The 56719-nt window shown below is 62.3% G+C and carries 56 protein-coding genes and 1 pseudogene (1 of these 57 cut by a window edge); 24 read left to right on the top strand and 33 right to left on the bottom strand.

The annotated features are described in order from the left end of the window. From NKH71_RS26240 to NKH71_RS26220, 5 genes and pseudogenes are all read right to left on the bottom strand, one after another. A protein-coding gene (locus tag NKH71_RS26240; RefSeq protein WP_023717778.1) for a transglutaminase family protein crosses the window boundary here: on the bottom strand, positions 1–366 show its start. The gene continues 429 nt to the left of window position 1, outside the view; 366 of the gene's 795 nt are visible here — the first part of the coding sequence; the start codon lies at positions 364–366; its stop codon lies off the left edge, out of view. Positions 367–427: 61 nt separating this feature from the next. After that, a complete protein-coding gene (locus tag NKH71_RS26235) occupies positions 428–1369 on the bottom strand; it encodes an alpha-E domain-containing protein (RefSeq protein ID WP_023717779.1) in 942 nt (313 codons plus the stop codon). Positions 1370–1432: 63 nt separating this feature from the next. After that, positions 1433–1746 (bottom strand): annotated as a pseudogene (locus NKH71_RS26230) (four helix bundle protein). Positions 1747–1871: 125 nt separating this feature from the next. Beyond that, positions 1872–3284: a circularly permuted type 2 ATP-grasp protein gene (locus NKH71_RS26225; RefSeq protein ID WP_023717781.1), complete on the bottom strand. Its 1413-nt coding sequence runs from the start codon at positions 3282–3284 to the stop codon at positions 1872–1874. Positions 3285–3456: 172 nt separating this feature from the next. Beyond that, on the bottom strand, positions 3457–3693 hold the full coding sequence (locus tag NKH71_RS26220; RefSeq protein WP_023674883.1) for an Lrp/AsnC ligand binding domain-containing protein: 237 nt from the start codon (positions 3691–3693) through the stop codon (positions 3457–3459). 242 nt (positions 3694–3935) lie between these two features. On the opposite strand from NKH71_RS26220, the gene NKH71_RS26215 reads away from it, so the two are divergent. Then, positions 3936–4355, top strand: a complete 420-nt coding sequence (locus NKH71_RS26215) for a DUF4864 domain-containing protein (RefSeq protein ID WP_023717782.1) — start codon at positions 3936–3938, stop codon at positions 4353–4355. A 26-nt stretch (positions 4356–4381) separates the two neighbouring features. Here NKH71_RS26215 and NKH71_RS26210 read toward each other — a convergent pair whose 3' ends face one another. The 8 genes from NKH71_RS26210 to coaD all read right to left on the bottom strand — a co-directional run bounded on the left by NKH71_RS26210 (position 4382) and on the right by coaD (position 10596). Then, positions 4382–5761 carry a hypothetical protein gene (locus NKH71_RS26210; RefSeq protein WP_352789246.1) on the bottom strand — a complete coding sequence of 460 codons (1380 nt, stop codon included), beginning with the start codon at positions 5759–5761 and terminating at the stop codon, positions 4382–4384. A gap of 221 nt (positions 5762–5982) precedes the next feature. After that, positions 5983–7113, bottom strand: a complete 1131-nt coding sequence (gene tgt, locus NKH71_RS26205; RefSeq protein ID WP_352895413.1) for a tRNA guanosine(34) transglycosylase Tgt — start codon at positions 7111–7113, stop codon at positions 5983–5985. Positions 7114–7137: 24 nt separating this feature from the next. Next, positions 7138–7407 carry a hypothetical protein gene (locus tag NKH71_RS26200; RefSeq protein ID WP_352789242.1) on the bottom strand — a complete coding sequence of 90 codons (270 nt, stop codon included), beginning with the start codon at positions 7405–7407 and terminating at the stop codon, positions 7138–7140. Continuing rightward, positions 7397–8482, bottom strand: a complete 1086-nt coding sequence (gene queA / locus NKH71_RS26195; protein WP_352789240.1) for a tRNA preQ1(34) S-adenosylmethionine ribosyltransferase-isomerase QueA — start codon at positions 8480–8482, stop codon at positions 7397–7399. Before queA ends, NKH71_RS26200 begins: the two co-directional genes overlap by 11 nt. A 12-nt stretch (positions 8483–8494) precedes the next feature. Then, the gene (locus tag NKH71_RS26190; protein ID WP_023717787.1) at positions 8495–8893 is read right to left on the bottom strand and encodes a hypothetical protein; all 399 of its coding nucleotides are present in this window, start codon (positions 8891–8893) and stop codon (positions 8495–8497) included. After that, positions 8890–9402, bottom strand: coding sequence for a peptidylprolyl isomerase (locus NKH71_RS26185; RefSeq protein WP_023717788.1), 513 nt, complete (start codon positions 9400–9402; stop codon positions 8890–8892). Before NKH71_RS26185 ends, NKH71_RS26190 begins: the two co-directional genes overlap by 4 nt. Positions 9403–9429: 27 nt before the next feature. After that, positions 9430–10020, bottom strand: a complete 591-nt coding sequence (locus NKH71_RS26180) for a peptidylprolyl isomerase (protein WP_023717789.1) — start codon at positions 10018–10020, stop codon at positions 9430–9432. 75 nt (positions 10021–10095) lie between these two features. Beyond that, positions 10096–10596: a pantetheine-phosphate adenylyltransferase gene (gene coaD / locus NKH71_RS26175; protein ID WP_023717790.1), complete on the bottom strand. Its 501-nt coding sequence runs from the start codon at positions 10594–10596 to the stop codon at positions 10096–10098. Positions 10597–10792: 196 nt separating this feature from the next. Between coaD and NKH71_RS26170 the strand changes: the two genes are divergently transcribed. Then, the gene (locus tag NKH71_RS26170) at positions 10793–10945 is read left to right on the top strand and encodes a hypothetical protein (protein ID WP_023717791.1); all 153 of its coding nucleotides are present in this window, start codon (positions 10793–10795) and stop codon (positions 10943–10945) included. Positions 10946–11001: 56 nt separating this feature from the next. On the opposite strand, the gene gyrA is transcribed toward NKH71_RS26170, so the two are convergent. Both gyrA and NKH71_RS26160 read right to left on the bottom strand, forming a co-directional pair. Then, positions 11002–13812, bottom strand: a complete 2811-nt coding sequence (gene gyrA / locus NKH71_RS26165) for a DNA gyrase subunit A (protein ID WP_023717792.1) — start codon at positions 13810–13812, stop codon at positions 11002–11004. Between the two features lie 148 nt (positions 13813–13960). Then, on the bottom strand, positions 13961–14785 hold the full coding sequence (locus tag NKH71_RS26160; protein ID WP_352789237.1) for a helix-turn-helix transcriptional regulator: 825 nt from the start codon (positions 14783–14785) through the stop codon (positions 13961–13963). An 86-nt stretch (positions 14786–14871) separates the two neighbouring features. Here NKH71_RS26160 and NKH71_RS26155 point away from each other — a divergent pair, with 86 nt between their 5' ends. Both NKH71_RS26155 and NKH71_RS26150 read left to right on the top strand, forming a co-directional pair. Continuing rightward, the gene (locus NKH71_RS26155; protein WP_352789235.1) at positions 14872–15402 is read left to right on the top strand and encodes a hypothetical protein; all 531 of its coding nucleotides are present in this window, start codon (positions 14872–14874) and stop codon (positions 15400–15402) included. Between the two features lie 74 nt (positions 15403–15476). Next, entirely contained in the window at positions 15477–16106 is a 630-nt protein-coding gene (locus tag NKH71_RS26150) for a MarC family protein (RefSeq protein ID WP_023717795.1), read from the top strand. 8 nt (positions 16107–16114) lie between these two features. Here the strand turns inward: NKH71_RS26150 and NKH71_RS26145 are convergent, their stop codons facing one another. Next, positions 16115–16537, bottom strand: coding sequence for an OsmC family protein (locus NKH71_RS26145; protein WP_352482253.1), 423 nt, complete (start codon positions 16535–16537; stop codon positions 16115–16117). A 122-nt stretch (positions 16538–16659) separates the two neighbouring features. Next, positions 16660–17172 (bottom strand): single-stranded DNA-binding protein, encoded by a 513-nt coding sequence (locus NKH71_RS26140; protein ID WP_023717797.1) that lies wholly within the window; start codon positions 17170–17172, stop codon positions 16660–16662. A gap of 208 nt (positions 17173–17380) precedes the next feature. Here NKH71_RS26140 and NKH71_RS26135 point away from each other — a divergent pair, with 208 nt between their 5' ends. From NKH71_RS26135 to NKH71_RS26095, 9 genes are all read left to right on the top strand, one after another. Further along, positions 17381–17770: a cupin domain-containing protein gene (locus tag NKH71_RS26135; protein ID WP_352587086.1), complete on the top strand. Its 390-nt coding sequence runs from the start codon at positions 17381–17383 to the stop codon at positions 17768–17770. An 81-nt stretch (positions 17771–17851) separates the two neighbouring features. Continuing rightward, positions 17852–18166 (top strand): ArsR/SmtB family transcription factor, encoded by a 315-nt coding sequence (locus NKH71_RS26130; RefSeq protein WP_023717799.1) that lies wholly within the window; start codon positions 17852–17854, stop codon positions 18164–18166. Further along, entirely contained in the window at positions 18163–18687 is a 525-nt protein-coding gene (locus tag NKH71_RS26125) for an SRPBCC family protein (RefSeq protein WP_352789233.1), read from the top strand. Before NKH71_RS26130 ends, NKH71_RS26125 begins: the two co-directional genes overlap by 4 nt. A gap of 26 nt (positions 18688–18713) precedes the next feature. After that, entirely contained in the window at positions 18714–19319 is a 606-nt protein-coding gene (locus NKH71_RS26120) for an ATP-dependent Clp protease proteolytic subunit (protein WP_352789230.1), read from the top strand. Positions 19320–19403: 84 nt separating this feature from the next. Next, entirely contained in the window at positions 19404–19697 is a 294-nt protein-coding gene (locus NKH71_RS26115) for a hypothetical protein (RefSeq protein ID WP_352789227.1), read from the top strand. Positions 19698–20394: 697 nt separating this feature from the next. Then, positions 20395–23316, top strand: coding sequence for an excinuclease ABC subunit UvrA (gene uvrA / locus NKH71_RS26110; RefSeq protein ID WP_352789224.1), 2922 nt, complete (start codon positions 20395–20397; stop codon positions 23314–23316). Beyond that, entirely contained in the window at positions 23316–23726 is a 411-nt protein-coding gene (locus NKH71_RS26105; RefSeq protein ID WP_352494577.1) for a DUF302 domain-containing protein, read from the top strand. Before uvrA ends, NKH71_RS26105 begins: the two co-directional genes overlap by 1 nt. After that, entirely contained in the window at positions 23723–24193 is a 471-nt protein-coding gene (locus NKH71_RS26100) for a GNAT family N-acetyltransferase (protein WP_352494576.1), read from the top strand. The genes NKH71_RS26105 and NKH71_RS26100 overlap by 4 nt, the downstream gene beginning before the upstream one ends. A gap of 29 nt (positions 24194–24222) precedes the next feature. Beyond that, positions 24223–25029, top strand: a complete 807-nt coding sequence (locus NKH71_RS26095; RefSeq protein ID WP_352494575.1) for a DUF72 domain-containing protein — start codon at positions 24223–24225, stop codon at positions 25027–25029. A gap of 45 nt (positions 25030–25074) precedes the next feature. Here NKH71_RS26095 and NKH71_RS26090 read toward each other — a convergent pair whose 3' ends face one another. From NKH71_RS26090 to urtA, 6 genes are all read right to left on the bottom strand, one after another. Then, the gene (locus NKH71_RS26090) at positions 25075–25275 is read right to left on the bottom strand and encodes a hypothetical protein (protein WP_023717807.1); all 201 of its coding nucleotides are present in this window, start codon (positions 25273–25275) and stop codon (positions 25075–25077) included. 206 nt (positions 25276–25481) lie between these two features. After that, complete coding sequence (gene urtE / locus NKH71_RS26085) at positions 25482–26177, bottom strand: urea ABC transporter ATP-binding subunit UrtE (RefSeq protein ID WP_126041867.1); 696 nt, start codon at positions 26175–26177, stop codon at positions 25482–25484. A gap of 70 nt (positions 26178–26247) precedes the next feature. Beyond that, entirely contained in the window at positions 26248–26994 is a 747-nt protein-coding gene (gene urtD, locus NKH71_RS26080) for an urea ABC transporter ATP-binding protein UrtD (protein ID WP_352789221.1), read from the bottom strand. 7 nt (positions 26995–27001) lie between these two features. Next, positions 27002–28234: an urea ABC transporter permease subunit UrtC gene (gene urtC, locus NKH71_RS26075; protein WP_352494574.1), complete on the bottom strand. Its 1233-nt coding sequence runs from the start codon at positions 28232–28234 to the stop codon at positions 27002–27004. Then, a complete protein-coding gene (gene urtB, locus NKH71_RS26070; RefSeq protein ID WP_352789218.1) occupies positions 28231–29847 on the bottom strand; it encodes an urea ABC transporter permease subunit UrtB in 1617 nt (538 codons plus the stop codon). Before urtB ends, urtC begins: the two co-directional genes overlap by 4 nt. Before the next feature lie 100 nt (positions 29848–29947). Further along, positions 29948–31258: an urea ABC transporter substrate-binding protein gene (gene urtA, locus NKH71_RS26065; protein ID WP_352448748.1), complete on the bottom strand. Its 1311-nt coding sequence runs from the start codon at positions 31256–31258 to the stop codon at positions 29948–29950. Positions 31259–31558: 300 nt separating this feature from the next. Here urtA and NKH71_RS26060 point away from each other — a divergent pair, with 300 nt between their 5' ends. Continuing rightward, positions 31559–31954: a hypothetical protein gene (locus NKH71_RS26060; RefSeq protein ID WP_352482241.1), complete on the top strand. Its 396-nt coding sequence runs from the start codon at positions 31559–31561 to the stop codon at positions 31952–31954. 51 nt (positions 31955–32005) lie between these two features. Here NKH71_RS26060 and NKH71_RS26055 read toward each other — a convergent pair whose 3' ends face one another. Next, a complete protein-coding gene (locus NKH71_RS26055) occupies positions 32006–32716 on the bottom strand; it encodes a purine-nucleoside phosphorylase (protein ID WP_023717814.1) in 711 nt (236 codons plus the stop codon). A gap of 83 nt (positions 32717–32799) precedes the next feature. Further along, complete coding sequence (gene cckA, locus NKH71_RS26050; protein ID WP_352494572.1) at positions 32800–35373, bottom strand: cell cycle histidine kinase CckA; 2574 nt, start codon at positions 35371–35373, stop codon at positions 32800–32802. 202 nt (positions 35374–35575) lie between these two features. Here cckA and NKH71_RS26045 point away from each other — a divergent pair, with 202 nt between their 5' ends. After that, positions 35576–36328: a flagellar biosynthetic protein FliO gene (locus tag NKH71_RS26045; RefSeq protein ID WP_031193614.1), complete on the top strand. Its 753-nt coding sequence runs from the start codon at positions 35576–35578 to the stop codon at positions 36326–36328. An 85-nt stretch (positions 36329–36413) separates the two neighbouring features. Here NKH71_RS26045 and dksA read toward each other — a convergent pair whose 3' ends face one another. Further along, on the bottom strand, positions 36414–36830 hold the full coding sequence (gene dksA / locus NKH71_RS26040) for an RNA polymerase-binding protein DksA (protein ID WP_023717816.1): 417 nt from the start codon (positions 36828–36830) through the stop codon (positions 36414–36416). 259 nt (positions 36831–37089) lie between these two features. On the opposite strand from dksA, the gene NKH71_RS26035 reads away from it, so the two are divergent. The 4 genes from NKH71_RS26035 (at position 37090) to NKH71_RS26020 (ending at position 40869) form a co-directional block, all read left to right on the top strand. After that, positions 37090–37593 (top strand): SixA phosphatase family protein, encoded by a 504-nt coding sequence (locus NKH71_RS26035; RefSeq protein ID WP_023717817.1) that lies wholly within the window; start codon positions 37090–37092, stop codon positions 37591–37593. Between the two features lie 64 nt (positions 37594–37657). Continuing rightward, positions 37658–39136: a YcjX family GTP-binding protein gene (locus NKH71_RS26030; RefSeq protein WP_023717818.1), complete on the top strand. Its 1479-nt coding sequence runs from the start codon at positions 37658–37660 to the stop codon at positions 39134–39136. Then, on the top strand, positions 39133–40227 hold the full coding sequence (locus tag NKH71_RS26025; protein WP_023717819.1) for a YcjF family protein: 1095 nt from the start codon (positions 39133–39135) through the stop codon (positions 40225–40227). The genes NKH71_RS26030 and NKH71_RS26025 overlap by 4 nt, the downstream gene beginning before the upstream one ends. An 87-nt stretch (positions 40228–40314) precedes the next feature. Then, a complete protein-coding gene (locus NKH71_RS26020; protein ID WP_023717820.1) occupies positions 40315–40869 on the top strand; it encodes a hypothetical protein in 555 nt (184 codons plus the stop codon). Positions 40870–40931: 62 nt separating this feature from the next. Here NKH71_RS26020 and NKH71_RS26015 read toward each other — a convergent pair whose 3' ends face one another. Further along, positions 40932–41198: a hypothetical protein gene (locus tag NKH71_RS26015; RefSeq protein ID WP_023717821.1), complete on the bottom strand. Its 267-nt coding sequence runs from the start codon at positions 41196–41198 to the stop codon at positions 40932–40934. A 230-nt stretch (positions 41199–41428) separates the two neighbouring features. On the opposite strand from NKH71_RS26015, the gene NKH71_RS26010 reads away from it, so the two are divergent. Together NKH71_RS26010 and NKH71_RS26005 are read left to right on the top strand one after the other, a co-directional pair. Then, positions 41429–43264, top strand: a complete 1836-nt coding sequence (locus NKH71_RS26010; protein ID WP_023717822.1) for a monovalent cation:proton antiporter-2 (CPA2) family protein — start codon at positions 41429–41431, stop codon at positions 43262–43264. 20 nt (positions 43265–43284) lie between these two features. Further along, positions 43285–43833, top strand: coding sequence for a DUF924 family protein (locus NKH71_RS26005; RefSeq protein ID WP_031193615.1), 549 nt, complete (start codon positions 43285–43287; stop codon positions 43831–43833). Positions 43834–43858: 25 nt separating this feature from the next. Here NKH71_RS26005 and folK read toward each other — a convergent pair whose 3' ends face one another. The 3 genes from folK to folP are packed head-to-tail and all read right to left on the bottom strand — an operon-like array spanning position 43859 to position 45572. Beyond that, positions 43859–44380: a 2-amino-4-hydroxy-6-hydroxymethyldihydropteridine diphosphokinase gene (gene folK, locus NKH71_RS26000; RefSeq protein ID WP_023717824.1), complete on the bottom strand. Its 522-nt coding sequence runs from the start codon at positions 44378–44380 to the stop codon at positions 43859–43861. Continuing rightward, the gene (folB, locus tag NKH71_RS25995; protein WP_023717825.1) at positions 44364–44723 is read right to left on the bottom strand and encodes a dihydroneopterin aldolase; all 360 of its coding nucleotides are present in this window, start codon (positions 44721–44723) and stop codon (positions 44364–44366) included. Before folB ends, folK begins: the two co-directional genes overlap by 17 nt. A 3-nt stretch (positions 44724–44726) precedes the next feature. Then, positions 44727–45572: a dihydropteroate synthase gene (gene folP, locus NKH71_RS25990; protein ID WP_023717826.1), complete on the bottom strand. Its 846-nt coding sequence runs from the start codon at positions 45570–45572 to the stop codon at positions 44727–44729. A gap of 96 nt (positions 45573–45668) precedes the next feature. Between folP and NKH71_RS25985 the strand changes: the two genes are divergently transcribed. Next, positions 45669–46286, top strand: a complete 618-nt coding sequence (locus NKH71_RS25985) for a DUF922 domain-containing Zn-dependent protease (protein ID WP_023717827.1) — start codon at positions 45669–45671, stop codon at positions 46284–46286. A 214-nt stretch (positions 46287–46500) separates the two neighbouring features. Continuing rightward, entirely contained in the window at positions 46501–47982 is a 1482-nt protein-coding gene (locus tag NKH71_RS25980) for an MDR family MFS transporter (RefSeq protein ID WP_023717828.1), read from the top strand. 26 nt (positions 47983–48008) lie between these two features. On the opposite strand, the gene NKH71_RS25975 is transcribed toward NKH71_RS25980, so the two are convergent. The 3 genes from NKH71_RS25975 to NKH71_RS25965 form a co-directional block, all read right to left on the bottom strand. Beyond that, positions 48009–49037, bottom strand: a complete 1029-nt coding sequence (locus NKH71_RS25975) for an NAD(P)/FAD-dependent oxidoreductase (RefSeq protein ID WP_023717829.1) — start codon at positions 49035–49037, stop codon at positions 48009–48011. Between the two features lie 82 nt (positions 49038–49119). Next, the gene (locus NKH71_RS25970; RefSeq protein ID WP_006334837.1) at positions 49120–49440 is read right to left on the bottom strand and encodes a 2Fe-2S iron-sulfur cluster-binding protein; all 321 of its coding nucleotides are present in this window, start codon (positions 49438–49440) and stop codon (positions 49120–49122) included. A gap of 97 nt (positions 49441–49537) precedes the next feature. After that, positions 49538–49906 carry an Hpt domain-containing protein gene (locus NKH71_RS25965; protein ID WP_023717831.1) on the bottom strand — a complete coding sequence of 123 codons (369 nt, stop codon included), beginning with the start codon at positions 49904–49906 and terminating at the stop codon, positions 49538–49540. A 285-nt stretch (positions 49907–50191) separates the two neighbouring features. On the opposite strand from NKH71_RS25965, the gene NKH71_RS25960 reads away from it, so the two are divergent. Beyond that, positions 50192–56578 (top strand): apolipoprotein A-IV repeat region-like domain-containing protein, encoded by a 6387-nt coding sequence (locus NKH71_RS25960; protein WP_352482227.1) that lies wholly within the window; start codon positions 50192–50194, stop codon positions 56576–56578. Positions 56579–56719: the final 141 nt, after the last annotated feature.

The raw sequence follows: 56719 nt of genomic DNA, 5'->3' as shown, positions 1-56719 counted from the left end.
GCCCACCGAGGCAGCAAGCTCACGAATGCCGCTGCCGATCGTCGTCAGCGGCGTTTCATGGCCGAACAGCCAGAGCGGCGCGAAACCCTGATGCGGTCCGCAGACACCGGCGGTATCGCGCGTCACCACTTCGCCGGCTGCTTCGACTGTGATGAAGTCGCGCTCGCCCTCGACGCTCAACAGCCGGGTATCATTGCCGAAATGGTCGGTGAACCGCACTTCCTCGCGCGCGCCTTCGATCTTCAGCGCCCAGGACAGCACCGTCTGGGTGCGCCCGTTCACCGGGAGCAGCCGCAAACGCTGCAACAGATAATGCACCGGCGCATCGTAGCGGTATTCGGTCCGGTGGGTGATCTTCAGCCGCATCGCTCTCGTCCCTGGAGCATGAGCCTTACCGAAAACCGGTCTTCGTTTTTTGGGATCATGCTCAATAGAACCTGTAATCCTGCGCGATCTCATCGCCGAGCCTGGTGTTGTCGCGGATGAAATTGGCCAGGAATTCGTGCAGGCCGGCGTCGAAAATATCCTTGATCGAGCCGGCCGTCAGCATGGAATGGGTCTTGGCGGCCGTCGCATGACAGGCGTGGCGCTCACCATAGTCGTCACCCAGGAATTTGAGATGCTCCGTCAGGAAGCGGTAGCAAAAGGTCAGCGAGCGCGGCATGCGGACATTGAGGATCAGATAGTCGGCGATATTGCTCGGCTTGTAGTCGGCGTCATAGACCCAGCGGTAGGAGCGGTGCGCCGACACCGAGCGCAGGATCGATTCCCACTGGTAGTTGTCGAGCGTCGAGCCGACCCAGGAGATCGACGGCAACAGAACATAGTACTTCACGTCCAGGATGCGCGCGGTGTTGTCGGCGCGTTCGACATAGGTGCCGAGCTGCGAGAAATCGAAGATCTCGTTGCGCAGCATGGTGCCGTAGAACGAGCCGCGGATCAGCGCCGTCTCGCGCTTGATTGCGTCGAGCGCGCTGGGCAGGTCGCGCTCGTCGATCGGCTTGGCCAACATCCGTTTCAGCGACATCCAGGCTTCGTTGATGCTTTCCCAGGTTTCACGCGTCAATGCTGTGCGCACCATGCGGGCATTGTTACGGGCCGTTTCGATAGACGACATCGTGCTCGACGGGTTCGACGTATCGCGCAGCAGGTAGTCGGCGACATTGGCGGCGGTGTAGTCCGAATATTTCTGCGTGAAGCTGGCGTCCGAGCCGGCGCTGAGCAGCACCGAATTCCACTCCTCCGAAGCATTCTGCGTGCGAGTGAGCGCCATGCGCAGGCCGGCATCCACCAACCGCGCCATGTTCTCCGCCCGCTCGATATAGCGGTTCATCCAATAGAGCCCGTTGGCGGTGCGGCCGAGAAGCATGTCAACGTGCCTCGATGCTGAGTGAGTAGCGAATAGCGAATAGCGAATAGGGGAAAATCGGCTTCATGATTTCTGTTGCAGACTCCTGATCATCGAACGCAGCATTCTCCCGATCTCATCGGCCTGGCCAAGCAAACGCAATACGTCCTGCTCAACCATCAGCGCTACCCTTCCAGACAAGATTAGGTGCGTTTCCAACTCTTTGAGAGAACCTTGCGCTATGCGAAGATATTGAACGAACGATCCCGTGTTTTCTCGCCCGTGCCCTTCGGCGACATTTGCCGCAATCGATACAGATGATCGCCGTATCTGAGACGTCATCCCGTAAACTTCGCTGCTCGAAAGGCTTTCGTTGCCGAATAGCAATCTACAGCCAATTCAACGGCCGCCTTCCAAACAATCAAGTCCCTGTAAGAGTTAATAGTCGTGTTGGTGCCCTCTTCCCTATTCGCTACTCACTATTCGCTATTCGCTATTCGCTACTCATTATTCGCTATTCGCTCTAATCATCCAACACCCAAGTATCCTTCGTGCCGCCGCCTTGCGAGGAATTGACGACCAGCGAGCCTTCCTTGAGCGCTACTCGCGTCAGTCCACCGGGCACGATCTGGATACGGTCGGACACCAGCACATAGGGGCGCAGATCGACATGGCGCGGCGCCAGCCCCTTGTCCGTCAGGATCGGACAGGTCGACAGCGCCAGCGTCGGTTGGGCAATGTAGTTCGACGGTTTTGCCGCGAGCTTTTTGGAAAAATCCTCGCATTCCTTCTTGGTCGCCGCAGGTCCTACCAGCATGCCGTAACCGCCGGACCCGTGGACCTCCTTGATCACCAGTTCGTCGATGTGCTCCAGCACATATTTCAGGCTGTCCGGTTCCGAGCAGCGCCAGGTCGGGATGTTGCCGAGCATCGCCTTGCGGCCGGTGTAGAATTCGACGATTTCGGGCATGTAGGAATAGATCGCCTTGTCGTCGGCAATGCCGGTTCCGGGCGCATTGGCGATCGTGATATTGCCGGCGCGGTAGACGTCCATAATGCCCGGCACGCCAAGGGCTGAGTCCGGGCGGAAGGTCAGCGGATCGAGGAACGAGTCGTCGACGCGCCGGTAGAGCACGTCGATCTGCTTGTAGCCCTCGGTCGTGCGCATCGCGACATGGCCATCGACGACGCGCAGATCCTGCCCTTCGACGAGTTGCACCCCCATCTGGTCGGCAAGGAAAGCATGTTCGAAATAGGCCGAGTTGAAGCTGCCCGGCGTCAGCACGGCAATGGTCGGCGCGCCCTTGGTGCTTTGCGGCCGCACTGCGGCCAGCGACTGGCGCAAGAGCTGCGGATAATTCTCCACCGGCCGCACCTTGATCTGCTGGAACAACTCGGGAAAGAGCTGCATCATCGTCTCGCGGTTCTCCAGCATGTAGGAGACGCCGGACGGCGTGCGCGCATTGTCCTCCAGCACGTAGAACTCGTTCTCGCTGATGCGTACGATGTCGACGCCGATGATATGGGTATAGACGCCGGCCGGCGGCCGCACCCCGATCATTTCGGGCAGGAACGCCTCGTTCTTGGCGATCAACTCCTTCGGCACGCGGCCGGCACGCAAGATTTCCTGACGATGGTAGATGTCGTCGAGAAAGGCGTTCAGCGCCTGGACGCGCTGCTCGATGCCTTGCGTCAGCCGTCGCCATTCGTTGCCGGAAATGATGCGCGGAACGATGTCGAAGGGTATCAGCCGCTCCGATGCTTCCTGCTCGCCGTAAACGGCGAATGTGATGCCGGTCTTGCGAAAGACGCGTTCGGCGTCCTGCATCTTCTCGTTAAGCCTGGCCGGGTCCTGTTCCTTCAGCCAGCGATCGTAAGCCGAATACGGTTTTCTCAGCCCGGAAACTTCCGGAAGCATTTCATCGAACGCTGCCAATCGCATACTCCCCTGTGGCGCCATTTCACTGGCCTCGCTGGAGAAAATCAAGCGCAATCGGTGATTTGGTGGGCGCCGGCGATCAGTATATCGCTCTTGCCTAAAATTAAGGCAGTGCCGATAGGGCCGTAGTCAGGCTTTGCTTCGTGTCCGGGCAGATGCCGGATGCGGATCAAAACGCGCGAAAGGTGACGACCGTGAACGTGTCTTTGATGCCGGGAAGAATCTGCACTTTCTCGTTGACGAAGTGGCCGATGTCTTCCTCGTCGTCGACATAGAATTTGGCGAGCAGGTCGTAGTTTCCGGCTGTCGAGTAGATTTCGGAAGCGATCTCGGCATCGGCCAGGGCGCTGGCAACGTCATAGGCCTTGCCCAGATCGCACTTTATCTGCACGAAAAATGCTTTCATTGCCTGGTCCTGCCCAACATCGCACGCTCTAGGTAAAATCGAGCGGCCCTTGTGGCAGACTGCCGCCCGGCTTTCAAGCATCGGCCATCGCTCAGGCTGTTCTAGCCTCGACAATGCTTTCTCGGTCTGGACACAACTCGCGGCGCCGAATGTTTGCGCTCGGCTGAAACCCTCGAGCACTGCAAAGCGTATAGTATCATGTACCTCGGACAGCGATTTCTCAGGGACAACGGAGACAGGCCATGCGCCGCGCGTTTTTCGCATTCGCAGTCGTTCCATTCATTTTCGCATCCCAGGCCTTTGCTGGCGACGCCGAAGTCAAGGCGGCGCAAACGGTCATCGATGGTCAATTGAAGGCCTTCATCGCCAACGACGGAGCGACGGCCTACAGCTTTGCCGCACCAAATGTGAAACGCATCTTTCCAACTGTCGATACCTTCATGAACATGGTGACCAACGGCTACCCGCCGGTGCGCCAACCGCAGACCTACTCCTTCGGCAAGGTTCGCGAGACGAGCCCGACCTCGATCATCCAGCAGGTGCTGATCGTCGGCCCGGATGGCAAGGACTATGAGGCGGTCTACACGCTCGAACTACAGCCTGACGGCAGCTTTCGGATCACCGGCTGCAGCCTGCGCGCGTCCACGTCGCTCAGCACCTGAGGGTGCTTGAGGAGGGCAAAGTTGTCTCAATCCTGTCGCCGGTAGAGCGTCCAGCTCAGGCCTGAAAACCCCCAGTGTCTCGACGCGTCGGCCCGTTCATACGCCAAAGCGCATGCGGCCGTCGGTTCAACATGTTCGGCTTGCTTGTCCACATCCCCCTCGAGGATCAGCCAAGCCGGCCGGTCGGCGCACATCCTGTTTTCCGGAACCAGCCAAGCCCGACGATCCGTCCGCGCCGCAGAATAATCGACGACCATGGCGGTGCGGAAATCACTGTTGCTCGCATAGGCGGCAGCGCCGTTCCTGGTCATTTCATCGACCATAGCAGCGTACGAGCCGCGTCCGTACTGATAGAATTGGAGCAGCGACGAAATGCTTCCACTCACCACGATCGCCAGTGCTCCCACCGCAAATAGCCTGGCAGTCCCGCGAGCAGCCAAGCCGCGACCGATCATCTCGCCGGCCCAGAGCAGCAGCAATGTTCCGCTGATGATGAAATAGCGCGGAAACTCGAGATTGGGCAGATGTGTCGCCGCCATGAGCAAAGGCAGTCCGATAATCCCGATGACATAGAGGCTGGCCCGGCGATCGCACCAGACACCAGCGGAGAGGCCAACAAGACCGCAGGCGGCAACGATATACGGCCAGTCGCCGAACCAGGGGGGCAGCCCGAACAGAGAGCGGATCATTCCGCCATAGCCCTGCGCGAAGGCGGCAATCGAGAACGGCGAAACACCACCGACACTGAAGCCGAACAGCCTGCCGCCGATAAACACGCAGGCAGCCAGCGGCAGCACGGCAAGCAAGGCCGGCAGGAAGATCGACGCCAGATCCGCAACGACACGGCTGACCCTCGCCGTACGCTGCCAGGCGAGCCACGCGGTCCAGATTGCGAGGACTGCCACCATTCCGATCATGGTGAGATGGCATAGGAACCCGAAAAGGATCGCCGCTGCCAAGGCCGTGCCAGACAACCGTTTGTTGTCGAGCCGGCGCTCCAGAAAAACCACCGAAAGCAGCGTGACGAGCACAAGGCCGGCATAGCCACGCGCCTCCGAGCCGTAGTGCACCATCGGATAGCTCACGGCAAACAACAGGCTTGTGGCAATCATCGCCCGTCGTCCGTGCGGTGCGGCGGTCGCTGCCGCCGCAACTGTCGTGGCAACACCTAGTGCTATCGACAGGCCTCGCTGGATCAAAGGCGAAGCGTCGGGGCCGATGAGATAGAGATAGACCGAGTTGAGGAAATGATTGTTGTCGTGATTGACGCGCCAGAATATCTGGTCGATCGAGGTCAGCGGCTCAATCAGCGCAAAGCTCCAGATCTCGTCCAGCCAAAGGTCGCCGCGCGCGCCAAGCAAGCGCAAAACCAAGCCGGTCACGGCGATGACCAGAACGGCAAGCAACGACCCCGCCGTCCATTGCTGGACCGCCACGGAGGGCGAAGGCGAAGGCTCGGCGCTGCCATTCGTCCGCACCGTCGTGCCAGGAACTGAAACTTGCCCCGAAACGAACAGGTTCTTGATCCTCGCCCGATGTCGTCCGGCAATGCTTATTAGGCAGACGTTTCAAAACAGTTCATGGCAGGTGCGACTCCTCCCTGGAGCCGGATTCCTGGCGAGCACGCCTACCGGACGGGGAGGTCACCGTTTGCCCATTGCTGCGTGATGATCTCAGCTTGTCCGGCGAACCTGCCAGCCCCGATCGCTTCGCGAACGTCGCGCATCAGCTGCTGGTAGTAGGACAGATTGTTCCAGGTCAGGAGCATCGCCCCGAGCGCCTCTTGCGAGCGCACCAGGTGGTGCAGATAGGCGCGCGAATAGTCGCGTGCGGCCGGGCAGTCGCTTTCCTCATCGAGCGGGCGCGGATCGTCGGCATGGCGGGCGTTGCGCAGATTGACCTTGCCGCGCCGTGTATAGGCAAGGCCATGCCGCCCTGCCCGCGTCGGCATCACGCAGTCGAACATGTCGATGCCGCGCGCCACCGACTTCAAGATGTCGTCCGGCGTACCGACACCCATCAGGTACCGCGGCCGGTCAGCCGGCAACTCCGGGCAAGTGATGTCGAGCATCTCCAGCATCACCGCTTGCGGCTCGCCGACGGCCAACCCGCCGACCGCGTAGCCCTTCAGCTCCATCGCCTTCAGCGCCTGCGCCGAGCGCAGCCGCAGGTCCGGTATATCGCCGCCTTGCACAATGCCGAACATCGCCTTGCCGGGCTGCTCGCCGAACGCCGTCTTGCAGCGCTCGGCCCAGCGCAACGACAACTCCATGGCACGCTCGATCTCTTTTTCCTTGGCCGGCAGCGCCGTGCACTCGTCGAGTTGCATCTGGATGTCTGAATCGAGCAGCCCCTGGATCTCGATGGAACGCTCCGGCGACATCTCGTAGGCGCCGCCGTCGATATGCGAACGAAAGGTCACGCCGTTCTCGGTCAGTTTCCTCAGCTTCGACAGCGACATCACCTGGAAGCCGCCGCTGTCGGTGAGGATCGGATAGGGCCAGCGGGCGAATTCATGCAGGCCGCCGAGCCGAGCCACGCGCTCGGCGCCGGGTCTCAGCATCAGGTGGTAGGTATTGCCAAGGATGATGTCCGAGCCGACACCGCGCACCTGATCCATATACATGGCTTTCACCGTGCCGCCGGTGCCGACCGGCATGAAGGCAGGCGTGCGGATTTCGCCGCGCGGCATGGTGATTACACCACGCCGCGCCCTGCCGTCGGTCGCCAGCACCTTGAAGGTGAATGCGTTAGTCATTGAATGCGTTAGTCATTGAATTCCCTAGCCATCGAACTCTTTGTCGAATACCAGCGCGTCCGGAGCCTGCTTATCGAGCGATTGCCGGTAGCGGATGCAGCCGCGCATGAATTTCGGCCAGGGCGGCACGGCAATCGCCGGCTCGGTCTTTTCGGGTAAAAGCGACCAGAGGTCGGGGTGATGCCAGCACAGATCATGGCCGGTGGCGTCGCGGTGTTGGCGGATGCCGGCGCGCAGTTTCCTGACCTCGGCGAGCAAGGCTTCGCGGCCGAAAGTTTCCAGGTCATCGTCCATCGTTATCCTCCCTGAACAGAAGACTTGCGTCTCCATAGGAATAGAACCTGTAGCGGTTCTCAATGGCATGCGCATAGGCCGCGTGCATCGTCTGCAAACCGCAGAAGGCCGAAACCAGCATGAACAGCGTCGAACGCGGCAGATGGAAATTGGTCATCAGCATGTCGGCGGTCTTGAAGCGATAGCCGGGCGTGATGAAGATGTCGGTCGGGCCTGACCATGCGGCCAGCCTGCCGTCCTTGCCAGCCGCGCTCTCCAACAAACGCAGCGATGTCGTGCCGACAGCGATAATGCGCCCTCCTTTTGCTCTCGCCGCATTCAGCGCCTCGGCGGTTTCCGGGCTGACCGAACCGGTTTCGGCGTGCATCTTGTGGTCGGCGGTGTCGTCCGCCTTCACCGGCAAAAACGTGCCGGCGCCGACATGCAGCGTGACGAAACGGCGCTCGATGCCATTGGCGTCGAGCGCGGCAAACAGCTCCGGCGTGAAATGCAGCCCCGCCGTCGGCGCGGCCACGGCGCCCTCCTCCCTGGCATAGATGGTCTGGTAATCGCTGCGGTCGCGCTCGTCGTCGTCACGCTTGGAGGCGATGTAGGGCGGCAGCGGGATGTGGCCGACGGCGTGCTGAGCCTCATCGAGGAACGGACCCGACAGGTCGAAGCCGAGCAGCACCTCGCCACCTTCACCCTTCTCGATCACGGTCGCGTCGAGCTGGCCGAGAAAGCAGGAATTGGCATCATGACCGAAATGGATGCGATCGCCGGCGGCGACGCGCTTGCCCGGCCGCATGAAGGCGAGCCACCGGTCGGGCGCCGTCCGCATGTGCAGCGTGGCTTCGACCTGCGCCGCTGCCTCGCCGCGCCGCCTGATGCCTTTCAGCTGCGCAGGAATGACCTTGGTGTCGTTGAAAACCAGCACATCACCAGCCTTGAGCAGGGACGGCAGGTCGCGCACGGTCATGTCCTCGAGCCCCGCGCCCGGCCTGACCACCAGCATTCTGGCACTGTCGCGCGGCTCGGCTGGGCGAAGCGCGATGCGCTCCTCCGGCAGATCGAAGTCAAAAAGGTCGACGCGCAAGAAATCCCCGCCTCAAGGTTCCGGGCAGGTCACCGCCCAGGCGCCGACACCGTCTATGCTCAATGTGCCGCCCATCGCGAAACTGGACTGCTCGCTGGCCTTGACCAGCCGCAATCTGGCGACGATCGAGCTGAGGCCCTCATCAGTGAGATCGATCAGCATACGCTCGTCGTCCTCGAATGCCTGTCCGACGATGACTTTCGTTGAACCCGGCTGGCCGTCCGTGGTCCATGTCTTGCCGCCGGCATCCAGCCACACGCGCGCCACTGCAATGACGGCTGTGTGTCCCATCAACACGTCGATCGATGCCGCGCCGCCGTCGGCGCTGCAAACGATCGATTCCGTCGCCACCGCCGGAGTGGCCGCCGCGACGAGCACAAATGCGATGGCCGCGACAGCCCGGCTGGTCATTTCACGTCGGCCGCGACCTTGAGCGACACGATCTTGTCGGGATCCTGCACCGGTTCGCCGCGCTTGATCTTGTCGACATTGTCCATGCCTTCGATGACCTGGCCCCACACCGTGTACTGGCGGTTGAGGAAGGCGGCATCGTCGAAGCAGATGAAGAACTGCGAATTGGCCGAGTTCGGGTTCTGCGAGCGCGCCATCGAGCAGGTGCCGCGGCCGTGGTTGGCGTTGGAGAACTCGGCCTTCAAGTCGGGCTTGTCGGAACCGCCCGTACCGGCGCGGGTCGGCGCGAAAGACGGCTTATTGGAATTGCCGAATTTCACGTCACCGGTCTGCGCCATGAAGCCGTCGATGACGCGGTGGAAGACTACGCCGTCATAGGCGCCTTCGCGCGCCAGCTCCTTGATGCGGCCGACATGGCCGGGCGCCAGGTCTGGGAACAATTCAATGACGACCTTGCCCTTGGTCGTGTCCATGATAAGCGCGTTCTCGCGGTCCTTGATCTCGGCCATGTCAGAATATCCTTTTGAAACTTGGGTTTACTTGCCGTCAGCGGCGATACGCACCTTGATCATGCGATCGGGGTCGGTCACCGTCCCGTTCTGCGCCGCTTCGCCTTTCTTGATGTGGTCCACCAGCTCCATGCCGCTGACGACATTGCCGACGATGGTGTACTGGCCGTCGAGCGGCGGTGCCGGCGCGAACATGATGAAGAATTGCGAATTGGCGGAATTCGGATCGTCGGAGCGGGCCATGCCGACCACGCCGCGCTGGTAGTGCTCGGTGCTGGAGAATTCGGCCGGCAGGTCGGGAAGATCGGAACCGCCGGTGCCGACGGCGTCGGCATTGAAGCCGCTCTTCATATTGCCGAACTTGACGTCGCCGGTCTGCGCCATGAAGCCGTCGATGACGCGGTGGAAGGCGACGTTGTCGTAGGCGCCCTGGCGCACCAGCTTTTTGATCTGCGCGACGTGCTTCGGCGCAAGGTCGGGCCTCAGCGCGACGGTCACGTCGCCGTCCTTCAGCGTTACGATCATGGTGTTTTCCGGATCGGCGGCAAAGGCCGACACGGATGCCGTCACAAGACCGGCAAGCACGGCAAGCAAGAAGGCAAGCTTTTTCAGCTGCATGGGATCTTTCTCCGAATATCTTCGTTCATGCATGTCGTTACCCAAAACCGGGCTCCACTTTTGAGCGACATGCATTTATTTCGCGAATTTGGCGGTGAGCGCGCCGGCCACGGCCGCCGGCACGAAGTGGCGGATGTCGCCTCCCATCGAAGCTATCTGGCGCACAAGTGTGGCGGTAATGGTGCGCACCGAGGGGCTGGCGGGCAGGAAGACCGTCTGCAGCTCAGGCGCCATGGTCTCGTTCATGCCGGCCATCTGCATCTCGTAGTCGAGATCGGTGCCGTCGCGCAGGCCGCGGATCATGATCGAGGCGCCATGCTTCCTGGCCGCGTCGATGACCAGACCGTCGAAGGCGACCACTTTGATGCGCGCACCGTCGCTGCCGAATTCCGCCTTCGTTGCCGTTTCGATCAGATCGACCCGTTCCTCGAAGGAAAACAATGGCTTCTTGCCGGGATGGATGCCGATCGCCGCATAGATGGTGTCCGCCACGGCCAGCGACGCCTTCAGCACGTCGAGATGGCCGTTGGTCAGCGGGTCGAAAGAGCCGGCATAAAGGGCGATGCGTTCGGTCATGGCAGGTGCTTCTAGCGAGCCTCTCCCCTAAAGGCAAATCCGATCGGCAGGCCCGCCCCATGAACCTTTTGGCCGACGTGAACGACAGATGAATGTGCCGCTCACAACGGCTTCACGCAGTGTTCACTAAGTTGCAGCTTCGAAAGATGAAACCAAACACCCATCTAACCGTTGTTAGGCGCAGGAGAACACGCACATGCTGATCTACATGCTCGCCACCGCAATGACCGTCGCCATGCTGATCGCTACCGTATTCGGGTTGCATCAGGAAGCACAGCGAGTCCGCGCCAAGGCCAATACCAAACGGTTCGAAGGCTTCGGCATCCGCAAGCCTTATCGCCACTTCTAGATTGCTGGGGTTTCTTGAGAACGCCGGCCCATAGGGCTGGCGCCGTCGCGGCAAACTCACTCGACGGTAGTGTCAGGCTCCCCACCTTCGGCATCGGTAGCAGCGCCACCTTCAGCATCGACACTCTCTTCGATCTCTTCGTCGGCTTGCGGCTCTGAAATCCGCTCCACCGAAACGACCTTCTCGCCCTCTGCGGTATTAAAGATCGTAACGCCCTTGGTGGCGCGGCTGGCAAAACGAATGCCGTTGACCGGGACGCGGATGACGGTGCCGCCATCCGAAACCAGCATGATCTGATCGTCATTGCCGACCGGGAAAGTCGCCACCAGGCGGCCGATTTCGGCCGTTTTCGACACGTCGGTGGCGCGGATACCCTTGCCGCCACGGCCGGTCAGACGGAAATCGTAGGACGACGAACGCTTGCCGTAGCCATATTCCGTAACCGTCAGCACGAACTGCTCATGTGCCTTGAGGAATTCGTAGCGCTCGTCGGAAAGCTCCGCCTCTTCGCCGACCTCCTCATTGGTAAGCTGGATTTCTTCCTCCTCACCGGCGGCAATGTCGACGACAAGCCGGCGTTCAGCCACCACCCGCTTGAGGTAGGCGGCCCGCTCGGCCGGCGGCGCATCGACATGCTCGATCACCGCCATCGAGATCACCCGGTCGCCATCGGCCATGGCTATGCCGCGTACACCGACCGAATTGCGGCTCTGGAAGACGCGTACGTCGCTGACCGAAAAGCGAATGCACTGGCCGGAACTTGCCGTCAAAAGCACGTCGTCATTGTCGGTGCAGGTTTCGACGCCGAGGATCTCGTCGCCTTCCTCGTCCAGCTTCATGGCGATCTTGCCGTTGCGGTTGACCTGGACGAAGTCCGAAAGCTTGTTGCGACGCACCGTGCCGCGCGTGGTGGCGAACATCACGTCGAGCTCGCCCCAGCTCGTCTCATCCTCCGGCAGCGGCATGATGGTGGTGATGCGCTCGCCCTGTTCGAGCGGCAGCATGTTGATCAGCGCCTTACCGCGCGATTGCGGGTTGCCGATCGGGAGGCGCCAGACCTTTTCCTTGTAGACGATACCGCGTGAGGAGAAGAACAGCACCGGCGTGTGCGTGTTGGCGACGAACAGCCGGGTGACGAAATCCTCGTCCTTGGTCGACATGCCGGAGCGGCCCTTGCCGCCGCGGCGCTGTGCCCGGTAGAGCGACAGCGGCACGCGCTTGATGTAGCCGGAATGGCTGACGGTGACGACCATGTCCTCGCGCTGGATGAGGTCCTCGTCTTCCATGTCGGCCCCGCCCTCGGCGAGCTCGGTGCGGCGCGGTGTGCCGAACTCGTCGCGCACGGCGATGAGTTCGTCCTTGACGATCTGCTGGATGCGGGCGCGGGACGACAGGATGTCCAGGTAATCCTTGATCTCGTCGCCGATCGTATTCAGCTCGTCCGCGATCTCGTCGCGGCCGAGCGCGGTCAGGCGCTGCAGGCGCAGTTCGAGGATGGCGCGGGCCTGCTCCTCGGAGAGATTGTAGGTTCCGTCCTCGTTGATGCGATGGCGCGGATCGTCGATCAACAGAATCAGCGATTCCACGTCGCCCGAAGGCCAGCGCCGCTCCATCAACTGCTCGCGCGCCGTCTGCGGGTCCGGCGCCGTGCGGATCAGCTTGATGACTTCATCGATGTTGGCAACAGCAATGGCAAGGCCGACCAGCACATGGGCGCGGTCGCGCGCCTTGCGCAGCAGGAATTTCGTGCGCCGGCTGATCACCTCCTCACGGAAGGCGACGAACGCCTTCAGCATGTCGGTCAGCGTCAGCAATTCCGGCTTGCCGCCGTTCAGCGCCACCATATTGGCGCCGAAGGACGTCTGCAGCGGGGTGAAGCGGTAAAGCTGGTTGAGGATGACATCGGCGACGGCGTCGCGCTTCAGTTCGATAACGACGCGGTAACCCTGGCGGTCGCTCTCGTCGCGAATGTCGGAAATGCCCTCGATGCGCTTATCGCGCACCAGCTCGGCCATCTTCTCGATCATCGACGCCTTGTTCACCTGGTAGGGAACCTCGGTGATGACAATCGATTCACGGTCGTTGCCGCGTGGCTCGACGTTGACGCGGCCGCGCATGACGATGGAACCGCGGCCTGTCGAATAGGCGCTGTAGATGCCGGAGCGGCCAAGCACGATGCCGCCGGTCGGGAAATCCGGTCCAGGAATGATCTCCATCAGCGCCGGCAGGTCGATCGCCGGATTGTCGATGAGGGCAATGGCGCCGTTGCAGACCTCGCCCAGATTGTGCGGCGGGATGTTGGTGGCCATGCCGACGGCGATACCGCCGGAGCCGTTGACCAACAGGTTCGGGAAGCGCGCCGGCAGGACTTTCGGTTCGCTGCCCGACGCATCGTAAGTGTCCTGGAAATCGACGGTGTCCTTGTCGATGTCTTCCAGCAACTCATGCGCGACCTTGGTCAGCCGCGATTCCGTGTAGCGCATCGCCGCCGGCGGATCGCCGTCGATCGAGCCGAAATTGCCCTGCCCGTCGATCAGCGGAACGCGCAGCGACCAATCCTGCGCCATGCGCACCAAAGCGTCATAGATCGAGGCGTCGCCATGCGGATGGTATTTACCCATCACGTCGGCGACCGGGCGTGCCGATTTCACATATTTGCGGTTCCAGTGATAGCCGCTCTCATAGGCGGCGTAGAGGATGCGGCGATGCACCGGCTTGAGGCCGTCGCGCACGTCCGGCAGCGCACGGCTGACGATTACGCTCATGGCGTAATCGAGATAGGAGCGCTGCATCTCCTCGATGATGGATATCGGCTCGATGCCGGTGGGGCCGCCGTCGGCGCCGCGCGGTGTCTTTTGGTCGGTCAAATCGGATCACAATCTAATCAGGAATCACTTGGTGCTTATATAGGAAGCCGGCCCGAAACTCCAATAATCGCGGCAGTTTTCCAGTGTCGTTTTTAGCGGCAAATTCAAAAGGATACACCAATTGCGACGATATGGCCGTGGCACCCTTTCACGAGCGTCGCCGGCGGGCGCGATAAGTTCCCGGCGTCTCGCCCATCAGCCGCCGGAAACGGCGGTTGAAGGTTGATAGATCGTTGAATCCCGCCGCAAAGGCGATCGCCGAGATCGCCTGATCTGACGTCCGCAGCCGCACGGCTGCCCTGTGCAGCCGCGCTCTCAGCAGGAACTGATAGGGCGTCATGCCGGCAACGTGCCGGAAGGTGCGCAGGAAATGGTAAGGGCTGGTGGCGGTCTCGTCGGCGAGTTCGGCAAGCGAGATCGGCCGGTCGGCATCGATTTCGATGCGGCGCACCGCTTCGGCGACACGCTTCTGGTCACGGCGACTTGGCGCCCGTCCCCGATCCGTATCGCCGCAAGCCGCTGTCACGGCTGCGCCGGCAATGCGCAGGGCGAGTTCCTCGAACGCGCCGGTGTCGGCCATCTCGCGCGCCGCCTCCGCTTCGGCGAGCAGCGGCACCAGCGCCGACAAAGGCGGCAGGCGCGGCATGCTGAAATCAAGCTGCTTTGCGCCCGCGTCGGCGACGATCCGCTCCATATAGGCCAGTCCGAAATGGAAGGAGAGGCAGCGGTCGCCGGTGCCATGCTCATGCCCGCATTCGTAGCAGGTGCCGGGATTGCCGAGCAGGAGCGCGCCCGGCGCCAGCATCGCCGTGCCCTGGCGCGCACGATAGCGGAACGTGCCGCTGGTCACGGCGGCGACGCAGAAATCCCGATGCTCCTCCTCGAATGGCCTGTCGGCGGCACTAGCGGTGCAGACGACATCCAACACCTGCCAGCCTCGGCCCGACGCCAGCCTATGCGCGCTCGTCGTCATCGCCGAAACATAGCAATTTTTCCCAAGCGCAGAACCCCGGTCGGCCTCTATGCTTACCGGTCTCCTGACAAGATGAGAGCGAAGCCATGTCCAATTCCTTTGCCAAGGCCCTGCACAGCGATGGGCCCGTACCGGCCCTTGCCGAGAAACTGAACCTTTATGGCCGCTTCGTCGGCGCCTGGACGTTCGACGCCACGCGCCATCTCGAGGACGGCCAGGTGCTGACCGGGCGCGGCGAAGTGCATTTCGGCTGGGTGCTCGAGGGCCGCGCGATCCAGGACGTATGGATCCTGCCCGCTCGCGACGCCGGCCCCTCGCCGTCGCTCGGCAAATGGACCTTCTATGGTACGACGTTGCGCGTCTATGACTCAGGCGTCGACGCCTGGCACATCTTCTGGAGCGACCCGCGCAACCAGTATTACAGCCGCCAGCTGGGCCGCGTCGAAGGCGACACGATCGTCCAATTGGGCGCAGACGGCACCGGCGCTTCGGTACGCTGGAGCTTTTCCCGGATCACCGGAGATTCCTTCCGCTGGCTGGGCGAGCGCTCATATGACGACGGCGCCACCTGGTGTGTCGAAGTCGAGTTTCTGGCGCGGCGCGCCGCCAGCCCCTGATCCGCACGGTTTCCACTGGCACCGCTTTGCTCTACCAATCCCGTTATCCGGCATTGCCGGCGGGGAGGGTCAGCATGCCGAGCTTCGACAGCCTGTTCAACGCCTTCGTCACCATACTGGTGACGATCGATCCGCCCGGCCTGGCGCCGCTCTTCCTCGCCGTGACCCGCGGCATGAACCGCGAGGAGCGCAACCAGGTCTCCGTGCGCGCCTCGGTCATCGCCTTCCTGGTGATGGCGTTGTTCGCAGTCGCCGGGGCGTCGATCCTGTCAGTCTTCGGCATCACCCTGCCGGCCTTCCGCGTCGCCGGCGGCTTTCTGCTGTTCTTCATCGCCTTCGAAATGGTGTTCGAGCGCCGGCAGGACCGCAAGGAGAAGATCGGCGATGTCGCCATCACCAGGGACATGATCCACAACATCGCCGCCTTTCCGCTGGCGATCCCGCTTATTGCGGGTCCCGGCGCGATTTCGGCGACCGTCCTGCTCTCAAGCTCGTTTCAGGGTTTTAGCGCGCAGACAGCACTTGTCGGCATCATCGCGATCTGCCTTGTCATCACCTACCTGGTGTTCGTGCTGTCAGAGCGCATCGACCGTATCCTCGGCCAGACCGGCCGTTCGATCCTCACGCGGCTGCTTGGCGTCATACTGGCGGCGCTCGCCGTGCAGTTCGTCGCCGACGGCATCAAGGCACTGATGGCGACGTAGGAACCGCCCTACTTCGCCGTCTCGATCACTTCGAAGTCATGGGTGATCACGGCGGTCTTGGCCATCATTGCCGAGGCCGAGCAGTATTTCTCGATCGAAAGCTCGATCGCGCGCTTTACCTTGTCGTGCGACAGCGCCCGGCCTTTGACGACGAAATGCATGTGGATGCGGGTGAACACCTTGGGATCGGCTTCTGCACGGTCGGCATCGAGTTCGACGACGCAATCTTCGACCGCCTCGCGCCCCTTTTCCAGGATATGGACCACGTCATAAGCCGAACAGCCGCCGGTGCCGATCAGCACCAGCTCCATTGGGCTCGGCCCCGGCGTCTTGCCCTCCGGCCCGAACGCAGTGCCTAGCACCAGCTTGTGCCCACTGGCGGACTCGCCGACGAAAGTGCGCTCCTCGACCCATTTGACCCTTGCTTTCACTGATCCGTCCTTTCACCGCTCAAACGCACAACGTCCCGAAAATCCAAGACAGATTTTCGGGACGCCATTTCGTGGCCAAGGTGCTGGCGCTTTTCGCCGCAAGGGCAGTCCGCCCCGAGAAATCAGAACGGGATTTCGTCGTCCAGTTCGCGCGACGAACCACCGCCGGTGCCCTTGTTGGCGCCACCGCGATTGAAACTTTCGCCCGGGCCGGACTGGCCGAAATCGGACCCGCGGCTGGCACCACCACCGGCATAGTTGCCGACCTGGCCGCCGCCCTCGCCCCGTGCATCGAGCATCTGCAGCTCGCCGCGGAATTTCTGCAGCACGATTTCGGTCGTATAGCGGTCATTGCCGGTTTGGTCCTGCCACTTGCGCGTCTGCAACTGGCCCTCGACGTAGACTTTCATGCCCTTCTTCAGATACTGCTCGGCCACCTTGGCGATCTGATCGTTGAAGATCACGACATTGTGCCACTCGGTCTTTTCCTTGCGCTCTCCGGACGTCTTGTCGCGCCAGCTTTCCGACGTCGCGATGCGGATGTTGACAACCGGGTCACCCGAATTCAGGCGGCGGATTTCAGGGTCCGCCCCGAGGTTGCCCACCAGAATGACCTTGTTGACGCTACCCGCCATGATACTTCTCCGCGCTCATCCGAAACCAGATTTCTGTCGCTGCACCTTACAGGCTATGGATAAGCCCTGCCTGCCGTCGCTGCCTTTTCCCACAACGTTTTTGTTCTCTTTTCGTTCTATAGTACAGGCCCTGCACTGTCAATAGTTGTCAGTAAGAAGTAGTGTCTTGGCGTCGAATTTCCACAGACCATGGGATCGAGGCGAACGCATGAAGACGGTCGCGCATGACGATCAGCCGCAAGAAGAATGGCGGGCGGGGGTAAAGACCCGAATGCATGTCTCGGCCCGCAACGGCGCAACTCAACTTTGCATATTCGAACAATGGGTCGAACCAGCGGTTGGCGCCCCGACACATTGGCACCCGGTCGAGGAAGTGCTTACCGTCATCGCTGGCAAGGCCGAGATGTGGATCGACGAAGAGCATGTCGTCTTGACTGCCGGACAGTCGCTTGTTGTTGCCGCGCGCAGGCGACATGGCTTCCGAAACGTCGGCTCCGAAATGCTTCATATCCATGCCGTGCTCGCGTCACCAGTTTTCGAGGCGACGTTCAACGGATCCCCTGACATGGTGAGACGCTGGCTTCCAGCGAGTTTGTAAAACCTCGCCCGTCTTAAAAAACACCGCCTGTCTTAAAAACACGGCTTGCCAAACCGATAAGTATCGACTTATGCTTTTGACATGATCGAAGCAGAGATTTTTCGGGCACTGGCCGATCCGACGCGTCGCGCCGTCTATGAGCGGCTCGCCGGCGGCGAGATGACGGTGTCGGAACTGCGCACTGGCATGCCGGTATCGCAGCCGGCGGTATCGCAACACCTCGCCGTGCTGCGCGGCGCCGGCCTCGTGGTCGAGCGCCGGGCCGGTCGCAACGCCTATTACCGCGCCGATCCGAAGGGGCTTGCGCCACTGCTCGGCTGGATCGAACGCTACCGCGCGTTCTGGCCAGAGCGCATCGAAAGGCTCAAGACGGTTTTGAAGGACATGGACCAATGACCAGCCGAGGCAAAGAACGCGCGGAAATGGCGGCAGACAAGATCGAGTTCGAGTGCGAGCTGCCGGAGCCGCCGGAAAAGGTGTGGCGGGCGCTGACGGTGCCGGACCTGCTCGCGGCCTGGATGATGCCGAACGACATTGAACCAAAGATCGGTAGCCGCTTTGCCTTTAAAGCGCCGGAGGCGCCGATCGAATGCGAAATCCTCGACGCCGATCCCGGACGGCTGCTGCGCTATTCCTGGCGGGAACGGCCGGCGCCCGGCGATACGCAGGCGCCGCACGGCAGCCCGGTGGACAGCCCAATGGACGACAGCCCGGTGGACAGCATCGTCACCTTTACGCTCGATCGCACCGTTTCCGGCGGCACGCATCTGCGCATCGTCCATGATGGTTTTGCTCGGGCAGCGATGCCGGAGATCGCGATGGCAGGCGCCGGCTGTCGGCTTTCGTTTGAAGCGCGCAATCCCAGGCACAAGCAGATCGCCGCCAACATCCCGCGCCTCTTCCTGCGCGCGGCCTGAACGACAATAGTCAACGGAGAGAAACGATGAGCGGCCTTGCCAATCTGGTGCCGATGGTGATCGAGCAGTCGAGCCGCGGCGAACGCGCCTTCGACATATTTTCGCGGCTGCTGCGCGAGCGCATCGTCTTCATCAACGGCCCGATCGACGACGGCACCTCGGCGCTGGTCTGCGCCCAGCTTCTGTCGCTGGAATCCGACAATCCCGACAAGGAGGTCTCGCTCTACATCAACTCGCCGGGCGGCGTGGTGACCAGCGGTTTCGCCATCTACGACACGATGCAGTACATCAGCTGCCCGGTCTCCACCGTTTGTATGGGCTTCGCCGCCTCGATGGCCTCGTTCCTCTTGATGGCGGGCACGCCGGGGCGGCGCATCGCATTGCCCAACGCCAGCATCGTGCTGCATCAGCCTCTCGGCGGTTTCCAGGGCCAGGCCTCCGACATCCAGCGCCATGCCGAGGGCATCCTTCGCACCAAGCGGCGCATGACCGATCTTTACGCCCAGCATTGCGGCCGCACCTACAAAGAAGTGGAACGCACGCTCGACCGCGACTTTTTCATGACCGCGCAGGAGGCCAAGGATTGGGGCCTCGTCGACCATGTTTTCGACACTCGCAAACAGGCCGCGTGAAGCACCTTCGAAGCGATATAAGGGCCGGCAACTTTCAGCGCCGCCGGTCTGGCTTCGGCGCTATCGCCGCACTATAGTCAGGTGATGACCGCCAGCCGTTCACCCAGCCTATACCTTGCCATTGCCGCCATTGTGGGCACGAACATGCTGGTGGGCACGGCATTTGCCCAAGATAATTCGACGTCGGCGCAAAGGGGCGCCCTGCCCGGTGTGACCAGCGACTATCGCATCGCCGAGCCAGCGCTGCAGCCCGAGCCCGACGGGGCGGTTCCCAGCAGCGGCTACGGCACATTCAAGATCGGCGATACCGAAGTTCGGATTTCCGGTAGCATCACCATCGATGTCGCCACCGGCGGGATCAGGCCTCCCAGCCGCTAAGTTCGCCTGGTATGCACCACAAATGTGCGCTTCAAACGAACAGCCCCGCCATTGCTTGTGCAACTGACGGGGCTTCTTGGATCTAAAATCCAAATTGCCGGGAGTGTACTGCCGGCTTTTTATTTCGGATGCTTCGCGGCATTCAGCCGACGATCCGACTAGCAGTCTCTGATTGTTGTGGGGATCGGCAAGTCAACGTTGGCAGATAGCGCAAAACGCCTGACCTGGCCACTTATACCTGCCGCGGCTCCAGCGACACGTGGAGCCTCAAGGAACTATCCGGTGGAGTCATGCCTCTGCACTCCTTCTGTTCATTGTGACTGTCGTCGTCGAAGCGCTCATCGCATAACCCGCGGCGTCTCGCAGGCTAGCCCCAGGCCGCGAGGCCATCGAAAGACGGCCGGCTTCGTTGACGTTTGGAGTCTGCCCCCGTGACGCATGGACGTCAACCTTGAATAGCCGATTACCGAAAAATGTGATCGCGAGACGCTTTGTGAAGCCGGCTGTACGGGCAGCTTTTGTCAGGAGCGTGTTCGGCCTTTGTTCTTTCCGCTTGCCCGTTCGCGCGAAAGGCGGTTAAACGCTTTGGTCGAGAGTTGTGGCGTCTCTCGAAAAGGCGGCGAAATTACCTACATAGGGGATGGTCGGGAAAACCCGCCCATCCCACGAATTCCAGATTCTGAGGCGGCGACCGGCGATGGCCGACCATAAATATCTCTCCATTCGCGGGGCACGCGAACACAATCTGAAGAATGTCGATCTCGACCTGCCGCGTGACAGCCTGATCGTCATGACCGGGCTGTCGGGGTCCGGCAAGTCGTCGCTTGCCTTCGACACCATCTATGCCGAAGGCCAGCGCCGCTATGTCGAGAGCCTTTCGGCCTACGCACGGCAATTCCTCGAGATGATGCAGAAGCCGGACGTCGACCAGATCGACGGCCTGTCGCCGGCCATCTCCATCGAGCAGAAGACCACCTCGAGGAACCCGCGCTCGACGGTCGGCACCGTCACCGAGATCTACGATTATATGCGGCTTTTGTTCGCCCGCGTCGGCATCCCCTATTCGCCGGCCACCGGCCTGCCGATCGAGAGCCAGACGGTTTCGCAGATGGTCGACCGGGTGCTTGCGGTCGAAGAGGGCACCCGGCTGTTCATCCTGGCACCGATGGTGCGCGGCCGCAAAGGCGAGTACCGCAAGGAACTGCTCGAGCTGCAGAAAAAGGGTTTTCAGCGCGTCAAGGTCGACGGCGTCTTCTACGAGATCGCCGACGTGCCGGCGCTGGACAAGAAGTACAAGCACGACATCGACGTCGTCGTCGACCGCATCGTCGTGCGCGGCGATCTGGCGACGCGGCTCGCCGATTCCATCGAGACCGCGCTGAAGCTGGCCGACGGGCTGGCGGTGGCGGAATTTGCCGACAAGCCGCTCGACGCCAGCCAGACCGGCGAGGATTCGGTCAACAAGTCGAAGAACGAGACGCATGAGCGCATGCTGTTCTCGGAAAAATTCGCCTGCCCGGTGTCCGGCTTCACCATTCCCGAGATCGAGCCCAGGCTGTTCTCGTTCAACAATCCGTTCGGCGCCTGCCCGACCTGTGACGGGCTCGGCAGCCAGCGCGCCATTGACGCCAGCCTGGTCGTGCCCGACGAGAATGTCTCGCTGCGTGCCGGCGCCGTCAGCCCGTGGGCGAAGTCGACCTCACCCTATTATGCGCAGACGCTGGAAGCGCTGGGCGTTGCCTATGGCTTCAAGCTCGGCGACAAGTTCAAGGATTTGAGCGAAGAGGCAAAGCAAGCGATCCTGCACGGCACTGGCGAGCGCGAAATCGCCTTCCAGTATGATGACGGGCTGCGCTCCTACAAGACGACCAAGACCTTCGAGGGCGTCATCCCCAATCTCGAGCGCCGCTGGAAGGAAACCGAATCCGCCTGGATGCGCGAGGAGATCGAGCGCTTCATGTCGGCCACGCCCTGCCCGGCCTGCCGCGGCTACCGGCTGAAGCCCGAGGCGCTCGCAGTCAAGATCGCCGGCAAGCACATTGGCGAGGTCACCGAGCTGTCGATCCGCAAGGCTGACCAGTGGTTCACCGATTTGCCTGCTTCGCTTAACGACAAGCAGAACGAGATCGCAGTGCGCGTGCTCAAGGAAATCCGCGAGCGGCTGCGCTTCCTCAACGATGTCGGTCTCGACTATCTGACGCTGTCGCGCAACTCCGGCACGCTGTCGGGCGGCGAGAGCCAGCGCATCCGCCTCGCTTCGCAGATCGGCTCCGGCCTGACCGGCGTGCTCTACGTGCTCGACGAGCCGTCGATCGGCCTGCATCAGCGCGACAATGCCCGCCTGCTCGACACGCTGAAGCATCTGCGCGACATCGGCAACACGGTCATCGTCGTCGAGCACGACGAGGATGCCATCCTGCATGCCGACTACGTCGTCGATATCGGCCCGGCCGCCGGCATCCATGGCGGTCACATCATCGCCCAGGGCACACCGCAGCAGATCATGGCGACGCCCGCCTCGATCACCGGCAAATATCTGTCGGGCGAGCTCGAAGTGGCGACGCCTGCGGTTCGGCGCGAGGCGAAAAAGAACCGCCGGCTGAAGATCGTCGGCGCGCGCGGCAACAATCTGAAGAACGTCACCGCTGAAATCCCGCTCGGCACGTTTACCGCCGTCACCGGCGTGTCCGGCGGCGGCAAGTCGACCTTCCTGATCGAGACCTTGTTCAAGGCGGCGTCACGCCGCATCATGGGCTCGCGTGAGCATCCTGCCGATCACGACCGCATCGAAGGGCTGGAATTCCTCGACAAGGTCATCGATATCGACCAGTCGCCGATCGGGCGCACCCCGCGCTCCAACCCTGCAACCTATACCGGCGCCTTCACGCCGATCCGCGACTGGTTCGCCGGCCTGCCGGAGGCCAAGGCGCGCGGCTACCAGCCGGGCCGTTTCTCGTTCAACGTCAAGGGCGGCCGCTGCGAGGCCTGCCAGGGCGACGGCGTCATCAAGATCGAGATGCATTTTCTGCCCGACGTCTATGTCACCTGTGATGTCTGCCACGGCAAGCGCTACAACCGCGAGACGCTCGACGTGCTGTTCAAGGGCAAGTCCATCGCCGACGTGCTCGACATGACGGTCGAGGAAGGCGTCGATTTCTTCGCCGCCGTGCCCGGCGTGCGCGACAAGCTGGAGACGCTGAAACGGGTCGGCCTCGGCTACATCCATGTTGGCCAGCAGGCGACGACTTTATCGGGCGGCGAAGCGCAGCGCATCAAGCTCGCCAAGGAACTGTCGCGCAAGGCAACCGGCAAAACGCTCTACATCCTCGACGAACCGACCACCGGCCTGCATTTCCACGATGTCGCCAAGCTGCTTGAAGTGCTGCACGAGCTGGTCGACCAGGGCAACACGGTCGTCGTCATCGAGCACAATCTAGAGGTGATCAAGACCGCTGACTGGGTTCTCGATCTTGGCCCCGAAGGTGGTGACGGCGGCGGCGAGCTGGTGGCGTCCGGCACGCCGGAGGACATCGTTCGCGAAAAGCGCAGCTATACCGGGCAGTTCCTGAGGGAATTGCTGGAGCGGCGCCCCGGAGGCAAGCGCGAAGCGGCGGAGTGATGGCAAAGAACGGTCTCATCACGGTCCAAAGCAGCTTCGGCGTGGCCGAAACCATCGATCGCCTGGTCGAGACTGTGGAACGTGCAGGATTGCTGGTCTTCGCCCGCATTGACCACGCCGCCGGTGCGCGCAATGTCGAAACATCACTGCGTCCAACCCAGCTCCTGATTTTCGGCAATCCCAAAGGCGGTACGCCACTGATGCAGGACCGGCAGCTTGCCGGCATCGATCTGCCGGTCAAGGCGCTGGCTTGGGAGGACGAGCAAGGCACGGTCTGGCTCTCCTACAATGACGCACACTGGCTGGCGGAACGCCACGGCTTGGGCGACGCTAGTCGCAATGCCGTCGCTGCGATCGCCGCCGGCATGGACAAGGTGATTGCGGCCGCTGCCGGCGCGGGCCAGTTTTGATCATGAGAGCCGCTCGGGCCGATGATCTCCCTACGGTGATCTCGCTCACCACCGACGCCTACGCGCCCTACACTGCCCTGTTCGGAGCGCCGCCGATCCCCGTCACCGAGGACTATGCGCCGCGCATAGAACGCGGCGAGGTCTGGCTTTCGGAGCAGTACGGACAGCCGGCCGGCCTGATCGTTCTCGAACGGCACGATGACCACACAGTGATCTTCAGCGTCGCCGTTGCGCCCGCCTTTCAAGGCAAGGGTTTCGGCATAGCGCTGCTCGACTGGGCCGAGCAACAGACGCGCCTGTGGAGCTTGCCTGAAATCCGACTCTACACCAATTCCAGAATGGAACGGAACGTTTCGTTGTATAAGGCCTACGGCTTTCGCGAAACGGGTCGCCGGCCCAATCCATATCGGCCAGGATGGACGGTCGTCGACATGGCGAAAGCCGTCGAGACGACCGCCATCGCGTGATCCTTTTTCTGCAAACCGGGAGGACTACCATGACTCAATCAGGAACAATCCGCGCTGGCATGGGCGGCTGGACCTTCGAGCCCTGGGACACGTCCTTCTACCCGGACAAATTGTCGAAGGCCAAGCAGCTGAATTACGCCAGCCGGCAGGTGCCGACCATCGAGGTCAACGGCACCTATTATTCGAGCTTCAAGGAGCCGACCTTCGTCAAATGGGCCAACGAGGCGCCGGATGGTTTCGTCTATTCGCTGAAGGGCAACCGCTTCGTCACCAACCGCCGCGTGCTCGGCGAGGCCGGCGAATCGGTGATGCGCTTCCTCGGGTCGGGCGTCGCGGCACTTGGCGACAAGCTTGGGCCGATCCTGTGGCAGTTCGCGCCGACCAAGCGGTTCGACCCGGACGACTTCGAGGCGTTCCTCAAGCTATTGCCGGAGAAGCAGGACGGCGTTGCGCTGCGCCACGCGGTCGAGGTGCGCAATGACAGCTTCGTCGTGCCCGAGTTCGCCGCCTTGGCACGCAAGCACAAGGTCGCGATCGTTTTTGCTGATCATGCTAAATATCCAGCGATTGCCGACGTCACCGGCGATTTCATCTATGCGCGGCTGCAGACCGGCAGCGACGACAATCCCGATTGCTATACGCCCAAGGCGCTCGACGAATGGGCGGCCCGCGCCAAGACTTGGGCGCAGGGCAAGGTACCGGCCGAGCTGCCGCGCGCCGATCCTTCGACCGACGCGCCGGTCAAGCCACGCGACGTGTTCGTCTACTTCATCACCGAGGGCAAGGTCCGCGCTCCATTCGGCGCCATCGCGCTGATGAAGCGGGTCGCAGGCTGACGCCCCGCTGTCGGCGGTCCGGCTGGCCGGCTCCTAGATTACCGCCTATGCGGCGCGCTCGTCCGGACGCCGATCAACCCTGACGATCTCGTTGAAAGCATCGAGATCGACATAGAAGACCTTGGTGATCTCCGCGATAAGTTCGTCGTGTTCATATCCCTGCGATTTCAGAATATTGATGGCGGTTATGATGTCGACACGCTCCGTGAGCCGTCGTTTCTGGTAGTCCTCGACATAGCGCTCCATCGTCTGGCCCTGGCTCCCAAGCACCCGAAATGTTGGACGACAACAGATCGCTGGAGGGAGCGGCTTGCGCGCAAGCGGCCCGCGCCTTCCCCTGATCTGCCAATTTGGAACTGGTACGGAAAGCGGCCGACTCACCAAGGCCAAGCAAAATCTAGCACGCAATCTTCGGCGCGCCAGAGTTGCAAAGTAATAGAATCAATAAGAATTCAGACGGTCAGGAATTTCCGCACGTCCGCCCGGTCGAGATCCTCGGCGGGGCCGGTATGGACGATCTGGCCGCGGTCCATGATATTGACCTCGTCGGCCAATTCCCGGCAGAAATCGAGATATTGTTCGACCAAAAGCACGGCAATGCCGGCTTGGTCGCGCAGATAGCGGATGGCGCGGCCGATATCCTTGATGATCGACGGCTGGATGCCTTCGGTCGGCTCGTCGAGCACCAGCAGTTTCGGCCGCATCACCAGTGCCCTGCCGATGGCAAGCTGCTGCTGCTGGCCGCCGGACAGATCGCCGCCGCGGCGCGCGAGCATCTGCTTCAGCACCGGAAACAGCTCGAAGACGTGACCGGGAATGTTGCGGTCGGCGCGCTTCAGCGGCGCGAATCCCGATTCGAGGTTTTCCCGCACCGTAAGCAGTGGAAAGATCTCCCTGCCCTGCGGCACGAATGCGATGCCCGACCGGGCGCGATCATACGCCGCGCTCCGGTCGAGCGCCTTCCCCTCGAAGGCAACACTTCCGCTCGTCAGCCGGTGATGGCCGACGATCGATCTCATCAAACTGGTTTTGCCGACGCCGTTGCGGCCGAGCACACAGGTGATCTTGCCGGCGCCGGCCTTTAGCGAGACGCCGCGCAGCGCCTGGGCGGCGCCGTAATGCAGCGTGGCATTGGAGACTTCGAGCATGGTCAGCGCTTTCTCCAACGCCTGAAAAACGAAAGGTCGAAATGATGGAACGGAACGCGCCAGACCATGCTCATCTCCCCAGGTAGACTTCGACGACGCGCTCGTCGGCCGAAACGAAGTCGAGCGAGCCCTCGGAAAGTACCGAGCCTTCGTGCAGGCAGGTAACCTTGACGCCGAGCTCGCGCACGAAATGCATGTCGTGCTCGACGACGATGATCGAATGGTCGCGCGCGATGTCTCTAAGCAGCCGCGCGGTTTCCTCAGTCTCGGCGTCTGTCATGCCGGCAACCGGTTCGTCGACCAGCAGCAGCTTCGGATCCTGCGCCAAAAGCATGCCGATCTCGAGCCATTGTTTTTGGCCATGGCTCAAATTGGCGGCGAGTTCGTCGCGCTTGTCGCCAAGCCGGATGATGCCGAGAATGTCGTCGATCTGCCGCGCTTCCGCGGCCGAGCGACGATGGAACAGTGCCGGGAAGATCGAGCGCGGGCCTTTCAGCGCCAGCATCAGATTGTCCTCGATCGTGTGGCTTTCGAAGACGGTCGGCTTCTGGAATTTACGGCCGATGCCCATCATGGCGATTTCGGCCTCGTCGTGTTTAGTCAGGTCGACCTCGCCGTCGAAGAAGACCTCGCCCGCGTCGGGCCGCGTCTTGCCGGTGACGATGTCCATCATCGTCGTCTTGCCGGCGCCGTTGGGGCCGATGATCGCCCGCATCTCGCCCTTGTCGAGCACCAGCGACAGGTTGTTGATGGCGCGAAAACCATCGAAGGAAACCGACACGCCGTCGAGATAGAGGATGGTGTTGCTCTTCGACATCAGGCCATCACTCCGCCGGCTGCGGTTCGGCACCGGAGGCCGACCAGTCGCCCGGCCTTCTCGCCGCCGAGCGATCGGTTTTCGGCGGCACCGGCGTGTCAGGATCGGTGCCGGCTTCCTCGGCAATCGAGGCTGCCCGCAGCGCCTTGGCATTGCCGCGCCAGGAATCCCACATGCCGATGATGCCCTTGGGCAGGAACAGCGTGACGGCGACAAACAGGCCGCCCAGCGCAAACAGCCAGAACTCTGGCAGCACGCCGGTGAACCAGGATTTACCGGCATTGACCAGAAGCGCGCCAATGATCGGTCCGACGATGGTGCCGCGCCCGCCGACGGCCGCCCACACCACCACCTCGATCGAATTGGACGGCTCGAACTCGCCAGGGTTGATGATGCCGACCTGCGGCACGTAAAGCGCACCGGCGATGCCGGCCATCACCGCCGACACGGTGAAGGCGAACAGTTTGACGTTCTCTGCCCGCCAGCCGAGAAAGCGCGTGCGGCTTTCGGCGTCGCGCACCGCCATCAAAAGCTTGCCGTATTTGGAACCGACGATTGCCCAGGTGACGAAGACGGCAAACGCGAGCATGACGGCGCTGGCCGCGAAAAGCGCCGAGCGTGTCATGTCGGCCTGCACGTTGAAGCCTAGAATGTCCTTGAAATCGGTCAGGCCGTTATTGCCGCCGAAACCCATGTCGTTGCGGAAAAAGGCAAGCAGCAGCGCATAGGTCATCGCCTGGGTGATGATCGACAGATAGACGCCGGTGACGCGGCTGCGGAACGCAAACCAGCCGAAGACGAAGGCGAGCAGGCCGGGCACCGCAAGCACCATGACCGCCGCGAACCAGAAATGGTCGAAGCCATACCAGAACCACGGCAATTCCTTGTAGTTCAGGAACACCATGAAGTCGGGCAGCAGCGGATTGCCGTAGACGCCTCGCGAGCCGATCTGGCGCATCAGGTACATGCCCATCGCATAGCCGCCGAGCGCGAAGAAGGCGCCGTGGCCGAGCGAGAGGATGCCGCAATAGCCCCAGACGAGATCGAGCGCCAAGGCGAGCAGTGCGTAGCAGAGATATTTGCCGGTGAGCGCCACGATATAAGACGGCACGTAGAAGGAACTTGTCGGCGAGACCGCAAGGTTGAGCAGCGGCACGACGATGGCGGCCGCCAGCAGGACGAAGATGGTGATGGCGACGCGACGATCGGCGCCGGCGGCAAAGAAACGTCCCGTGATCATGCTTCCACCGACCTGCCCTTGAGCGCAAACAAGCCGCGCGGGCGTTTCTGGATAAACAGGATGATCAGCACCAGGACGACGATCTTGCCGAGCACCGCTCCGGCATAAGGTTCGAGGAACTTGTTGACGATGCCGAGCGAGAAGGCGCCGACCAGCGTGCCCCAGAGATTGCCGACACCGCCGAAGACGACGACCATGAAGCTATCGATGATGTAGCCACGACCGAGATTGGGCGAGACGTTGTCGATCTGGCTGAGCGCGACACCGGCTATGCCGGCAATGCCGGAGCCGAGTGCAAACGTCAGGGCGTCGACCCACGGCGTCCTGATGCCCATCGAGGCGGCCATGCGGCGGTTGGCGGTGACGGCACGCATCTGCAGCCCCCAAGGCGTGCGCTTCATCACGTAGAGCAGCACCGCGAACACGCCAAGCGCGAATACCAGGATCCAGAGCCGGTTCCATGTCACGGCAAGCTGGCCGATATTGAACGGGCCGGACATCCATGACGGGTTGCCTACCTCCTGGTTGGTCGGCCCGAAGATGGTGCGTACGGCCTGCTGTAGGATCAGCGACACACCCCATGTCGCCAGCAGCGTCTCCAGCGGCCGGCCGTAGAGGAAGCGGATCAGCCCGCGCTCAATGACAAGGCCGACGAGCGCCGCCACTAGGAAGGCCAGCGGCAAGGCGATGACCAGCGACCAGTCGAACAGACCGGGAAAGAAATTCCGGATCACCTCCTGCACGACGAAGGTCGTGTAGGCACCGAGCATGACCATCTCGCCATGCGCCATGTTGATGACGCCCATGACGCCGAAGGTGATGGCCAGGCCAATCGCCGCCAGCAGCAGCACCGATCCGAGCGATATGCCGTACCAGATATTCTGGCCGGCATCCCACAGCGCCAGCGTCGAATTGATATTGGCGATCGCAGCCGTCGCCGCGTCCTTCACCGCACCTTCGGAATTGGCCTCTACAGACGTGAGCAGCGACACCGCATCGCGGTCGCCGCGCGCGCCGATGAGAGCGATAGCCGCCAGTTTGTCGGCCTCCGGCCTGTCGGAAACGAGAACCGACGCGGCGCGGGCATGTTCGAGCAGCGCCTTGACGCTTGCCACGCTCTCATTGGCGATGGCGGTGTCGAGCGGCTCGATGTTTGCCGCGTCCGGCGTCTTGAACATGGTGTCGGCGGCGGCAATGCGCACGGCCGGGTCCTTGGAGCCAAGCGTCAGTGTGCCCAGCGCGTCGCGGATGACGCGGCGCAGCGTGTTGTTGACTTTGATCTTGGTGATGTCGGCCTTGGCAGCTTCGCCCGATTTTTCGCCGGTGAGCGCATCGAGCAGCTCAATACCGTCGCCGCTCTCCTTGCCGACAAAGACCAGTGAATCGGCCTTGCGGACGTAAAGGCTGCCCTCCGCAAGCGCGGCAAGCGGCCGTTCGACGGCCGGATCGCCGGAAGCCGCAAGCTCGCGCACGACGGCTTCGATCGCCGGAAAATTGGCGGCAGTGGCGAATTTGGCGATGACGGCGCGCAGATCTGCTTCGCTGGCGTTCGACGGCAGCAGCGCCCCCAGGAGGAGCAGCAGCATCAGGCCAATCGCGCGGATCAGGATCATCGGTTTCTGGTGGCTCTTGGAGGTTGAATGTCGCCTCCGGGCAGGCTGGAGAAGGAGCCCGCCCGGAGGCTTTGCGGTCTGGGAGGACAGACCGGGAGGATTAGTTGGTTCCCTTGCCGCCGCATTTGCCGGTGGCAACGTTGAAGTTGCCGCAGGATAGAGGCGCGCGCCAATCGGAGATCAGGTCCTTGGAATCAGGCAGGTAGTCGGACCACTCGTCGCCCATCACCAGGCCCGGCGTCTGCGAGACGGTTTCGAACTGGCCGTCGGCCTGGATTTCGCCGATCAGCACCGGCTTGGTGATATGATGGTTCGGCATCATGGTCGAATAACCGCCGGTCAGGTTCGGCACCGAGACACCGACCATGGCGTCGATGACCTTGTCCGGATCGGTGGTACCGGCCTTCTCTACCGCCTTCACCCACATGTTGAAGCCGATATAGTGGGCTTCCATTGGGTCGTTGGTGGTGCGCTTGTCGTTCTTGATGAATTTGTGCCAATCGGCGATGAACTTCGCGTTCTCGGGCGTGTCGACGCTCTCGAAATAATTCCAGGCGGCGAGATGGCCGACGAGCGGCGCGGTGTCGAGACCGGCAAGCTCTTCCTCACCAACCGAGAAGGCCATGACCGGAATATCCTCGGCCTTGATGCCCTGATTGCCGAGTTCCTTGTAGAACGGCACGTTGGCGTCGCCGTTGACGGTCGAGACGACAGCGGTCTTCTTGCCAGCCGAGCCGAACTTCTTGATTGCCGAGACTTCGGTCTGCCAGTCGGAGAAGCCGAACGGCGTATAGTTGACCATGATGTCTTCGGCAGCAACGCCCTTCGCCTTCAGATAGGCTTCAAGAATTTTGTTGGTGGTGCGCGGATAGACATAGTCGGTGCCTTCGAGCACCCAGCGCTTCACCGAACCGCCATCCTCGCTCATCAGATAGTCGACCGCGGGAATGGCTTGCTGGTTCGGCGCCGCACCGGTGTAGAACACGTTGCGCTCGCTCTCCTCGCCCTCATATTGAACCGGGTAGAACAGGATGTTGTCGAGTTCGCTGAACACCGGCAGCACCGATTTGCGCGACACCGAGGTCCAGCAGCCGAACACCGCCGCGACCTTGTCCTTCGAGATCAGCTCGCGCGCTTTTTCTGCGAACAGCGGCCAGTTGGAAGCCGGATCGACGACCACCGCCTCGAGCTTCTTGCCGAGCAGGCCACCCTTGGCATTCTGCTCTTCGATGAGCATCAGCATGGCGTCCTTTAGCGTCGTCTCCGAGATCGCCATGGTTCCCGACAGCGAATGGAGGATGCCGACCTTGATGGTGTCGTCGGCCGCCTTGGCGGGAATGCTCATCAGCAGGCCGGCGGTGACCACGCCGGCCGAAAACATTTTTGTTATTGTCGAGAAACTGCCCCTCATGCTTTTAAACTCCCAAGCTGGTTACTGCATCGGAACAGACCATGCAACGGCTGTGCCAATTGCCGGAGCAAGATCGGAAGATCTGAGATTTCCCAGCTCTGTCAGTCGGTTAATGTATTAGGCGCAGGAGATGAACCTCGCCTCCCAGGTTCGAACTGAGAAAAGATCACCCGTATCAGCCTAAGTTTTACTCATGTACGGGCCAATGCCCGAATTTTGAGCAGCATCACAAGAGCACTGGCGAGGATTGCAGCGCCGCAGCGAAATGGGGCAAGTTCGAACCCTTAAACGAGCGACGCCATGGCCTTCCGAACGTCTTGCATTTTCATCACCATGCTTCTGCTGGCGACGACGACTGTAGCGCGCGCCGGCTTCAGCGACGGCAAGCTGCCGGACGGCCCCTATCATTGCGAAGTCTATCTGCTTGGCATGTTCCTCAGCCTCGGCGACATCACCATCAAGGGAAACGTCTATAGCGGTCCGGTGAGCTTCGGCACCGCGCGGCAGAGTTATAACTACCAGATGGATGCAGACGGGGTGATCACTTGGCTGGGTCCGCTGGGCGGCTACACCAGCGGCGGCAACTCGATCTCGCTTACGCAAGCGACGCTGGAAAGCGGAACCACCCCCTCCTTCGACATCATCATGAAGCAGCCGGACGGTGCCTTTACCGCCTCGACCTGCACCAAACGTTGAAAAAAATATGCGCAACCTCGTGAGAATTAGCACCGGAAGGCAGAGAGCCGCCTAGCTCTCCGCCGCCACGTCGAGCGCCAGCCGGGTCATATTGGTGAAAAGCCCCTGGCGTTCTGCATAGTCGGTCTGCTCGCCGGTTGCCACATTGTCGACGACGGTCAGGATCGACAGTGCCCGGGCACCAAAATCGGCCGCGATGCGGTAGAGCGCGCTGGTTTCCATGTCCACGGCGAGCGCGCCCTGTGCCTGCGCTTCGGCAAAGCGCTCACGCCCCTGCGGATGATAAAAAATATCGCTGCAGATGGTCAGGCCGGCCCGCTGGTCGATGCCGAGTTCGGCGGCCCGGGTCAACGCCTGGGCCAACAATGCCGGATCGGGGCTGGCGTTGGCACGATAGAGCCCGAAACTCTGAACGCTTTCTGAGCTTTCACCGCGCACCGATTGCGCGATCACCAGACTGCGCAGCGCCAGCTCGGCGGTCAGCCCGCCGCAGGTGCCGGTGCGGATCAGTGTTTTCGCACCATAGAAATCCAGCAGCTCGTGCACGTAGACCAGGAATGACGGGACGCCGATGCCGGTGGACTGGATGCTGATAGGCTTGCCGCGAAACAGGCCGGTAAAACCAAGCGCGCCGCGGCGGCGGTTGACGCAGCGCGGCGCCTCCAGAAAAGTCTGCGCCATCCATTCTGCGCGCTGCGGATCGCCCGGCAGCAGCACCGTGCTTGCGTAGTCGCCCTTGCTGGCCTCGTTGTGTGGCGTCACGGCATGCTTTCCAAAACCCGTCGCCCGTTTCGCCTGCAATCATGGCAGTCTCACGGCATTGCGCAAGCGGAGCATTGGAAGGGTCAGGATTCCAGCATGTCCTTGACGATCGTGGCCAATTGCTTGAGCGAAAACGGCTTGGGCAAAAAGCCGAAATGTGCGTCGGCCGGCAAGTTCTTGGCGAATGCGTCTTCCGCATATCCGGACACGAAGATGAACTTGATGTCGGGCTGCCGCTTGCGCAATTCGCCAAGCAGCGTCGGGCCGTCCATTTCCGGCATCACCACGTCTGAGACCACGATGTCGACCTTGCCGCCGAGCGCTTCGTAGACTTCAAGCGCCTCGACGCCCGACGACGCCTCGTGGACGGTGTAGCCGCGCGACTTTAGTGCACGCATGCCGCCCATGCGTACGGCGTCCTCGTCCTCGACCAGCAGCACCGTGGCCGAGCCCGACAGATCCTTGGCTGAGTCGGCGATCTTGGCAGGTGCGGCCGGCACTTCTCCAGCCTCGCCCGCCTTCCTTGCCTCCGCAATGTGCCGCGGCAGGAAGATGCGGAACAGGGATCCCTTGCCGACTTCGGAATCGCAGAAGATGAAGCCGCCTGTCTGCTTGATGATGCCATAGACCATGGACAGGCCGAGGCCCGTTCCCTTGCCAACCTCCTTTGTCGTGAAGAAGGGCTCAAAGATCTTTTTCAGCACATCAGGCGCGATACCGCTGCCGCTGTCCTCGACCTCGACCAGCACATAGTCGGCCGGAGTAAGTTCGCGATAGGAAAAGGTCTTGCATTCCCCGGCGCTGACGTTGCGGGTGCGAACGGTGAGGTCGCCGCCGGCCGGCATCGCATCGCGCGCATTGACCGCCAGATTGACCACCACTTGCTCGAACTGCCCGATATCGACCCTGACCGGCCACAGGTCGCGGCCATGGTCGATCTTGAGCTTGATATCGTTGCCGACCAGACGGGCAAGCAGCATCCTTAGGTCGGCGAGCACGTCGGTCAGGTTGAGCACCTCCGGTCGCAGCGTCTGCTTGCGCGAGAAGGCCAGCAACTGCCGCACCAGCGAGGCCGCCCGGTTGGCATTCTGCTTGATGTTCATGATGTCCGGGAACGACGGATCGGACGGCCGGTGGTTGGTCAAAAGCAGGTCTGAGGCCATGATGATGGCGGTCAGCACATTGTTGAAATCATGCGCGATGCCGCCGGCGAGCTGGCCGACCGCCTGCATCTTCTGGCTCTGCGCCATCTGGCCCTCGAGGGCCTTTTGCTCGGTGGTCTCGACGGCATAGACGATGGCCGATTCCTCGGCGCCCTCGCCGCCGGTGCCGTCTGCGACCGCATTGACGTAGAAGCGTATGTGTCGTTCCTCATTGCCGGGCAGCACCGTATCGATCGGCTCGATATCAGCCTGTTGCTGGCGTGCCTTTTCGAACGCCGCGGCGAAGGCCGGCCGGTCGCGCTCGTGGATCACCGTATCCAGCCGCACACGCCGATCGACCGCGTCGCGGTCGACGACCGAGGAAAATAGCGACAGGAACGGCGCATTGGTGCGCAGGATGCGACCGGCATGGTCGACGCCGGCAATCGCCATCGGCGTCGAGTTGAAGAATCGCGTGAAGCGTATTTCCGAGGCGCGAAGGTCGGCCGAAGCGTCCTCGCCTTGCGTCCGGTTGAGCACGATGGTGCGAGTCGGGCCGTTGAGCCCCTCTCGGCTGGCCGAAACACGATGCATGAAGCGCACCGGCAACGCCTCCCCGGTCATCGTCGTCAGATCGAGATCGATAACGGCATTGCGCGTGGTACCCGCGTCGGCCTTGACCGAACGGACCAGCGCCATGCCGTCGCCGGCGACGATCTCCGGCAGCGTGATGGCGCCGGGGGTGAAGCTGGCCAGGTCGATGCCCAGCCACTCCGCAAGGGTCGCGTTGATATAGGTGACGCGGCCTTCCTGGTCGGCCGAAAAGAAACCGGCCGGCGCGTGGTCGAGGTGATCGATGGCCTTTTGCAGGTCGAGAAAGAACCGCTCCTGCTCGGCCCGTTCCCGCGAGATATCAGCAAGCTGCCAAGCAAGCATGGGCAGCCGCTGGCCTGGAACGCTGAACGCGCGGGCCCGGACGCGGTACCAGCGCGCGCCCGATTCGGCGCCTGGCCGAATGGACTGCGCGAGCCGAAACTCGCCGTCGCCCGCCTGGCCGTCGCGCAGGCCTGACGCCAGCCGGTATATGGTCACTGAGGCCTCGGGAACGTCTGAAAGCAAACCTTCGACCGTCTTGAGGTCGGCGGCCGACTCGGCGCCAGTCATGTCGGCATAGGTCCGGTTGGCGTAGATGATCCGGCCTTTGGTATCGGTGACCAGGAGGCCTTGCGACATCGAATCGACGAAAGCTTTCGACAGTTCGTCGCTTGTCGAGCGCGGCGTGACGTGCACGAAGCCGATCGCAGTGGCGAACAGAAAGCCGACGCCGATCATCGCCAACACGCCAAGCATGCCGAGCAGGAATGGGTCGCCAAGTCGCTCGCGGAAAAGGCCGAAGACGATCGCTGCCCCCGTCAGGACGACGATGAAGACGATGAGCCGGGTGACCGCGCCCGGTCGCGTGTTCTGGTCGACGATAGGTACCGGATAGAAATCGCCGCGCGCTTCCTTGGCCATGTTCCCCCTGCTCGTGAATTCCGGTGTCGGTTGAATCATATTCTCAGGGTCGGGAAAAGGCCCGGCGGCAAATGTCCGCTAAAAAGACGCCGTTCCGCTCCCGGTGTTTCAAGCTGTTCACGAAGCGTGAAAGGCAACTTGCGGTGGCCTGCCGCAACAGTCTAGTGTCGCGTCTCTTCGAAAGCTGATTTTGGGGGAACCAATGCTGCAATGGCTGGATGGCGTGGCGGGTCCTGGTTATGCCGCGGCAATCCTGTGGACGTTTGCAGTACTTGTCCTTCTGCTCATCATTCTTCTTATCATCAGGCTGGTCCGCAGCCTGACCTTCGGAACATTCGTCGCCGGCGGCAGGAACCGCAAGACGCGGCTGGCGGTCATGGATGCCACAGCGGTCGACAGTCACCGGCGGCTGGTGCTGGTGCGCCGCGACGATATCGAGCACCTGCTCTTGATCGGTGGTCCGACCGACGTCGTCGTCGAGCGCGACATCAGGCTCTCGGCGCTGCGCCGCCCGGCATTGACCGGAGATAACAGCCACCAGCCGGCAGCAAGATCGGCTCAGACCACAGCCGCGCCGGTGAGGCAAGCGCCGCCGCAGGCGGCAAGCGTAGCCGCAACCCCTGTCCGAGCCCGCCAGACGGCGACAATGCCGGCAACAATGCCGGCACCGGCGCCGAAACCGCCATCGAACGTCACACCGTTGCCAAATTATGGATCCGTCAACGCCAATGCTTCACGGCATGCGCCGCCGCCGACAAGACAGGACTCCCCGGCAAGATACGAGCCGCCGGCACAGCACGAGTCGATCGACGATGCGCTGATGAAGGAGCTGGAGGTTTCCCTCGACGAGCCACGCTTCAGCCAAACGCCGAGCAAGCCGGTGGCGAAGGCATCGCCCTCTCTCGACGACGAGATGACGAAGCTCCTCGGCGAGTTGTCCAATCAGAAAAGATAGGCTGATAGCGAACGGCCAATGAAAATGGCCGGAAAACCGGCCATTTTGAACGCTTTACCGATGCCGCTCTGTTTTTCCCGCCGACTCAGTCGTCGCGGTACACCTTCTCGCGCCGCTCATGGCGCTCCTGTGCCTCGATCGACAAGGTCGCGATCGGGCGCGCGTCGAGCCGCTTCAGCGCGATCGGCTCGCCTGTTTCCTCGCAATAGCCGTAGGTGCCTTCGTCAAGGCGCTGGAGGGCGGAATCGATCTTCGAGATGAGTTTTCGCTGGCGATCGCGGGCGCGAAGTTCGATGGCGCGGTCGGTTTCTGAGGAAGCCCGATCGGCGAGATCGGGATGGTTGGCGTTTTCCTGCTGCAGGATTTCGAGAGTTTCGCGCGCTTCGCGCAAGATGTCGTTCTTCCAGGTGACGAGCTTCAGGCGAAAGTAGGATTTCTGCCGCTCGTTCATGAACGGCTCGTCTTCGGAGGGTACGTAATCGGCGGTAACGATGTCGTTCATTCGACTCACCCAACAAACCCCAAATTTGGCGCCTATATATTCGCGGACCGAAAACTGCACAAGGTCAATCGACGACTGTTTCACGCAATTGTTAGTCCCGGACAAACGGCATCCGCGATGCCCTTTTTGCGAAGAATACGACCGAATTCATACATGATTCGCTATGCTTGAAGGACGCTTGCCATTGCGCACGGAGCTCTTCTGATGGCAAATCCTGCGGCGTATTGACGGGTTCGGTGCCCGGCACAACGGGGATCCGGTGACCAGACTTTACCTGCTGAGGCATGCGAAGGCCGGCTGGGCGCTGCCCGGCGTCGCCGACTTCGACCGCCCGCTCTATACATCTGGCTTCGCCGATGCCGAAGCGATGGGCGTGCTGATGCGTTCTCGCAAATACGTACCGGGCCTCACCCTGTGCTCAAGCGCCAGGCGTGCCCGCCAGACGCTGGAAAGCTTAGCTGGCCATACGGACACGGGCCGGGTGCTGTTCTTTGACGCGCTCTACAACGACGATGCCGCCGCGTACCTCGCTGCCGTCCGGCAGAATGGCGGGCTGGACGCCCTGCTCGTCATTGGCCACAATCCGATGATTGAGGATCTCGCCATGGCGCTCTCAGGCGACGGCAACGAGACCGCGCGGGCCATGCTGAACCACGGCTTCCCGACCTCCGCACTTGCGGTGGTCCGGTTCAACGGCAGTCTTGCGGAGGCTGCGCCTGGCGCCGGCTATCTCGAAGCCTTCCTGACGCCTGCCGATATCTGAGGCCATTTCAAAGCCGCGCCTCAAAGCCTATATCGGTGGCTGACCGGCCCCGCGAGAACAGATTTTGGCATCATCGCTGACGACTTTCACCGACGAGGCGAAGATCGCCTTGGATACGTTGTCAGGCCGCGCTGCCGGGCTTTTCGCTCCGTCGCTGCGTCTTGGCGTGACCGGGCTGTCCCGCGCCGGCAAGACGGTGTTCATCTCGGCCCTTGTGCACAATCTGGTCCATGGCGGACGCTTGCCGCTGTTTGAGGCACAAAAATCGGGGCGCATCGCCAGGGCCTTTCTCGAAGAGCAGCCGGACGACGCCGTACCACGCTTCCAGTACGAGGATCACATCGCGGCTCTTGTCGACGACCGTGTCTGGCCGGACTCGACGCGTGCGATTTCCGAACTGAGGCTCACCATCGAATACGAATCGGCCTCCGGTTGGAGCCGCATGTTTTCCGCCGGCAAATTGTCCGTCGACGTCGTCGATTATCCCGGCGAATGGCTGCTCGACCTGCCGCTGCTCGGCAAGTCCTACGCCGATTTTTCGCGTGAGGCCTTCGAGATGGCCGTGTTGCCGGTGCGTGTCGATCTTTCGCGGGAATGGCAGGCGCTCTCTGCCTCCGTCGACCCCAACGACGACGCCGACGAGATGACGGCGCGCCGTCTCGCCGAGAGCTTCGCCGCCTACCTCAAGGCCTGCAAGCTTGACGAGCGGGCGCTTTCGACCCTACCGCCCGGCCGCTTCCTGATGCCCGGCGATCTTGAAGGATCGCCGGCGCTGACCTTTGCGCCGCTGCCGAAACTCGGCCTCGGGCGCGCCCGCTCCGGATCGCTGCAGGCGATGATGGAGCGGCGCTACGAGGCTTACAAGACGTATGTCGTCAAACCGTTCTTTCGCGAACACATCACGCGCCTCGACCGGCAGATCGTGCTCATCGACGCCTTACAGGCATTGAACGCCGGCCCCGGTGCTATGGCCGATCTGGAACGCGCGGTCACCGAAATCCTGTCCTGTTTCCGGCCCGGCCGGGGCAACTTCCTGACCGACCTGTTTTCAAGACGCATCGACCGCATATTGGTGGCCGCGACCAAGGCCGACCATCTGCACCACGAAAGCCACGACCGGCTGCAGGCGATCGTGCGGCGGCTTGCCGACCGCGCCGTGGCGCGGGCGAATTTCACTGGTGCCGACGTCGACGTCGTCGCCATGGCGGCCATGCGCGCGACTCGGGAAGGCACGGTCAAGCAGGGCCGTGAGACTTTGCCGGTCATTATCGGCACGCCATTGCGTGGCGAAAAAATCAATGGCGAAACCTTTGACGGAAAGACCGAAACAGCCATATTTCCCGGTGATTTGCCGGAGAAAGTTGATGCGGTGTTCGATGGTTTCGAATCGAAGCACCAGCAGAACGATGACGACCCGGCGATCCGCTTCGTGCGCTTTCGCCCGCCGAAACTCGAGCGCACGGCCGAGGGCGTGACGCTGTCGCTGCCGCATATCAGGCTCGACCGCGCGGTGCAGTTCCTGATCGGAGATCATCTCGCATGAGCGCGCCCCGCAGACCGGCGGCCTTTCGCATCGAGCCGGAGCCCCAGCCGAAGGTAGATCCGACGGCTCGCCATTCCGGGGCCGAGGCCGCGCCGGCGCGAAAGCCGCGTAACGTGAAGGCGGATCTTGCCGTGGTCACACCGGCGGAGATCGACGTCTTCGACGAGCCTGATGTCGTCGCTGCCGAACCGCCGCCGGCGATTGCGCCGCGAAAACGTTCGCTGCTTGGCTGCCTGTTCTTCGGCGCGCTGGGCGTTCTGGTTTCGCTCGCCCTTGGCCTCTGGACCGACCAGCTGATTCGCGACCTGTTCGAGCGCGCCGAGTGGCTGGGCTGGCTGGCGGCCGGAATGGCATTGATCGCCATCCTGGCGCTTGTAGTCATCCTTATCCGCGAATTCGTGGCGATTGCTCGCCTCGCCGAGGTCGAAAAGTTGCAGAAGCGGGCGCTCGATGCGATTGCCCGCGATGATCCGAAGGCCGCCCGCGCCGTGGTCGACGAGTTGTCGGCATTTGTCGCGGCCAAGCCCGAAACCGCGGCCGGCAGGCGCTCGCTGGCCGAATTGCGCGGCGAGATCATCGATGGCGGCAATCTGGTGCGGCTGGCCGAGACCGAGATCCTCGGCCCGCTCGATGCCCGCGCCAAGATGATGATCCTCGAAGCGGCGAAGCGCGTGTCCCTGGTGACCGCGGTCAGTCCGCGCGCGCTGGTCGACGTCGCTTATGTCGTGTTCGAAGCCGGCCGGCTGATTCGCCGTCTGTCGGAGCTCTATGGCGGCCGCCCCGGCACGCTAGGCTTTTTTCGCCTGGCGCGCAGCGTTCTCGCCCATCTCGCGGTCACTGGGTCGATCGCCGTCGGCGACAGTTTCGTCCAGCAGATCGTCGGCCATGGCCTTGCGGCTCGGCTCTCGGCCAAGCTCGGCGAAGGCGTCGTCAACGGCATGATGACGGCGCGCATCGGCATTGCAGCGATGGAAACGGCAAGGCCCCTGCCCTTTAACGCCGTCAGGCGTCCAGGATTGGGCGATTTCCTTTCCGCGCTGACCTCCTTTGCGGCAAAGAAAGAAAAAGAAACATCCGCTTCCGAGACGTGACTACCGCCTTGGGGTGACAAAGCATTAACCAATCTTGTTCATGGTCGGAAGCGTCCAAACCAGTCTCTTTGTTGCCGGGTGTCGTCGATGAAAAGCGTTATTTTGTCCAACGTGCTGCACGTGGCGCTCGCCCTTGTCGCAACCATCGGCATTGCCGGAAAGGCTTCGGCGGCGGAACCGGACAAGCAGTTCTTTCGATCGGTCGAGGGCAAATGGGTCGGCCCCGGAGAAATCGTTGCCGGCAAATACAAGGGCACGAAATTCACCTGCAGCTTCATTGGCTCGACGCCTGACGGCAAGGTCGGCATGTCGCTCGACGGCGGCTGCCGGGTCGGTATGTTCACCCAGCAGATGTCGGCAACGATCGAACACATGGGCCGGCAGGGCTACAAGGGCAGCTTCATGGGCGGGGCCGCCGGCTCCGGCCTCGACATTATCGGCGGCAATGTCGTCGATGCGCACAAGGTGGTTTTCACCATTAATCGTAATCAGTTGCGCGGCGTGATGCAGGCGCTTGTCCCCGACGACAATTCGATGACGGTGACCGTTGCCGTGCGGGTCGACCAGCAGCTGGTCCCGGTCATCGGTATGAAGTTGAAGCGGATCGATGCAGTCGAGGTCGGCTCCATAACTCCGAACTGAGCTTTCGGCGTGAAAAGGCGGCAACCAAACGCCGCCGCCGTCCTTGACATGCAGATGGGTGCTCAGCCCTTGATCGCTGCAATCAACTCGTCATAGGCCTTGCAGGCCTCGGCTGCTGTCGTGCCGCCCTGATACTTGGTTGTGACCGCCTGGACCTTGGCTGTGAGGTCGGCTGCCTTGGCCGGATCCTTGGTGATAGCAGCCTGAAGTGCCGCAGTCATGTCCTGAGCCTTCTTGGTCAGCATCTCGGTCGTGCACTCCGGCGCCTTCGAACAGGCAGAGCCGGCAAGTGCCGCGATGCCAACGGCAACCAGCAAAAACTTCTTCATGTCAGTCATCTCCTCAAAAAGGGCCGTGACTTGATCGTCGCTCACCCTCCACTGGCCGAAGCCGGGCGTCCTTAGCGCCGGATAGCGAAAACAAGCAACGCCTGGAAGGCCATTATCCTGTGCAGTGCGCCTGCAATATCGCCTGCACAATGCGCCGGATTCACACTGTTCGATCCGCTCCGAAGCCCCTATCTTGGCCGCTTGACTCCCAGGAGAGCGGAAGGGCAGGCATGGCGGCAGAGGCATCGAACAGCGATCTGATCCAGGTGGTGGCGCTGCTTGCCGCCGGCGTCGTTGCGGTGCCGATCTTCAGGCGCATGGGACTTGGCTCCATCCTCGGCTATTTGGCGGCCGGCGTCGTGATCGGCCCATTCGGGCTGCGCGTCTTTTCCGAATCGGAAGCCATTCTTCATGTCGCCGAACTCGGCGTCGTCATGTTCCTGTTCATCATCGGGCTGGAGATGCAGCCGTCACGCCTATGGGGCCTGCGCCGCGAGATTTTCGGGCTTGGTGCGCTGCAGGTCGGCGTCTGCGCGGTTCTGCTGACCGGCGTCGGCCTGGCGGGAGGTTTCCCGATCGCGCAATCCTTCGTCGCTGGCGCCGGTTTCGTACTCACCTCGACGGCAATCGTCATGCAATTGCTGGAAGAACGCGGCGACCTGGCAACGCCCAAGGGCCAGCGCATCGTCTCGGTCCTGCTTTTGGAAGATCTGGCCATCGTGCCGCTGCTGGCGCTGATCGCCTTCCTCGCGCCGGGCGGCGCCGATATGAGCCTGTCGGATAGGTTGACGGAGGTCGGCATCGGCCTTGCCGCGATCGTCGGGCTGGTGGTTGCCGGGCGCTATCTGCTCAATCCGTTCTTCCGTATCCTGGCGGATGCGCGCGCCCGTGAGGTGATGACCGCAGCTGCCCTTCTGGTCGTTCTCGGGTCAGCGCTCGCCATGCAGCTTTCCGGCCTGTCGATGGCCATGGGCGCCTTCCTGGCCGGCGTGCTTTTGTCGGAATCGACCTTCCGCCACCAGCTGGAGGCCGACATCGAACCGTTCCGCGGCATTCTGCTCGGGCTGTTCTTCCTCGCCGTCGGCATGTCGCTCGACCTGCATGTCGTCGTCGTCAACTGGCAGCTCATTGCCATCTATGTCGTCGCCTACATGGTGATGAAGGCGATCGGCATCTATATCGTTGCCCGCGTCCTCAAAACCGACCATCGGGAAGCGCTCGAGCGCGCCGTCTTCATGGCGCAAGGCGGCGAATTCGCCTTCGTCCTCTATTCCGCGGCGGCTGCGGTGGGCATTATCGACGGCCAAGCCAATGCGATGCTGACCGCCATTGTCATCATTTCCATGGTGCTGACGCCGTTGGCGATCATTGCACTGCGGTATCTGACGCCGCGCGACGAGCAGTCGCTTGAAGGCGTCGATGTCGCCAACGGCCTGACCGGCAGCGTGCTGATCATAGGCTTTGGCCGGTTCGGCCAGATCGCCAGCCAGCCGCTTTTGTTGCGCGGCATCGACGTGTCGATCATCGACAACGAGGTCGAAATGATCCAAGCAGCGGCCGATTTCGGCTTCAAGGTCTATTACGGCGACGGCACGCGGCTGGACATCCTGCGAGCCGCGGGAGCCGGGCGGGCACGCGCCGTGCTGATCTGCGTTGACAAGCCCGATGCCGCCGTGCGCATCGCGGAACTGATCAAGGCGGAGTTTCCCTTGCTGACAGTGCTGGCACGGGCGTTCGACCGCGGCACCGCGTTGCAGCTCATCCGTGCCGGCGTTGACTATCAGCTCCGCGAGACGTTCGAATCGGCGCTTGTCTTCGGCGGCTCGACGCTGGAAGCCCTCGGCGTCGACCCGGAAGAGGTCGCCGAGGTAGTCGAGGACGTCCGCCGCCGCGACGCTGCCCGTTTCGAGCTTCAACAGGCCGAAGGCATCCGCGCCGGACGGCGCTTCCTCAAAGGCAATATTGGCACCCCCATCCCGACGCCGCTCAGCACACCACGCCGCGCGGGTCAGGCGCTCAATGAGGAAACCGCCGGCGTGCTGCAGAAATCCGAGCCGGCCGATTAATCCTTGGGAAGATGCGAATGATGGATGAACTGGACGAACGCGCGCTCTCCGTAACCAGATTCTGGCGCCACGCCGGGGAGGACGCATGGTTCGAGAAGAACGACGCTTTTGATGCCGACTTCCGCACCCGGTTTCTCGATCTGCACTTCGCCGCCGCCCGCCGCGAATGCGACGGCTGGTCCGAACACGCCGAAGGGTCGCTGGCACTGATGATCCTGCTCGACCAGTTTCCGCGAAACTGCTTTCGCGGCACTGGCCACATGTACGCCACGGACCCGCTGGCGCGGCATTTTGCCGGGAAGGCGATCGCTGCCGGCCATGACTTGGCGCTCGACGAAGAGCTCCGCGTCTTTCTTTATCTGCCCTATGAGCATTCGGAGGATCTCGCCGATCAGCTCAAATCGATGGAGCTTACCGCCGCCAAAGCCCCGTCCTATCTGAAATATGCGGTAGAACACCGCGACATCATCCAGCGCTTCGGCCGCTTTCCACACCGAAACAGGATGCTTGGCCGGGAGACGACACCGGACGAACAAATGTTCCTCGACGGTGGTGGGTTTTCCGGCTGATTTTCGGCCACCAATGGCGGCAGCGTCAGGTCTTCCACCATTTCCGGCCTGACGGCAGCCGTTCAATACCCGACGTGTCGACGGCGGCCAGTCGCTCCGACACGCTCTTGCCGTCGACCACAAGCTTCGGTGCAATTTCTGCCAACGGTGCCAGCACGAAGGCGCGCTCCAGCATGCGCGGATGCGGCACCTCCAGTCCGGTCTCGTGGATGATGCGGTCACCGAACACCAGAATGTCGATGTCGATCAGGCGCGGACCCCAGCGCTCCTCCCGCACCCGCTTCAGTTTTCGCTCGGCGTCGAGGCAAAGGTCGAGCAAAGCCCGCGGCGCAAGCGCGGTCGAGATCTCGGCCGCCGCATTGAGGAAATCCGGCTGATCGAGCTTGCCCCAGGGCGGCGTTCGGTAGAGCGACGAAACGGCAACGACGCGCGTGCTCTCGTCGGCATCCAGAATGCCCAGTGCCGCAGCCATCGACTTCGCCGGATCACCGAGATTGCCGCCAAGGCTGAGATAGACGGTGTTGTTGTTACTATTCTGGCCAGACAACGGTCACCTCGACATGATCGAGCACACCCGGCACCGGGGCGTTCGGCTTGCGCACGGTGATCTCGGCCTTTTTGATCTGCGGAAACCGCGCCGTCAGCGCCCTCGCCACTTCGAGCGCCAGCGCTTCGATCAGAAAGCGCCGCTCGCCGGTAATGATCTTTTCGATGACCGCAAAGGCGATGCCGTAATTGACGGTGTCCTCGATAGAATCGTCGACCAGCGCCCGCCCGGGGTCTACCGTGAGCGCCGCATCGACATAAAAGCGCTGGCCGAGCGTCTCCTCTTCGTCCAGCACACCGTGCCGGGCGAAGAAGGCGCAGTTCTTCATGCGGATGACATACATGGCTCAGCTTTCCCCGATCTCACGTGCGAGCATAGCATCGGCAATAGCCAACGCATCCACGTTGATTGCGACATCGTGGACGCGAAAAAGATGCGCGCCTTTGAGCCTCAGGATGACGCTTGTGGCGGCGGTTCCGGCGCCTCTTGCCGCTGCGTCGCGGCCGGTGACGGTGCCGATAAAGCGCTTTCGCGATGTGCCGGCCATCAGCGGAAAGCCCAGCGCACGAAGCTCGGAAAACCGTGCCATCAGGTCAAGGTTTTCCGCGGCTGTCTCCTTGGCGAAGCCGAAGCCCGGATCGAGCACGATGTGGTCGTCGGCAACACCGCTCCGTTGCGCGATTTCCAGCGACTTCCTGAGGAAGAAGAGCTGATCGGCAATCACGTCGGGCAGTTTCTGCCGGTCCCGTCCCGTGTGCATGATGACAAGGCCGGCGCCGGTTTCGGCAGCGACGCTGGCAATGCCCGGCTCGCGCTGCAGGCCCCAGACGTCGTTGACGATATGTGCACCGGCTTGGACGGCAAGCCGCGCCGTATCCTGGCGATAGGTATCGACCGAGATCAGCGTTCCGCCAGACGTCGCGAGCGCCTCGATGATGGGCACTATGCGGGCCTGCTCTTCCTTTGCAGACACCGGAGAGGCACCGGGACGCGTCGATTCTCCGCCGATGTCGATGACGGAGGCTCCCTCCTCCACCATACGGCGCGCCTGGTCCACCGCTTTTTCCGGGGCATCGAACAGCCCGCCGTCGGAAAAACTGTCCGGCGTGACGTTGAGGATGCCGACGACGATGGCCTTGCCGCCAAGGTCAAGATGGCGCCCATGCGCCAGCTGCCATCGCCCTGTCATCATTGCCCATCAACCATGTTCGATCCCACGTCATGACCGGGGATCAATTCCGTTGCGCCGGAGACGGCGGTAAAGCAAGGTGGGCAAAGAGGCAACACGATGAAACGATCCCTCCTCTGCGCCCTGATGCTCGCTCTGACCGCATTCCCGGCCGGCGCTACGACTCTCGTCAAGACATATAGTTATTTCCCGATCGGCGGCAGGACGCTCGACGACATCGGGACCCAGCTGTCGAAACTCGGGCCTCAGGTGAAAAGCACCGGGTCGCGGCATCCCGGCGCCACCCAGATGGCGTTCACCACCCGCGTCAGTTATGCGCAAAAGCCGGGCTCGTGCTGGATTGCCGACGCTGCCGTTACCGTCAAGGTCAAGGTTATCCTTCCCGAGTGGCGCCGCCCGCGCAAAGCCGATGCAGGCGTCAAGCTGTTCTGGGAGACTTTGTCCGCCGACATCAAGCGCCATGAGGAACGCCACGTCGAGATTGCCAAGAACCATGGCCGCGAACTAGAAGACGCCTTGAAGGCGAGCTACCCTGAAAAGACCTGCGAATTGGCCAAGGCCAAGGCCGCGAAAATTACAGCGGCCATGCTTGCCAAGCACGACCAGGACCAGATGCGCTTCGATCGTGTGGAAAGCGTCAATTTCCAAAGCCGCATCCTGCGGCTTTTGCACTATCGCATCGAGCGCATTGAGAATGGACGGCTCGCTCCCGGCTGAACTCCGCGTCGGACAAAGCCAAATTTGGAACAAAGCCAATTTGGCGAAGCATAGTGCCAGCTTCGAAAAACTTTCGAGCCGCTGTCGAAATCGGCCTATAGCGAACGACATATGCCAGGTTCGCAGGGATCAGCCTCCGGCAAACGCCAATCGGCGTACTAGATGCTTCCCAGCCCGTCGCGGAAGTGCACGCAGGCATAATGGATGAACGGATATGGACCAGGCTATCGACAAGCAAGCGATGGTGGAAACCAGCACGCCGCTGACCGAAACCGAGAAAAACGCCATCATCGGCGGCGTGCTTTTGTCAATGCTGCTGGCGGCGCTCGACCAGACCATCGTCGCGCCGGCGATGCCGACGATGGCACGTCTGCTCGGGCATGCCGAATATCTGCCGTGGATCGTAACCGGCTATCTTCTGACCGCGACCGCAGTGGCGCCGCTCTACGGCAAGATCTCCGATATCTATGGCCGCCGGCCGACCGTCTATGCGGCAATCCTGATCTTTCTCGCCGGGTCGCTGGTCAGCGCCACGGCCCCCAACATGCTGGTCCTGGTTGTCGGCCGGGCGATCCAGGGCGCCGGCGGCGGCGGGCTCTTCGCCCTGACGCAGACCGTGATCGGCGACCTCGTGCCGCCGCGCGAGCGGGCTCGCTACGCCGCCTGGATTTCGGGCACCTGGGCCGTCGCCAGCATCGCCGGGCCGCTGCTCGGCGGCACCTTCGCCGAACATCTGCATTGGTCGCTGATCTTCTGGATCAACATTCCGCTCGGCCTGCTGGCGATGGCGATCATTAACAATCCGCTCAAGAAGCTGCCGATCGCCGCAAAACATCACCGCATCGACGGCCTCGGCGCGCTGCTTCTGGTCGCGGCCACCTCGCTGCTGCTGCTTGCCTTGAACTGGGGCGGCAGCGAGTATCCGTGGCTGTCGCGTGAAATCCTTGGACTGCTCGCCTGCTCAGCGGTGTTCTGGAGCGCGTTCGCGCTGCGGCTGATGCGCGCGGCTGAACCGCTGATCTCGCTGGAAGTGCTCGGCAATCCGATCGTTCTCGCCGGCACGTTGTCGATGTTCCTGCTGCAGGCCGCCAATGTCGGCTTGTCGGTCTATCTGCCGGTCTACCTGCAATCGGTCGTCGGCCTGTCAGTCAGCGAATCTGGCACCGCGTTGCTTGGGCTGATGCTCGGCACGGTGGCCGGTGCGACATTCAGCGCGCGAATGATCCCACGCTTTTTCCACTACAAGCGCATTGCCATGGTCGGAACTGTTTTCTCGATCCTGTGCCTCGGCGTGCTCAGCCTGGTCGCCGGGCATGCCTCGCTATTGCTTGTCGAGGTGTTGACGACCTGCATAGGCCTGGGCACAGGCACGACCTTTCCGGTTGCCACTGTCTCGGTCCAGAACGCCGTCGATCGCATGCACCTTGGCGTGGCGACCGGCGTTCTCACCTTCCTCCGCTCGCTGGGTAGTGCGCTTGGCGTCGCCATGCTTGGTGCCGTCGCCCTTGGTTACGGGCTGCCGCTGGCCAGCGAAGGCACGCAGACGGCCGGCCATATCGCCTCAGCCACGCCGTTCGTGATGATCTTTCTTGCCGCCGCCGCGACCTTGCTGCTGTCGTTCATCACGCTCTGGCTGATGCCGGAGAAAACGCTTCGCGGCCATGCCGAGGCTTCGGCCCCAGCCCTGGCGGAGTAGACCGGCCTGGTGAAATCCGGCGAGCTTCAGTCGACCACGCCGAGCTTCTTCTGCAGGCTGGTCGACGAAGTCGTATACTGGAACACGATGCGCTCGCCGGGGCTGATGATGCGCTTGGCTGCCTGTGCCATTAGAGCGACCTCATGGAAGCCCGACAGGATCAGCTTCAGCTTGCCGGGGTACCAGTTGATGTCGCCGACGGCGAAGATGCCGGGCACCGACGTCTGGAATTTTTCGGTGTCGACCGGGATCAGGTTTTCGTGGAGATTGAGGCCCCATTCGGCGATTGGGCCGAGCTTCATCGTCAGGCCGAAAAATGGCAGCATCCGCGTGCACGGCACTTCGACATCGCCCTCCGGCCCCTTGATCGTGGCGGAGGCTAGCTGGCCGTCGCTGCCGGTCAGGCCCGTCACCTGTCCGACTTGGAATTCCAGCTGCTTCATCTCTTGCATGGCATACATCTTGTTGACGCTGTCGGGCGCTGCCCGGAATTCGGGCCGCCGATGCACCAGCGTCACGCTCTTGGCCACCGGCTGCAGGTTCAGCGTCCAGTCGAGCGCCGAATCGCCGCCGCCGACGATGACGAGGTCATGGCCGCGAAAGTCCTCCATCCGGCGCACCGAGTAGAACACGCTCTTGCCTTCATAGGGTTCGATGCCTGGAATCGGCGGCCGCTTCGGCTGGAAAGAGCCGCCGCCGGCGGCAATCACCACAATTTTGGCTTCGAACACCTCGTTTTCGTCGGTAGTGACGCGGAAGCTGCCGTCCTCCAGCCTTTCCAGGCTCGAAACCATGCGGTTATAGGTGAATTCGGGCTTGAACGGCGCGATCTGCTCAAGCAGCTTGTCGACCAGACCTTGCGCCGAGATCGAGGGCCAACCCGGAATGTCGTAGATCGGCTTTTCCGGGTAGAGTTCGGCGCACTGCCCGCCGGGCCGGTCGAGTATGTCGATCAGATGGCACTTCATGTCGAAGAGGCCGAGCTCGAATACGGCAAACAGGCCGACAGGCCCTGCCCCGACAATGAGTACGTCCGTCTTGGTGATAGCGGTCATGAAGCATGCGCCTTTATGGGAAAACGGCGCGACACTGCATGACCATTGGTCCGCTGCCAAGCGGCAGCCGCAAAAATCGGCTTCAGCCTTGGCGGGCCGGCACGCGCACGACCAGCCCATCGAGGGCGTCGCGCACCTTGATCTGGCATGACAGCCGCGAATTCGGCTGGACGTCGTAGGCGAAGTCCAGCATGTCTTCTTCCATGGCTTCCGGCTCGCCGACCTCCGCCGTCCAGGCTTCGTCGACATAGACATGGCAGGTCGCGCAGGCGCAGGCGCCGCCGCATTCCGCTTCTATTCCCGGCACCGCATTGCGGATCGCATTTTCCATGACGGTCGAGCCGTTTTCGGCATCCACGTCAAAATGCGTGCCGTCATGGGCGATGAAGGTCAGCTTGGTCATTTGTCACCTGAAGGGAGTCTGAGCCGACATAATCACTCTGCCAGACAAGTCAACTGCGGCGCGAAAGCGCCGCTGCGTGGCGTTTTGGGAATAAGTTCTATCGGCTGATGGCGGCGACGAAGTCGCGCACTTCTTCGATCAGTGAGCCAAGGCGCTTCAGCGTGCTGGCGTCGTCGGGCCGGCATTCGATCGCACTGGCGCAATCGGCAATGGCGAAGGCGCCGACCCCGCGCGCCGAGCCTTTGAGCCCGTGCGCCAGTAGCAGCCGCTGCCTGACATCCGCATCGACGATCTTGTCGCGCACCGATAGCGCCTGCTGCACGAACAGTGCCAGCACCTCTTGCTCGAGGCTCCGATCGCCCATCGTCTGGCGCGCAAGATGCGCCAGATCGATCGGCCGCGCCCCAGCTGTCCCTGACACGTCACCGCCGGGCATCGAGAAGGCAATGCCGTTTTCGCCACGTATCACTTTGAGACTCCGTTCTTCGACCGCCGCAAAAAATAGGCGTATCCGGTGGACAACGGGTTAATGATTGACCCGGAAAAATGTCGCGATAACGGCGCCGGAATCACGGCTGTGTTAACCTTATATTTAAAGTTTTACGTATCGGACGGAATGCATGTTTTCTTTACCCCGCTGTGTCATTACGATACGACAGGTCCATTTTCAGCCTCCTGCGCGGGACACGCTAGGCAGAATCAATAAGCACAACCATAAGTCCCGCGGCAGCTTGTACAGGGTAGCGAAGGCATGGCGAAGAAACCAACGACGACAAAAACGCTCGACAGCGACGTAGCCAGGGAACTCGAAAAGGCACTTGATATCGATCTGAGCGGCGATGCCGGCGGCGACTTCGACATCGCGGCATCCATGGAAGATCTGGAAGCGCAGATATCGCAAGCCGCCGACGAACTGGCGCGCGAAGGCCGCAGCCAGAACGAGGCGCCTGCCCCCGACCAGGCCCAGAATGCAGCACCCGCCGCCAATCAAAGCCAGAACCTAAATCCCGCGCCAAAAGCCAAGCCGGCTGAGTTGCGTCCTGTCGCAACGCGCAATGGCTCGCAGCCGCCAGCTTTCTCGCCGGCCAACGACGATCGTCAAAAAGACTATAAGACGCTCCTGCACACCCTCAACCGGCGCGCCTCGAACACGATCTATTGGGTCGTGGCTTTTGTTTCGCTGGCCTGGATCGCCGGCGCCGGTGGCCTCGCGAACCTGTTGTTCGGACCTGGCATCTGGAACATCCGCACCTTCGATCAGTTTTTCGCCCGTCCCGAGCTGATCGGCCTGGCGGTCGCGGCAATCGTGCCCGTCATCCTGTTCTGGGCATTCGCAGTGATGATTCGCCGCGCTCAGGAGATGCGCCTTGCCGCGCAGTCGATGACCGAGGTGGCCTTCCGTCTGGCCGAGCCGGAAAATCTTGCCCAGGATCGCGTCATGATGATCGGCCAAGCGGTTCGCCGCGAGGTGGCGGCCATGGGCGAAGGCATCGAACGCACGCTTGCGCGCGCCGTCGAGCTCGAAACGCTGGTTCACAGCGAGGTGAACCAGATCGAGCGCTCCTATTCGGAGAACGAGTCCCGCATCCGCTCGCTGGTCGACGGGCTGGGCAGCGAGCGCGAAGCGGTCGTCACCCATGCCGAGCGTGTGCGCGCCTCGATCACCGGTGCCCACGAGACGCTGAAGGACGAGATCAACGCCGCCAGCGATATCATTCGCGACAGCATTCTCAACGCCTCGACCAAGCTGTCGATGACGATCAACGAATCCGGCGACACGCTGATCGACAGGATCAACGGGAGCTCGATGTCGATCTTCGATTCGGTGGAAGGCCGGCTCGAATCGATCACCGACCGGCTGTCGACGTCGGGCGAGGCCTTCGCCAGCCTGCTCGACACCCGCATCGCCAAGCTGACGGACACCACCGATGGCCTGACGCGGTCGCTGACCGACCTGCTCGACGACCGCACGACCGGCATGGTGTCGCTGCTCGGCGGTGCCGCGCGCACACTCAATTCCGAATTCGAAGCCAGCCTCAACGGCATCGAGCGGACGCTTGCCGAACGTGGCCAGGCGCTGATCAGCGAGTTCCAGACCCGCGCCGAGGCGCTCGACACCGGTACGCAGAAGCTCAACGCCGCGCTGGAGGCTCGCGCACGCCAGATCAACGAGACGCTGGTCGAGCGCGCGCGCGAAATCGCCCACACCTTCCAGGATAGCAAGGAGACGCTGTCGGCGATGATCGATCAGGGCAAGACCCAGATCGGCGCCGACATGGCCGACATCATCTCATCGACCTCGACCATGCTCGAAGCCCGCGCCGGCGATTTCGCCGGGCGCATGGAAGCGGCGCGCCATGTCGTATCGCGATCGTTCGATACGGACATCCAGCGGCTTGCGGATGCTCGCGCCGGCATCGAGGAAGCCGTCGAAAACCACAGCCGCAAACTTTCCGAAAGCCGCGACCGGATGGCGGCGGCAATGCAGGCCGATCTGGCGAAGTTCGCCGAGGGCCGCGCCGAAATCGATGCGGCGGTGACCAACCAGGTGCAGAAGCTTGCCGAAGGCCGCGGCCTGATCTCGCGCGCCCTTGAAGAGGATCTGCGCAAGGTCAACGAATCGCGTGCAGCGATCGACGCTTCGCTGGGCAGCCATCTAGAAAGCCTTGAAGAGGGCCGCAACCGGCTCGCCCAGGCCTTGAACGAAGACTCTGGAAAACTCGTACAAGCCCGCACGATCATTGATGAAATGGTTGCCGGGCACGTCGGAAAGCTCGCCGAAGGCCGCAGCATTCTTTCGCGCGCGCTCGAGGCCGACCTCGGCAAGCTGGCAGACAGTCGCGCCAGCATCGACGGCCTTGTCGCCGGTCAAGTCGAAAAGATCGCCGAGGGTCGCGCCATACTCGCCAGTGCGCTGGAATCCGACATCGCCGGCATCAATGGCCTCATCGAGGCCCATTCGGCGAAATTGGCGCAAGACCGCAGCGGTCTTTCCCAGTCGCTCGAGAACGACCTGTCCGACATCAGAGGTCTGATCGCCGATCATTCGGGCAGGCTCGCCGATGATCGCAGCCTGCTTTCGAAGACGCTTGAAGACGATCTTGCCAAGCTGGCCGAAAGCCGGTCGAGCATCGACGGGCTGGTTGCCGGCCAGGTCGAGAAGCTTGCCGAAGGCCGCGATATCCTCAAGCGCGCGCTGGAATCGGACCTGAACGCGATCAAGGGCGTCATCGCTGGCCAGTCCGAAAAGCTGGCGGAAGACCGTGGCCAGCTGTCACGGGCACTGGAGAGCGACTTGGAGGCTGTGCGCGGCGTTGTCTCCGATCACATGAACAAGCTCGCGGAAGACCGTTCGACGCTGTCGAAGGCGCTCGAAGACGATCTCGCCAAGTTGGCCGAAAGCCGCTCGAGCATCGATGTGATGGTTGCCGGCCAGGTCGAAAAACTGGCAGAGGGCCGCGACATCCTCAAACGCGCTCTGGAAGCCGATCTGAGCACCGTCAAGGGCGTCATTGCCAGTCAATCCGAGAAGCTGGCGGAGGATCGCGGTCAGCTGTCGCGCGCACTGGAGACCGATCTCGAGACCGTGCGGGGCGTCGTCTCCGAACATATGAACAAGCTCGCCGAGGACCGTTCGGCCCTGTCGAAGGCGCTCGAGGACGATCTCGCCAGGCTGGCAGAAAGCCGGTCGAGCATCGACGGGCTGGTTTCCGGTCAGGTCGAGAAGCTGGCCGAGGGCCGCGACATCCTCAAGCGCGCGCTGGAAGACGATCTCGCCAAGCTGGCCGAAAGCCGCTCGAGCATCGACGGGCTGGTTTCCGGCCAGGTCGAGAAACTGGCCGAAGGCCGCGACATCCTCAAACGCGCTTTGGAGGCCGATCTCAACACGATCAGGGGCGCCATCGCCGACCAGTCGCAGCTATTAACCGACAATCGCGCACAGTTTTCGCGCGCCCTAGAGGCCGATCTCGGCAACGTCAACAGCCTTGTCGCTACCCACGCGGAGAAGCTCGTCCAGGACCGCTCGACCCTGTCGAAGGCGCTCGAGGACGATCTCGCCAAGCTGGCCGAAAGCCGCTCGAGCATCGATGGGCTGGTTGCCGGCCAGGTCGAGAAGCTTGCCGAAGGCCGCGACATCCTCAGGCGCGCTCTGGAAGCCGATCTGGAGAGGCTTGCATTGAGCCGCAGCGAGGTCGACGAGATTGTCGCCGGTCATGTCGGCAAGCTGACCGAGGGCCGCGACATGCTGACCCGCGCATTGCAGGACGATCTCTCCAGGCTCGCCGACACGCGCAAGGATGTCGACCGTTCGCTGTCCGGCCATATCGACCAGATCGCCGCCAGGAGCACCGACATCTCCGATGCCATCGCTGCCGACGTGGAAAAGATCGAGCAGGCGTTCAGCCGGCAGACAGGCATCATCGAGGAGCGCGCCAGCACCATGGAGCGGGCGCTGTCGACGGGTGTCGACAACGTTCGCAGTGTGCTCGAAAGAAGCGCGGTCTTCGTCGCCGGGGCGCTGCGCGAGAAGGTCATGGAAGTCACCAGCGCTCTGCATGAGCAGGCGGGCGCTGCATTCAGCGATGCCGACCGCAAGATCGCCGAGCGCGCCGAGCAGACCTCGGCCGCTCTGCTCGCCAGGGCGGAGGACATCGCCCGCACCTTCGAGGAGGCGGATCGTCGCCTCGCCGCCCGCGCCGAGGATACGTCGAGCGCACTGATTGCCCGCGCCGACGACACGTCGAACACCTTGCTCGCGCGCGCCCAGGAGACGGCCGATCAGCTGGCAACCCGAGCAAGTGAGATTGCCGGTACCTTCGACGCGGCGGACCACAGGCTGGTCTCTCGCGCCATCGAAACGGCCCAGTCGCTGGCTGCACGTGCCGGCGACATCTTGCGCAATTTCGAAACAGCTGACGAGCGGCTGGGCGTGCGCATCGGCGAATCCGCCGAAGCTCTCGCGGCACGTGCGTCGGATCTCGGCCGCATTTTCGATGCCGCCGACCAGCAACTTATTTCGCGCATTGCCGAAGGCTCCGAAGCACTTTCGGCACGTGCGTCCGAGATCGGCCGCATCTTCGAGGAGGCCGATCATCGCCTGGTGTCCCGTATCGCCGACAGCAGCACCGCAATCGGCGAACATGCCGACAACATTGTCGGTGCCTTCACCAGCACCGAGCAGCGGGTTGCCGAACGCGCCAGGCAGACTGGCCAGGAACTCGCCGTCCATGCCCGTGAAATCGAGCAGCTGCTTGCCGGTGCCGACGAACGCCTGGCCTCGAGTGCTGCCGCCACAGCGGCCCGCGTCGAGGAGCAGGTCGCCAGCGTCGAGAACCGCCTCGCCTACACTGCCGAGACAATGGGCCAAAAGCTCAACGAACAGGTCTCGAACGCCGAGGCGCAGTTAGTCTCGCGTGCCAACACGATCGCCGAAACCTTCACCGCGGTCGGCCAGCATATCGGCCAGAGCACCAACGACGCTGCAAAGACCATCGGTGCCAATACTCGCGAGCTCAGTACGATGCTTGCGGCACGTTCGGCCGAAATATCGAAAATCCTGGACGAGACGGCACGGCCTCTGGTCGAGCGCTTCGCCCAGGGCGGCTCCGAGCTGCAAAAGAGCATGGAAGAGGTCACCGAACGTGCGACAGAGAAGCTGCGCACTCAAAACGCCGCCCTCGTCGACGCCCTCGCCAGCCGCACGGCCGAAACTCTGTCGGCCGTCGAAGGCGCGCGCTCGACGCTTGCCGACAGCGTTGCCGACCTCATCGGCCGCATGACCGCCTCCAGCTCGCAGCTCGGTCAATTGATCGAGCAGGCGGCGACCAATCTCGGCCAGGTCGACGAACGCCTGACTGGGAGCACGCAAAGCTTCGCGGCGACCACGGAAAAGACCGCCCAGACTTTCGCCAGCTCGGCGCGCCTTGTCGATTCGAACACGACGCGGCTCACCGAGCTGTCGTCCTCGACCTTGCGCGAGGTTGCCTCTATCGCCACCAAGTTCGACGAGCACAGCCGGTTGCTGTCCAGCGCCTCGGATCTGCTGAGCTCGGCCCAGAGCAACCTCGAGCACACGCTCGAAAGGCAATCGTCGCTGGAGGACCTCGCCGTCGGCCTTGTTAAGAAGTCGGAAGATCTCGAACGGGTCATGCGCTCGTTCGAGAATCTGGTCGGCCAGACGCTGCAGAACGCCGAAGGCAAGACGCTGGAATCCGCCGACAAGATCCGTGCCGCGATTTCCGAAGTGGTCGATTCGGCTACCAAGCGCTTTGCCGATGCGACCGAGGAAATGCGGCGCACCGCCGGCTCGATCAAGAGCGAGCTCGACCTCACCCGAGCCGAGCTCAAGAAAGGCGTCATCGAGATGCCGGAAGAGGCAAAGGAATCAACCACGGCTATCCGCCGTGCCGTTTCCGAGCAGATCAACGCGCTGAAGGAACTTTCTGAAATCGTTGCCAAATCTGGCCGCAGCGCCGACAGTTCGGAACAGCGCAACCTGCGTCCGGCGCCGCAAGCGCCTGCCGCACGCGCCGCCGAGCCGCCACGCCGCCCGGCTCCGGCTCCGGAACAGCGCCATGCACCGCAGGCGCCTTCGGGCGAGACGGCGCTGCGCGGCACGCTCGACCTCGAACGTCCCGCAGACACAGCGCTGCGCCAGCGCGACCCCAACGGCCGCACGCCGCAAGGCGGCTGGGTGCGCGACCTCCTGACCGGTGCATCGCGCGAAGACGACGCCAAGCCGGCGGCGCCTGCCGAAGCGCCGCGCCCGGCTCCCGCTCCGCGTTCGCCGCTTCATGTCGTGGAATCGCTGAACTCGCTCTCCGTCGATATCGCCCGAGCCATCGATCACGATGCCTCGATCGAGCTGTGGAACCGATACCGGCGCGGCGAGCGCGACGTCTTCACGCGCCGTCTTTACACGCTGAAGGGCCAGCAGACGTTCGACGAGATCCGCCGCAAATATCAGTCGGAGGCGGAGTTCCGCGCTGCTGTCGATCGTTACTGCGACGATTTCGAAAAGCTGCTCAAAGACGTGTCGCGCAACGACCGCGACAACATCATGGCGCAGACCTACCTGACGTCGGATACCGGCAAGGTCTACACCATGCTGGCCCACGCCAGCGGCCGCTTGCATTGATCAGACGACAATGGAACATGAAAAAGGCGGGAAATTCCCGATAGTGTCCTGAAGGTTCTGCAAAAAGTTTTGGAGAGAGAACGGCGCTTGCTCTGAAGGGCGAGCGGCCATGGCACGGTGGTGACGTTGCAATCACCGATT

This window comes from Mesorhizobium sp. M0983 (assembly GCF_040318975.1).
In the GTDB taxonomy this organism is placed as follows: domain Bacteria; phylum Pseudomonadota; class Alphaproteobacteria; order Rhizobiales; family Rhizobiaceae; genus Mesorhizobium.
This window is presented reverse-complemented; position numbering and strand designations above follow the sequence as displayed.

Coding starts and splice junctions, on each gene's coding strand:
- NKH71_RS26235 (WP_023717779.1), bottom strand. CDS start 1,369: ATGCTTCTCGGCCGCACCGCCAACGGGCTCTATTGGATGAACCGCTAT.
- NKH71_RS26220 (WP_023674883.1), bottom strand. CDS start 3,693: ATGAAAGCATTTTTCGTGCAGATAAAGTGCGATCTGGGCAAGGCCTAT.
- NKH71_RS26215 (WP_023717782.1), top strand. CDS start 3,936: ATGCGCCGCGCGTTTTTCGCATTCGCAGTCGTTCCATTCATTTTCGCA.
- tgt (WP_352895413.1), bottom strand. CDS start 7,113: ATGACTAACGCATTCACCTTCAAGGTGCTGGCGACCGACGGCAGGGCG.
- NKH71_RS26200 (WP_352789242.1), bottom strand. CDS start 7,407: ATGGACGATGACCTGGAAACTTTCGGCCGCGAAGCCTTGCTCGCCGAG.
- NKH71_RS26190 (WP_023717787.1), bottom strand. CDS start 8,893: ATGACCAGCCGGGCTGTCGCGGCCATCGCATTTGTGCTCGTCGCGGCG.
- NKH71_RS26185 (WP_023717788.1), bottom strand. CDS start 9,402: ATGGCCGAGATCAAGGACCGCGAGAACGCGCTTATCATGGACACGACC.
- NKH71_RS26180 (WP_023717789.1), bottom strand. CDS start 10,020: ATGCAGCTGAAAAAGCTTGCCTTCTTGCTTGCCGTGCTTGCCGGTCTT.
- coaD (WP_023717790.1), bottom strand. CDS start 10,596: ATGACCGAACGCATCGCCCTTTATGCCGGCTCTTTCGACCCGCTGACC.
- NKH71_RS26170 (WP_023717791.1), top strand. CDS start 10,793: ATGCTGATCTACATGCTCGCCACCGCAATGACCGTCGCCATGCTGATC.
- NKH71_RS26160 (WP_352789237.1), bottom strand. CDS start 14,785: ATGACGACGAGCGCGCATAGGCTGGCGTCGGGCCGAGGCTGGCAGGTG.
- NKH71_RS26155 (WP_352789235.1), top strand. CDS start 14,872: ATGTCCAATTCCTTTGCCAAGGCCCTGCACAGCGATGGGCCCGTACCG.
- NKH71_RS26150 (WP_023717795.1), top strand. CDS start 15,477: ATGCCGAGCTTCGACAGCCTGTTCAACGCCTTCGTCACCATACTGGTG.
- NKH71_RS26140 (WP_023717797.1), bottom strand. CDS start 17,172: ATGGCGGGTAGCGTCAACAAGGTCATTCTGGTGGGCAACCTCGGGGCG.
- NKH71_RS26135 (WP_352587086.1), top strand. CDS start 17,381: ATGAAGACGGTCGCGCATGACGATCAGCCGCAAGAAGAATGGCGGGCG.
- NKH71_RS26130 (WP_023717799.1), top strand. CDS start 17,852: ATGATCGAAGCAGAGATTTTTCGGGCACTGGCCGATCCGACGCGTCGC.
- NKH71_RS26125 (WP_352789233.1), top strand. CDS start 18,163: ATGACCAGCCGAGGCAAAGAACGCGCGGAAATGGCGGCAGACAAGATC.
- NKH71_RS26120 (WP_352789230.1), top strand. CDS start 18,714: ATGAGCGGCCTTGCCAATCTGGTGCCGATGGTGATCGAGCAGTCGAGC.
- NKH71_RS26115 (WP_352789227.1), top strand. CDS start 19,404: ATGACCGCCAGCCGTTCACCCAGCCTATACCTTGCCATTGCCGCCATT.
- uvrA (WP_352789224.1), top strand. CDS start 20,395: ATGGCCGACCATAAATATCTCTCCATTCGCGGGGCACGCGAACACAAT.
- NKH71_RS26105 (WP_352494577.1), top strand. CDS start 23,316: ATGGCAAAGAACGGTCTCATCACGGTCCAAAGCAGCTTCGGCGTGGCC.
- NKH71_RS26095 (WP_352494575.1), top strand. CDS start 24,223: ATGACTCAATCAGGAACAATCCGCGCTGGCATGGGCGGCTGGACCTTC.
- NKH71_RS26090 (WP_023717807.1), bottom strand. CDS start 25,275: ATGGAGCGCTATGTCGAGGACTACCAGAAACGACGGCTCACGGAGCGT.
- urtE (WP_126041867.1), bottom strand. CDS start 26,177: ATGCTCGAAGTCTCCAATGCCACGCTGCATTACGGCGCCGCCCAGGCG.
- urtD (WP_352789221.1), bottom strand. CDS start 26,994: ATGTCGAAGAGCAACACCATCCTCTATCTCGACGGCGTGTCGGTTTCC.
- urtC (WP_352494574.1), bottom strand. CDS start 28,234: ATGATCACGGGACGTTTCTTTGCCGCCGGCGCCGATCGTCGCGTCGCC.
- urtB (WP_352789218.1), bottom strand. CDS start 29,847: ATGATCCTGATCCGCGCGATTGGCCTGATGCTGCTGCTCCTCCTGGGG.
- urtA (WP_352448748.1), bottom strand. CDS start 31,258: ATGAGGGGCAGTTTCTCGACAATAACAAAAATGTTTTCGGCCGGCGTG.
- NKH71_RS26060 (WP_352482241.1), top strand. CDS start 31,559: ATGGCCTTCCGAACGTCTTGCATTTTCATCACCATGCTTCTGCTGGCG.
- cckA (WP_352494572.1), bottom strand. CDS start 35,373: ATGGCCAAGGAAGCGCGCGGCGATTTCTATCCGGTACCTATCGTCGAC.
- NKH71_RS26045 (WP_031193614.1), top strand. CDS start 35,576: ATGCTGCAATGGCTGGATGGCGTGGCGGGTCCTGGTTATGCCGCGGCA.
- dksA (WP_023717816.1), bottom strand. CDS start 36,830: ATGAACGACATCGTTACCGCCGATTACGTACCCTCCGAAGACGAGCCG.
- NKH71_RS26025 (WP_023717819.1), top strand. CDS start 39,133: ATGAGCGCGCCCCGCAGACCGGCGGCCTTTCGCATCGAGCCGGAGCCC.
- NKH71_RS26020 (WP_023717820.1), top strand. CDS start 40,315: ATGAAAAGCGTTATTTTGTCCAACGTGCTGCACGTGGCGCTCGCCCTT.
- NKH71_RS26015 (WP_023717821.1), bottom strand. CDS start 41,198: ATGAAGAAGTTTTTGCTGGTTGCCGTTGGCATCGCGGCACTTGCCGGC.
- NKH71_RS26010 (WP_023717822.1), top strand. CDS start 41,429: ATGGCGGCAGAGGCATCGAACAGCGATCTGATCCAGGTGGTGGCGCTG.
- NKH71_RS26005 (WP_031193615.1), top strand. CDS start 43,285: ATGGATGAACTGGACGAACGCGCGCTCTCCGTAACCAGATTCTGGCGC.
- folB (WP_023717825.1), bottom strand. CDS start 44,723: ATGTATGTCATCCGCATGAAGAACTGCGCCTTCTTCGCCCGGCACGGT.
- folP (WP_023717826.1), bottom strand. CDS start 45,572: ATGATGACAGGGCGATGGCAGCTGGCGCATGGGCGCCATCTTGACCTT.
- NKH71_RS25985 (WP_023717827.1), top strand. CDS start 45,669: ATGAAACGATCCCTCCTCTGCGCCCTGATGCTCGCTCTGACCGCATTC.
- NKH71_RS25980 (WP_023717828.1), top strand. CDS start 46,501: ATGGACCAGGCTATCGACAAGCAAGCGATGGTGGAAACCAGCACGCCG.
- NKH71_RS25975 (WP_023717829.1), bottom strand. CDS start 49,037: ATGACCGCTATCACCAAGACGGACGTACTCATTGTCGGGGCAGGGCCT.
- NKH71_RS25970 (WP_006334837.1), bottom strand. CDS start 49,440: ATGACCAAGCTGACCTTCATCGCCCATGACGGCACGCATTTTGACGTG.
- NKH71_RS25960 (WP_352482227.1), top strand. CDS start 50,192: ATGGCGAAGAAACCAACGACGACAAAAACGCTCGACAGCGACGTAGCC.